Raw genomic sequence first — 57530 nt, forward strand, 5'->3', positions numbered from 1 at the left:
CCGATCACATAGCTGCCGCCCACCACGAACTGGCCGAAGGCCTTCACCATGTGGCCGGCGGCGTCGGCGCCCTGGTCCCCGGCGAAGAGCAGGATCCGGCGGGTGGTGGCCACGTTGATGGCCAGACGGAAAAGCGTCACCACCAGCAGGACCGAGGGGTAGGAGCTGAACTCCTTGGGGCGGCGCACATACATGCCCACCATCAGGATCACCAGACTCAGCGTGATGTTCAGGACGATGAGCAGATCCAGCATGAAGGCGGGCAGGGGCAGGATCATCACCACCAGCACGATCATCACGAAAACGGGCGCAGCGAGATCCGACCGCTTGGCCAGGCGGCCCATATAAGGAAGCAGACGGTCCAGGAAGGTCAACATACCGACACCCGCAGGGTCCGGGGCGAGGGCCATGCCACAAACCCCTTGATCCGATCACGGCTTCACGTTCGAGCCTGGGATTGGAGGTTTCCCATGCCCATCTGCCGCCACACCATGCACCTGTCCGCCGCCCCGGCGGCCGTCCACCCCCTGCTGTGCCCCGTCCGGGAGCACGACTGGATCGAGGGGTGGCGGGCCACCGTCCTGCGCTCCGCCAGCGGCCTGGCCGAGGAGGGCTGCGTCTTCACCACCCCGGGCCCGGATGGCCCCGACTGGCTCTGGATCATCGCGGTCCACCAGCCGGAACACCTCCGCTTCGCCATCCACGCCCTGGGCTCCCACGCCACCCTGCTGGATCTGCGCCTGGGGGCCGAGGGGGCGGGGACCCGCCTGGACTGGACCTACGACCTGGTCCCCCTGACCCCGGCCGGGAAGGCCTTCGCCGCGGGCTACGCCGCCCGGTTCCCCGTGGCCATGGCGCTGCTGGAGCGGCGGCTGGCGCATTTCCTGGCCACGGGTACCATGCTCCAGACGGTCTGACATGCTCACCATCAGTGCCCTGGCCCGGCGGTTCGGCCTCTCCCGGAGCGCCCTGCTCCACTACGACCGCATCGGCCTGCTCCAGCCCAGCGGCCGGTCGGCCAAGGATCACCGCCGCTACAGCGAGGCGGACGCAGCCCGGCTGGAGGCCATCTGCACCTACCGGAGGGCGGGTCTCCCCCTCGAGGCGATCCGGATCCTGCTGACGGATTCTGGACGGCTCACGGCCATCCTGCGGGACCGCTTGGCCACACTGGAAGCGGAGATGGCCACCCTGCGGGGGCAGCAGCGTCTGGTCGTGGGCCTGCTGCAGGAGCCGGGGCTGCTGGAGGGCCTGCAGGCCATGGACAAGGCCACCTGGGTGGCCCTGCTCCGGGCTTCGGGCTTCACGGAGGCGGACATGGACCGCTGGCACGGGGCCTTCGAGCGCACCGCGCCGGACCGGCACCAGCGCTTCCTCGCCTTCCTGGGCATCCCGCCGGAGGAGATCAGCGGGATTCGGGATCTCGCCGCAGCTTCAGGGCATCCCAACGCTCCGGGGGATGGAAGCGCCAGCGCCAGCCCGACCAGCTCACCCGCTGGAAGCTGACCGCGCCCGGCCAGGGCACCCGGTCGAGCCAGGTGCGCAGTGCGCGCTGCAGGCGGAGTCGCTGCTCGGGCTCCAGGGCGGTGTCGGCTCCCACCCAGGTGCCGGGACGCCGGGCCTTCACCTCCAGCAGCCGCAGCTCCGGGCCGCGGCACACCAGGAGGTCCAGCTCCCAGCGGCCCAGCTTCTGGCGCCAGGCCACCAGGTCCCAGCCCCGGGCCCAGAGCAGCCAGAGCGTGAGCCGCTCGGCCCGCAGGCCGAGGCGCCGGGCGGCCTCGCCGCGTCGGGTGGAACCCATGGGCAGCTCAGTCCACCTTCGGCAGGTGGCGCAGGGACTCCTGGATGGCTTCGGCGGGGTACTCGTAGTCCTCCAGGCCGCCGGAGAAGTAGCGGTCGTACGAGGCCATGTCGAAGTGGCCGTGGCCGGTGAGGTTGAAGAGGATGGTCTTCGGCTCGCCGCTCTCCTTGCAGCGCAGCGCCTCGTCGATGGCGGCGCGGATGGCGTGGCAGGATTCCGGGGCCGGGATGATGCCTTCGGCCTTGGCGAACAGCACGCCGGCCTCGAAGGTGGCCACCTGGGGCACGGCCACGGCCTCCATGAGGCCCTCGTGCACGAGCTGCGAAATCAGGGGGCTGTCCCCGTGGTAGCGCAGGCCGCCGGCGTGGATGCCCGGAGGCATGAAGTCGTGGCCCAGGGTGTACATCATCATGATGGGGGTGTAGCCCGAGGCGTCGCCGTAGTCGTAGGCGTAGGCGCCCTTGGTGAGGGTGGGGCAGCTGGTGGGCTCCACGGCCACCAGCCTCAGGTTGGGGGTCTTCCCGCAGGCCTTGTCCGCCAGGAAGGGCAGGGCGATGCCGCCAAACGACGAGCCGCCGCCGCAGGGGCCGAAGATCACGTCCGGCCAGTCGCCGGCTTTCTCGAACTGCTTCTTGGCCTCCAGGCCGATGATCGTCTGGTGCAGCAGCACGTGGTTGAGCACGGAACCCAGGCAGTAGTTGGTGTCGGGGCGCCCGGCGGCCTCCTCGACCGCCTCGGAGATGGCGATGCCCAGGGAGCCCTGGCTGTCCGGGTGGGCGGCCAGGATGCCGCGCCCGGCCTGGGTGCGGTCCGTGGGGCTGGCCAGCACCTCGGCACCCCAGGTCTGCATCATGGAGCGGCGGAAGGGCTTCTGCTGGTAGCTCACCTTCACCATGTAGACCCGCACGTCGAGGCCGAACATCTGGCCGGCGAAGGCCATGGAGGATCCCCACTGGCCAGCCCCGGTCTCGGTGGTCAGCCGCTTGATGCCGACCTGCCTGTTGTAGAAGGCCTGCGGCACGGCGGTGTTCGGCTTGTGGGAACCGGCGGGCGAAACGCCCTCATTTTTGTAGTAGATCTTGGCGGGGGTTCCGAGGGCCTGCTCCAGGCGGACGGCCCGCATCAGCGGCGAGGGCCGCCACAGCCGGTAGATCTCGCGCACCTCGTCGGGAATGGGGATCCAGCGTTCCCCCGACATCTCCTGCTCGAGGATGGGGCCGGGAAAGATCGCCAGCATCTGCTCGGGGCCGACGGGCTTGCCGTCCGGTCCCAGCGGCGGCAGGGGCGGGTTGGGCATGTCCGCGACCACGTTGTACCAGTGCGTCGGGATCTCATGCTGCTCGAGGACGAATCGAGTGGCTTGCACGGCGGACTCCTGGGCTGGGGAAGTCGGCCATTCTAGCGCGTCCCGCCCCGGGGTGGCCCGCGCCTATTCGTCCCGGCGGGGCAGCAGCAGGCTGCGCTGGACGCGCTCGAGGTTGCCGTGGATGCGGACGATCTTCCAGGCCAGCACCATGGCGTAGCCCAGCCAGACCCAGAGCAGGCGCGGATCCACGGGGGTGCGCTTGAGCAGGTCGGTGCCCATGTCCAGGCGCAGGCCCTGGAGGTACCACACCACGACGCCGAAGGCGATGATGAGGTAGCCCCAGCGGATCCAGTAGGGTCGCAGGCCCTCCTTCACCTTCCAGCGCAGGAGCAGCCAGCGGTCGAAGCGGTCGGTCTTCTCCTCGGCGAAGTGCAGGGCCAGCAGCTGATCCACCAGGGGGGCGTAGCGGTGGACCTTCAGCTCCTGGATCTCCTCCTCACCGTTCACCTTGCGCAGGAAGGCCGAGCGGATCTTCCCGATGCACTCCTCCCAGGGGGCCTCCTCCCGCTGCAGCGAGAGGTGCAGGCGCACGATCCCCACCCAGAGCAGGGCCTGGGCCAGGAGCACCACCCACAGGGACCAGCCCTGCCAGCCCTGGGTGCGGACGAGTTCGAGGAAGCGGGCGAGATCCATGGGGTGTCAGTCCTCAGACCTTGTTCCAGGGCACTTCGCCGATGGCGAGGAAGGCCTCGCCGTCCAGGCCCTGGTCCTCCGCGCGCTGGAGCAGGTGCTGCAGGGCCTCGGAGGTGGCCTCGGCATCCTGGAGGGCCCGGTGGGCGCGGGTGTTGGTGATGCCGAGGAACGCGCACAGCTCGGCGAGGCCGCGGCGGGGCAGCTCGGGGATGAGCTTCTTGGCCAGCAGGCGGGTGCAGATCAGGCGATGCCGGCGCCACACGCCCTCGGGCAGCCAGGCCTTGAGGAAGCTGCCGTCATAGGGGGCGTGGTGGGCCACCCAGACGCGGCCTTCCAGCTTCGGGGCCAGCTTCAGGGCCACCTGCTCCCAGGGCGGCGCGCCCGCCAGCATGGGCAGGCTGATGCCCGTGAGGCGCTGGATCTCCTCGGGCAGGAAACCCTGGATGGAGGCCAGGCTCGACCAGCGGTCCTCCACCACCCGGCCGGACAGCCGCACCAGGCCCACTTCCGTGATCTCCGAGGGCTGGAGGAAACGCCCGTCCTTGCCCCAGCGGGCCTTGGGGCTGCCGCCGGTGGTCTCCAGGTCCAGCACCGCGAATCGCAACTCCCGCAGGGCGGGCGAGCCGGATTCGAGGAGCGGCTGCTGGTTCATGCGCTGACCAGCGTCTTGAGCCCGTCCTTGAACAGCACGTCCACCTTCTTGCCCATCTTCCGCTGCACGCGGCCCAGGCCGAAGGTGGGGTGGTCCATCCAGGCGCCCTCCTCCCAGGGTTCGGAGACGCGGTAGGGACGGGCCTTGGCGCCGCCCTGTTCCTGGCTCAGGACCTGCTGGAACTGGGACACGAGCGAACCCGGGCGGGGACCGCCGGCCTTGGCGGCGGCGGGGATGCGCGGGGCGCGGGGCAGGGGTTCGGGCTTGGCCACCCGGAACTTGTGGACCGAGCGGCAGTTCCCGCAGATGAGCCGGTCGGGCACGCCATTGGTGACGGTCAGCACCTGGTGCCGGGTCTCGCCGCCACAGCGCCCGCAAGGCGCGTCCACATCCTGGCCAGCGTAGTAGGTCTTCTGCATGTTCCCAGCCTAGCATCCGCCGTTGCCCCGGGGAGGTGCCCCTTCTCCGGCCGCCTAGGGGTTGACCGCCGTCACGAGCTCGCCCTTCGCGTCCAGTCCCGCGAAGGTGTAGCCCTCGGCCCGCAGCTTCGGAATCAGGACGGGCAGCACCTTTCCTGCCCGGTCATGGATGTCGTGGAAGAGGATGATGCCGCGCCGCTCGTGGGCGATGACCTTCAGCACGCGGTCGGCGACGGAGCTGGGCACGGGATCCGCCCAGTCCAGGCTGTCGATGTTCCAGAGGACGGACCGCAGGTGGAAGGGCGTCAGGGCCTGGAGCTGCAGGGGCGTGCGCGCGCCGTAGGGGAAGCGGAAGAGCTGGCTGTGCGCCCCGGGGATGGCCTGCAGCAGCTGGTCGGTCTCGCGGATCTCCAGGTCCAGGGGAGCGCCGGTCTCCTTGCTCAGCTGGGCGTGGCTGTAGCTGTGGTTCCCCACCACGAACCCCTCATGCGCCAGTTCCGCGGTGAGGGGGGCGAGGTGCCCCAGGCGGACCTGCCCCGAGGCGTCCTGGGTGCCCAGGTTGCGTCCCACCTGGAAGAAAAGGGCCGGCACGCGCTGCTGCTTGAGGATGGCCATGATCTCGGCGGTGTAGAGGCGATGGGGGCCGTCGTCGAAGCTGAGGATCAGCACCTTGTCCGGGAGTTCCGTGCCGAAGAGCTCCTTCGGGCCGCCAGCCGCAGGGCCCGGCCCGGGCAGAGGGGTGGGTTCGACGCCGTGGGGCAGGAGGTCGGCCACGGAGACCCGGTGGCGGAGCTCCGTGACGTAGGCATCCCATCGTTCCCGCCGCCCCCCGGTGGCCGGCTGGCCCGGCGCTCCGAAGACCCCGCGGTATTCGGCGTCCACCTCGCGCTCCAGGTGATCGAGGGTGGCGAGATCCCGAGTGAGTCGCGCCTGCAGCGCCAGTCCCCCGGTGGAGCCGTCCTGGCCGAGGCCGTGCAGGAGGAGGCGCAGGGTATCGCGGAAGGCCAGCCGATCCAGATCGAGCAGCTCTGGATCCCCTTCCATCCAGTCGAGGAGGGTTCGGATCCTGGGGTCCCGGTCGGCCGCTGGCTGGGCCGAGAGCTTCGCCAGCGTCAGGTTGATCTGGTGGACGAGGTCCCGCCGGTCATGGTGGAGACGGTGGCCGGCATCCAGGGCCCGGGTGAGATCCCTCCCCTTGAGGCTGGCTTCATTGGCGAAGAGCAGCACGAGCTGGCGGTGCAGGCGGAGGTCCGATCGCAGGGCCTCCAGCAGGGGATCGCCTTTCCACGCAGGGCCAGGGGGGGCGGCGAGGGCCGCCGCAGCGGCCTCCGGGGCCTGCACCGGGCCGTGTCCGGGGAGGTGCCGCAGCGTGAGCATTCCCGCGCCGGCCAAGGCCAGGGCCAGACCCCACGCGAGAGGTCGGCGCATCAAGACCCTCCGAGCAGGGCGAGAACTTGGGCCAGTCTCTGCTCCCTCTCTTCGGCCTGGCCCCTCAGCTTGGCCACGGCCGCCTCGGGGGCCTTGGTGACGAAGCTCTCATCGGCGAGGCGGGCGCGGAGGGGTTCCAGTTCCTTCTCCAGCTTGACCAACTCCTTCTCCAGCTTCGCCCTCTCGGCGACCGGGTCCTTGAGGCCCGCCAGCTCCAGGGCCACGGTGCCGCCCGCCACCACGGCCACCGTGCGGGTGGGGGAGGCGAGGTCGTCCTTCGTGAAGGTGACGGATTCCAGCCGGGCGATGGATTTCAGGGCTTCGGTGAAGGGCTCGAGTTCCACCAACGAGCAGAAGGCGGGCACGCGCTTGGCGGGGTCCACGCCCTGCTCGGCTTTGAGACGCAGGAGGGCAGAGAGTATTTCCTGAAAGCGGGGAATGATCGTGGCGTCGCCGCCCCGGACCTGCAGCAGCGGCTCATCCATGGGCCAGGACCGCTGGGCCAGCAGCGTCGGTTCTCCGGCACGCAGGCGGCCATCCATCATGGCCTCGTGGATCTCCTCCGTGAGGAAGGGCACGAAGGGGTGCAGCGCGCGGAGCAGGATGTCGAGGAAATGCAGGATGGCGGCCTTCTGCCCCGCCGTGCCGCTCACCAGCTGAACCTTGGCCAGCTCGATGTAGGTGGCGCAGAAATCATCCCAGACCAGGTGATAGAGCAGGTCCGAGGCCTCGTGGAAGCGGAACTCCTCCAGGGCTTTTGTCACCGCCGTCAAGGTGTCCCGCATTTCCTTGATCAACCAGAATTCGGCCTCGCCGAATTCTGGCACCGTCGCCAGCGTGATGGACTCATCCAGGTTCATCTGCACGAACCGTGACGCATTCCACAGCTTGTTGCAGAAGTTGCGGCTGGCCTCCAGGCGGGCGGTGCTCATGGCGATGTCGGTGCCGGGCGCGGCCATGATGGCCAGGGAGAAGCGCAGGGCGTCCGTGCCGTACTCCTCCATCACTTCCAGCGGATCGATGACGTTGCCCTTGGTCTTGCTCATCTTCTGGCCGCTGGCGTCGCGCACCAGGCTGTTGAAGTAGACCTTCCGGAAGGGCACCTCGCCCATCCAGGTGAGGCCGGCCATGGCCATGCGCGCCACCCAGAAGAAGAGGATGTCGTAGCCGGTGATGAGCACGCTGGTGGGGTAGTAGCGCTTGAGTTCGTCGCTCTCATCCGGCCACCCAAACACGCTGAAAGGCCACAGCGCCGAGCTGAACCAGGTATCCAGCGTGTCCGGGTCCTGGATCAGTTCCTTTGCGCCACATGCGCAGCATGTGGCGGGCGCCTCCATCTCGACATGAAGCTCCCCGCACTTGGCGCAGGTCCAGGCGGGAATGCGGTGGCCCCAGACCAGCTGGCGGCTGATGCACCAATCCTGGATGTTGGTGAGCCAGTGGTTCCACACGGCGGCGTGGTGCTCGGGCGTGAACTGGATGGCGCCGGTGTTGACGGCCTCGAGGGCCTTGGCCGCGGCCTCCTTCACGTCCATGAACCACTGCTCGCTGACCAGCGGTTCCAGCACGGCGCCGCTGCGGTCGCTGAGACTGATCTTGTTGACGTAGTCCTCCACCTTCACGAGGAAGCCCTGCTCCTCGAGATCGGCCACCACGCGCTTGCGGGCCTCGAAGCGGTCCAGGCCCGCGTAGGCGCCCGCTTCGGGGGTCATCTTGGCATCGAAGCCGATGATGGTGATGGAGGCCAGGCCCAGGCGCTGGCCCGCGGCGAAGTCATTGGGGTCGTGAGCGGGCGTCACCTTCACGCAGCCAGTGCCGAAGGCGGGATCCACGAAGCTGTCGGCCACCACGGGGATCTGGCGGCCCGTGAGGGGGTGGTTCATGAGCTTGCCGATCATGCCCTGGTAGCGCTCGTCGTCGGGATGCACGGCCACGGCCGTATCGCCCAGCATCGTCTCGGGCCGGGTGGTGGCCACGACGACATCGCCGCTGCCGTCGGCCAGCGGATAGCGGAGGTGCCAGAGCTTGCCGCGGCGCTCCTCGTATTTCACTTCCAGATCGCTCAGCGCGGTCTGCAGGGCGGGATCCCACTGGATCATGCGGGGACCGCGGTAGATGCGGCCCGCCTTGTAGCTCTCCACGAAGACCTTGCGCACGGCCTTGTTGAGAGCCGGGTCCAGGGTGAAGCGGTTGCGGGTCCAGTCCACGGAGCAGCCCAGGCGCTTCAGCTGGTGCTCGATGGCGCCCTGGTTCTTCTCCTTCCAGTCCCAGATGCGCTGCTCGAAGGCATCGCGGCCCAGCTGGTGGCGATCGGTGCCCTCGGCCTTGAGCTGGCGCTCCACCATCATCTGGGTGGCGATGCCCGCGTGATCGGTGCCGGGCACCCACAGCGCGTCGAAACCCTGGGCCCGCTTGAAGCGGGTCAGCACGTCGTGCAGCGTGTTCACCAGGGCGTGGCCCATGTGCAGGTTGCCGGTGATGTTGGGCGGCGGGATCACGATGGACCAGGGTTCCTTGCCGCTGGCGGGGGCGGCCTCGAAGGCCTTCGAGTCCTCCCATACGGAATACCAGCGGGTCTGCGCCGTCCTGAAATCAAAAGCCTTGTCCATTTCGCGCATGTGCTTCCTTCGCCTTGGCATTTACCGGCTCGAAATCGGCTGCGCCGATTTCGAGTGATAGAACGGCACTTCCTTGGAACACCCAGTCCAATGGATCAGTTTACCCGTGGAAGCAGGACGCTTCCAGGCTGAGACTGCAGAGGTGACGCCGAGGTCCGGTGGAATGCGATACGATGATCGCCATTCGCCCCGGAGGCGGGACGGGAGGGCACATGCGTCTGGTTCGGATCCTGGCACTGGGGCTGCTGAGCTGCTTGGCGGTGGGGGTTCGGGCGGCCGAGGACAAGCCCCTGCCGGCGCCCCACGTCAAGGCCAAGCTCATCTGCCATGACTGCCATCAGAAGGAGAAGCCCACCACGGCGGCCGTGCCGGATGAGGCCTGCATGATCTGCCACGGCGACTACCCGGCCATGAAGGCCCTGACGAAGGATGCCAAGCCGAACCCCCACGACCCGCCCCGGACCGAGGTCCACGCTTCCATTACTTGCACCGACTGCCACCGCCAGCACAAGCCGCCGGTGGTGAAGTGCCTGGAATGCCACGAGGGGAAGTTCGCCTTCAAGATCAAGTAAGCAGCCGAGCATGACAGGATGAGAGGTCTCCTGTGGGTGGCCGCATGTCCAATCCAGTCTTGATCCTCGCCTCGGCCCTGGTCCTCGGTGCCGGGCCCATCCGCGCGGCGCTGCCCGTGGAGGGGCTCGTCCTGCCCTTCCGTCAGGTGGAGGTCGCGGCGCCGGTGTCGAGCCGCATCACGGACATGAAGGTGAAGGAGGGCGAGGCCGTGAAGGAGGGCCAGCCTCTGGCCCTCCTCTATGGGAGGCTGGAGGAGCTGGAGGCCCAGCGGGCCAAGGTCCTGCTGGAACGGCGGGAATTCGAGGCCAAGGGGGCCCGGAAGCTCTACGAGAGCCGCGTCATCCCCGAGGCCAGGGCCCTGGAAGCGCGCATCGACCTGGATCTGGCCCGGCTGCAGTACGAGACCGCGGCCGAGCAGGTGCGACTCCGGACGGTGTTCGCCCCCATGGACGGCATCGTGGTGACGCGCGCTCATGACGCCGGCGAGACCGTCACCACCGCCCAGCCCCTGTTCAGGATCCTGGATCTCAGCAAGGTGGTGGTCCAGATCGAGGTGGAGCCGAGGCAGCTGACCGCCCTGGCGCCGGGGCACCGGGTCCGGGTCTCTTTCCCCCTGGCGGTCCAGCCCATCCTCGCCGAGGGCGAGGTGGTCCTCGTGGACCCCTGTGCGGATGCCCAGGGGCGGGTGCGCGTGAAGGTGGTGGTGGAGAATCCGGAGCGCCGGATCCGATCAGGCATCAAGGCCCTGGTGGATCTGCCCGGCCCGGCTCAGCCCTGAAGGAACCGCTCGGGGTTGAAGCCGTTGACCATGGCCCCCCAGTGCCGCCCCCCGATGTGGATGGGCAGGGCCAGGTCGTTGAGGATCTCCCCGGTGTCGCGCATGTAGGTCTGGAAGAGGAAGGCCTCGGTGTTCCGCGCCCGCCGCTTCTCCGTTTCGACGGTGAAGTAGATCCGCTGGTGGCGGCTCTTCAGGACATCCGTCTTGGGATCGCCGGTCAGGGGCTCCGAGACGCCGGAGTGGTGGATGGCGAGGTACCCGTTGACGTCCAGGGCCACGGAGTAGATGGAACCCAGATCCCGGCGGGCCTCGTCGAAGAGGGGTTGGAGTTCCCGGCCGAAGACGGCGGCGTAGGAGGTCATGAACTTCTGGGGGTTCGTGTCGGGGACGGGCCGGTAGCTCTGGTCGAAGACCTCGACGCCCCGGGCCGCGAACTCCTGGATCCGGGCCTCCATGGCATCCCGCCAGCGGATGGTCCGCTGGATCACCGATTCGAGCTCGCCCGTGCCGGTGCGGAAGCGGGAGACCAGCTCCAGCAGCCGCTCCGTGGCGCGGTTCATGTCACCGGAGAATCGGGTGGATTCCTGGAGACGGCCCTCGGCGGTTGCGCTGAGGCTCTGGATGTCCCGGGCCTGCTGATGGATCTCGATGCTGGTGCCGGAGATGCTGCCCACGGCCGAGGTGGCTCCCGTGAGCTGGGCGCTGTTCTCCTCGAAATCACGCACCAGCTTGGCGAAGTGCTCCGAGGCTCGGCCGAGGATGCCGGAAGTCCCCTGGAAATCCACGGTGATCTCCTGGATCCCCTGGGAGGTCAGCTCCACCTCCTGGAGCATGTCGCCCAGGTTGCGGGAGATCTCCTCGGCGGCTTCGCCGACGTTGCCCGAAAGCTTCCGGACCTCCTCGGCCACCACCGCGAAGCCCTTCCCCGCCTCCCCCGCGTGGGCCGCCTCGATGGAGGCGTTGAGGGCCAGGAGCTTCGTCTGCTCCGAAACCCCCTCGATCAGCTGGACGACGTCGATGATGCGCTCCGACCGCTCATTCAGACGCACCACCAGCTCGGAGAACTCGGTCAGCCGCCGGTTCGTCGTGGCCATGGAGGCATCCGCCTCCAGCAGTTCGGTGCGGGTCATCCGGGCGGCTTCGAGGTTCTCCAGCGTGGAGGCGGTGATGTGGCCCGTGACCTGGGCCACGTTGCCCACGGCCTCGGCCACGTCCTGGCTGGTCCGGGTGATGCGCTCCGACAGGGCCCCCTGGCGCTGGGCATCCACGGCGGAATCGGAGGCGAGCTTGGTGGTGCGGGTGGAGCCGACGGCGATGGACAGCCCCAGGCGCTTGGACGTGTCCAGGATGTCCCGGATCTCGCCGGCGAAGCGGTTGAAACCGGCGGCCAGCCGGCCGATCTCGTCGTGGGTGTCGAGGCTGATGTCCTTCGAGAAGTCACCGCCCTGGATGATCCCGGTGATCTTCCGCAGGGGGACGGCCACGGACAGGTGGAAGGTGAGGAAGGCCCCCGCCGCGATGACCAGAGCCAGGACAGGGATGGCGATGGCCATGGACTCGGTCCGCGCCAGATGCTCGAGGGTGGCGGCATCCAGGCGGCCGGCAGCCGACAGGCTCGCCCGGAGGGTCCGCGTGACCTGCAGGGTGTACCCGCTCAGCACAAGGAGCATGAGGTAGATGGGCAGCATGCAGCCGAGGAGCTTCCGCAGAAGGGAGTTGAACAGGGCCTTCTCGCCCCACTGGTAGAGACCTTTGATCAGGTGCATGGGGAGCCCCCCGGTCCGCTCTGGCTGCCTCGGCTTTGCATGCCCATCCTCCGGGAACCCGGCCCCCTGGACGGACACAACCGTCCCAGGGCCCAGCCCCACTCCCCTGGATCGGGAAGCGGCTGGCCTTGATTGAATCTGGATGGGTTCTGGTCCGCCGGACGCTGGTCAGGGCCCTAGTCGCTCGACATGCGGTCCCACATGTCCTCCCACTCCAGCTCGGTCCACCACTCCCGCTCGAGGCCCTGGCACGTGGTGCCGTAGGACGGGCACACCACGCAGCCATCGCCGCGGTGGACATCGGGATCCAGGGTGGGCGGGTAGCGTGAGATCAGGGCCAGACCCGCATCCCGGGCCGCGGCCTCCGCTTCGGTCATGGGCCGGGAGGGCAGCTCCTGGATGTGGAAGCGCCGCAGGCGCTCCTGGCCCTCGGGGAACAACACCGAGTTCTCGGCGTCGATGTGCCGCCAGAGGGAATGGCTGTAGTCCACGGCGAGGGCCTGCAGGCGGGTTCGATCCGGCCCGGACAGGGGGGAGCCGAAGAGGCCTTCCATGGCATCGAGCAGCCCGCCCATGCGCCGGTGCTCGCCAGTCAGGGCGGCGATGGGGCCGCGCTCCAGGGGAAGTTCCGCCTTCTCCGACAGGGCCCGGAAGAGGACGACCTCCTCCTTGTCGTGGTGGAAGTCCCCGGCGTAGCGCCGGAAGAAGGCCAGGAACCGGACGCCATCCTCGGGATCGCCCTGGTCCGCCAGACGGGCCGCGACGAAGGTGCGGAGGGAGCCCACCACCTGCTCGATGAGTTCGTGTTCCTGTCGGAGGTCCTCGATGAGCTGCATGGGATCAGACCCTCGCCGGGGCGCCTTCCACCCGCATGCCCAGCGCGTTCAGCAGCCAGTGGTCGTGGTTGCCGCCGGGGTTGGGCGTGGTGAGGAGCTTCTCGCCGGTGAAGATGCTGTTGGCGCCCGCGAAGAAGCACAGCGCCTGCAGCTCGTCGCTCATCTGGGTGCGGCCGGCGCTGAGGCGGATGCGGCTCTTGGGGAAGAGGATGCGGGCCGTGGCGATCATGCGCACCAGCTCCAGCGGGGGCAGGGGATCCACGTTCGCCAGCGGCGTGCCGTCCACGGCCACGAACTGGTTGATGGGGATGCTCTCCGGCGCGGGATCCAGCTCCGTCAGCTCCTGCAGGAAGTGGATGCGCTGGTCGATGGTCTCGCCCATGCCCACGATGCCGCCGGAGCAGACTTCCAGGCCCGCGGCGCGCACGGCGGCGATGGTCTCCAGGCGTTCGTCGAACTTGCGGGTGTGGATGATCGTTTCGTAGAAGTCGCGGCTGGAGTCGATGTTGTGGTTGTAGACCTGGCAGCCGGCGGCCTTCAGGCGCTTGGCTTGCGGCTCATTCAGCATGCCGAGGGTGACGCAGACCTCCATGCCCAGGCTGGAAACGCCCTGCACCATCTCCAGCACGGCGTCGAAGTTGGCGTCGTCCTTCACCTCGCGCCAGGCGGCGCCCATGCAGTAGCGGGTGGAGCCGTTGGCCTTCGCCTCGGCGGCCCCTGCCAGCACCTTTTCCACGTCCTTGAGGGGCTCGACCTTCAAGGACGTGTTGTAGCGGGCGCTCTGGGGGCAGTAGGCGCAGTCCTCGGGGCAGGCGCCGGTCTTGATGGAATCCAGGGTGCAGAACTGGATCTCCTCCGCGTTCCAGTGCTGCCGGTGGGCCGTGGCCGCCCGATAGAGCAGCTCGGGCACGGGCAGATCGTGGATGGCGCGGATGTCGGAGGCAGAGGACATGAGGACCTTGTCGGAACGTGAACCTACAGACTAGTGCACCCGGATGGTGGGGTGGAACCGCGGATCGTGGCGGACGGGCATGCTGCCCAGCGTCCTTGTTTCGTTCTCCGGGGATTATGGAACGGATCCTCGCGCATCTGTTTTCCGGCATGAGGGTTAGGTTTTGCTTGAAATGCGTAAGTAGTTACATAAATATTTATAGGCAAGGAGGAACCATGACGGACCTCAAGGACTATGGCGGACTGCTGATGGGTTCCCGGCTCCGGCGATTGAGCGAGGCCTTGTATGCCGGGGTGGACGAGATCTACCGCGAACACGGGGTGCAGCTGTCGTCCCGCTGCTTCCCGATCCTCTTCCTCCTCCGGGACAACGGGGCCCTTGCCATCACGGACCTGGCCGCGCGCCTGGGCCAGAGCCATCCGGCGCTCAGCCAGATGAGCCGCAAGCTGCTCTCCGAAGGCGTCGTGACGGAGCGGGCGGATCCCGCCGATGATCGCCGCCGGCTGCTGGACCTTTCCCGGAAGGGCCAGGCCCTGATGGCCCGTCTGGGCCCGGTCTGGAAGGCGGTGGAGGGCGCCATGGAGGATCTCGCCGGTGCCGAGTTGAGCCCTGTCCTCCTGCGCATGGACGAGGCCCTGGGGGAGCGGTCCTTCGCCAAGCGGATCCGGGACCGGTTCCAGCTGAACACCGCCGCGGCCGTGGAGGTGATCCCCTTCGAGCCCCGCTACCGCGACGACTTCAAGCGCCTCAATGTCGAGTGGCTGGAGAAGCATTTCTACGTGGAGGCCATCGACCACGAGGTGCTCTCCCAGCCCGAGCGGACGATCCTGAAGCCGGGCGGTTTCATCTTCCTGGCGCGGCTGGGCGACGAGATCGTGGGCACCAGCGCCCTGATCAAGGCCAAGGGCGGGTTCGAGCTGTCGAAGATGGCGGTCACCGAGCGCTACCAGGGCCTGAGGATCGGCCACCGCCTGCTGGAGGCGGCCATCGCCACATTCCAGAAGACCGGTGCGAAGACCCTCTTCCTCGAATCCAACAGCAAACTGAAGACAGCGATCCGGCTCTACGAGCGCAACGGGTTCGAGCACGTGCCGCGACCCGAGGCCTCCCACTACCAGCGGGCGGATGTCTACATGGTGTACCGGCCCTCCGGAAAGGTCCGCCGGGCCTAGATCTGGTCGTCAAGGCTCCGTCGAGACATCCAGATTCAGGCGGTAGCCCACGTTCGGCTCCGTGATGAAGTGCCTGGGCCGGGTGGGATCCGCCTCCAGCTTCTTGCGGAGCATGGCCATGTAGATGCGGAGGTAGTGGGTGTTGCCTTCGCCGCCGGGGCCCCAGACCTCGGCCAGCAGCTGGCCGTGGGTGGCCACCTTCCCCTGGCGCCGCACCAGCGCTTCGAGCAGTCGGTACTCGAGAGCCGTCATTTTGACCGGGTGACCCTCGAGACTGACTTCCCGATGCTCGAGGTCGACCTTGAGGGCCCCGCTGGAGACCACCGGTTCGGTCACGTCGGGCTGCAGGGTGTGGCGGAGGGCCACGCGGATCCTCGCCAGCAGCTCCCCGGCGCCGAAGGGCTTGGCGAGGTAATCATCGGCGCCGTGGTCGAGGGCCAGCACCTTGTCGCGCTCCTGGTTCCGCGCGCTGAGGATCACCACCGGCTTGCGGCTCCAGCTCCGGATCTCCTTCAGCACCGCCATGCCGTCCAGGTCGGGCAGGCCGAGGTCCAGCAGCACCAGGTCCGGGTTGTGGCTGCGCGCCATGGCCAGGCCCTCGGTGGCGGTGGACGCGCTCAGCACCTGGTAATGCTGGCCAGTGAGCGTGGGGATGAGGAAACGGCGGAGGGCCTCCTCGTCCTCGATGATGAGGATCAGCGGCTGGTTCACGGGGCGTCCTCGGGCGGTTCCGGGGGGACGCCATCCAGGGGCAGGGCCAGCCGGAAGCTGGAGCCGCCGCCGGGTCGGTCCTCCACGTGGATCCGTCCGCCATGGGCCTGGACGATGGCCCGGCAGATGGCGAGGCCCAGGCCCACCCCGCCTTCACCCGCCTCGGGGAGGCGGAAGAACTTCTCGAAGATCCGGTCCTGGTAACCCGCCGGGATGCCCGGCCCCCGGTCGGCCACTTCCAGGTGGACCCAGCCCGGCTCGTCCCAGGCGCGCAGGTCCATGTCCCGCCCGGGGGCATGTCGCTGGGCGTTGGTCAGGAGGTTGACCAGCACCTGCTCGATGAGCACCGCGTCCAGTGGCGCCAGGGGCAGCGCCTCCGGCAGGTCCACCCGTACCGGCAGGATGCCCTGGCGCTTCTCCAGCTGTCCCAGGGCCGAGCCGACGACCTCCTCCAGGGGCTGCCACTCCTTCTGCACCTTGAGCGCGCCGCTCTCCAGGCGCGTGAGGTCGAGGATGTTCCCCAGCAGGTGGGCCAATCGTTCGCTCTCCTCCTGGATCATGGTGAGCAGGTCGCGACGGGTGGAGTCCGTGAGGTGGCCGGGCAGCAGCAGGCTGCCGGCCGCGCCGTGGATGGCCGCCAGCGGGGTTCGCAGGTCATGGCCGATGGCGCCCAGCAGGGTGCTGCGCATGCGCTCGGTCTCGCTTTCGACCTGGGCCCTGCGGGCCTCCTCGAGCCAGCGGAGGCGCTCCAGGGCCAGGGCGATCTGGACGGCGAAGGCCTTCAGCAGCTCCCAGGTGTCCGGCGGCAGGCCGATGGCTTCCCGGGGCAGCACCTGGAGGACGCCTTCGCTGCGATCGGTTCCCGTCAGGGCGAGGCAGCAGGCCTGCCCGGAGATCAGCGGTTCCAGTGGATCCTCGGGCCGTTCCAGGACTTCGAGCCGGGCCAGCAGGTCCGCGGGTGGGGGCAGCTCGACCCCCTGGGTGGTCGGGGGGAGGATCAGCCAGCCTTCGGGCTGGGGCAGCAGCAGGCAGGCCTCGGCCTTGAAGACCCGGCGGATGTGCTCAGCGGCGGTGTCGGCCACTTCCGCGGAGCTGCGGCTGCGGGCCAGGGCACGGCCCAGCAGGTAGAGTGAGGCCGTGTGCACCTCGCGGCGATGCACCTCGCGGGACTGCCGGCGCAACCGGTGGAGGAGGCCCACCACGGCCTGGGCGGCGAGCAGCATGGCCAGGAAGAAGAGCAGGTTGGGCCAGTGGCCGGCCGCGCCGCTGAACCGGGGCGTCTCCTGCAGGAAGCTGTAGAGAAGGGAGCTCAGGACCGAGGCCAGCACGGCGAGCCCCTGGCCCCAGCGGTGCGCGATGAACGCCACGGCGGCCAGGTAGAGGGGAAGCACGAGGGCGATGTTGCCTTCCCGGGGCACCACCCAGGCCAGTCCCGAACAGGCGGCGAGCACGCTGAGGGCGCCGACCATGGCGGCGAACCCCGTCCTGTGCAGGTCGGGTTCCGTGATGGGCTTCCGGTCGTCCAGCACCTCGATGCGGGTGTCGAGGCCCCGGCGCTGCAACTCATCCGCGGTGGAGTGGCCGACCCGGGCCCAGGGCCAGCGGTCCCGGGAGCGGCCGAGCAGGAGGGCCTGGGCGCGGGATGCGCGGACGACCTCCGACAAGCCCTGGGCCAGGGTCGGCGCCGCCAGGATCCGGATCTCGGCGCCCAGGCGCTGGGCCTCCTGCAGCCAGACATGCACCTGGTCGTCATCCTCGGTGTGCGGGCTTCCCGTGGTTTCCACGTGGACGGCGATCCAGGGGACCGCCTTCTCCCTGGCCATGCGGAATCCCGCCTGGATCAGGCGGAGCGCGCGCGCCTCGGAACCGAGGGCCACGAGGATGGGCCGGAGCGGAGCTTCCATGGGGGTTCAGGGTAAACGGCCGGGGCATATAAAAAGCGCGTAAAAAGTGGGATCCGCGAACCCGCGTCACAGGGCGGCCTCTGCATACTTCCGGCATCCGCAGTCGCCGGAACAGGAGGTCGTCGTCATGGCACCCATGCCACTGAATGTCGGGAATACAGCGTTCATGCTGCTTTGCGCAAGCCTTGTCATGCTCATGACGCCGGGCCTCGCCTTCTTCTACGGCGGCCTCGTCGGGCGCAAGAACGTGCTCACGATCATGACCCAGAGCTTCGTCAGCCTCGTCTGGACCACGGTGCTCTGGTTCGCCTTCGGCTATTCCATGTGCTTCGGCCCGACCTGGCACGGCATCGTCGGCGATCCCACCTACTACGCCTTCCTGAAGGGCATCACGCTGCACACCATGTACACGGGCAACGACGCAGGCATCCCGCTCATCGTCCACGTGTCGTACCAGATGATGTTCGCCATCATCACGCCGGCCCTCATCACCGGCGCCTTCGCCAACCGCGTGACCTTCAAGGCCTACTTCATGTTCCTCACGGGCTGGCTGGTCTTCGTGTACTTCCCCTTCGTCCACATGGTGTGGAGCCCCGAGGGCATCCTGGCCAAGTGGGGCGTCCTGGACTTCGCGGGCGGCATCGTGGTGCACAACACCGCGGGCTTCGCGGCCCTGGCCTCCATCCTCTATGTGGGCCGCCGCAAGATCGTCGAGAACATTCCCCACAATGTGCCCCTCATCGCCCTGGGCACCGGCCTGCTCTGGTTCGGCTGGTACGGCTTCAACGCCGGCTCCGAACTGAAGGTGGATGAGATCACGGCCAGCGCCTACCTGAACACGGACATCGCGGCCTCCTTCGCGGGCGCCACCTGGCTGCTGGTCGAGTGGATGAATGCCAAGCAGCCCAAGTTCGTGGGTCTGCTCACCGGCGCCGTGGCGGGCCTGGCCACCATCACGCCGGCCGCGGGCTACGTGTCCCTCAGCACGGCGGCCCTCATCGGCATCATGGCCGGCGTGATCTGCTACTACGCCGTGGCCCTGAAGAACAAGCTGGGCTGGGACGACGCGCTGGACGTCTGGGGCGTGCATGGCGTGGGCGGCCTCATCGGCGTGATCTTCCTGGGCATCTTCGCTTCCAAGGCCTGGAACGCCGCCGGCTCGGACGGTCTGCTGCTCGGCAACGTGGGCTTCTTCGGCAAGCAGCTGGCGGCCGTGGCCATCTCCTCCGTGTGGGCCTTCGCCTTCACCTACGGCATGCTCTGGATCATTGACCGCATCACTCCGGTGCGCGTGGGAATCACGGCCGAAGAGAAGGGGCTCGACACCGAGCTGCATGGCGAAGAGGCCTATCCCCAGGGGCTCTGAGCTTCTGGATGAACCACGGCGCGCCCCGGCCCTGGGAGGCTCTGGGCGCGCCGTGCTGCATGGCCAGGATCTCTGTGCGGTTCATTTTCTGCTGATGAAGGAATCGGAATCATGCGAACTCTGTCGCCTCTCCTCCCGTTGGTCGCCACCACCCTCCTGGCCCAGGCGCCTTCCCCGGGCACCACTCCCACGCTGAAATGGCGGGGTTCCCTCTGGGCATCGGCCGTGACGCAGAACCGCGACACGACCGATGGTTCGCTGGCGTTCCGGCCCCTGGAGGCCGGGCAGGGCCAGTTCACGCTGGATGGCCTCATGCTCGGCGTGGATGCGACCCTCACCAGCGGCTGGTCCGCCAAGGCCACGCTGCTGACGGGTCAGGCGGGCAAGGTCGTCCAGAGCACCACCGGCGACAGCGGCACCATCGCGCCGGTGGAGGCCATGCTGGTCTGGACGGGGGAGCGTGACACCTTCCGCATCGGCCGGATGATCACCTTCATCGGCATGGAATTCCTGGATGGCGTGCAGGACGTGACGGCCAGCCGGGGTCTGCTGTTCAGCTTCGTGGATCCCTTCGGCCAGGTCGGCATCAACTGGCACCACGCCTTCAGCCCGGTCTGGAGCACGGATGTCTGGGCCTTCAATGGCGAGGACCGGACCCGCGACAACAACCACGGCAAAACCGTGGGCCTGGGGCTCACCTACAACCATGCGGGTTCCCAGGACAACTTCCTGTCGCTGCACGCCTATTCGGGATCCGAGCAGGATGGGTTCGGCGCTGCGGCCAACACCGGCGCCGAAGGGCGCAAGCGCGAGCGGCTCTGCCTCATGGGCCAGTGGATCGCCGGGGCCTCCACCTTCCAGTGGGAGGCCTCCCTGGGCCGCGAGTCCTTCGCGACGGGCAGCATCCTGGGCGCCACCGCGCCGGCAACGGCCACCTGGCGCGGGTACGGATTCATCTGCAAGCGGGAACTCATGCCCTCGGTGAGCCTCTTCGCCCGGGCGGAGTGGCTGTCGGATGACCTGGGCGTGCGCCTGTCCGCGGATCCCACGATCCGGGAAGGGCTGGGGCTCGCCGGCCCCATCGCCTATGCCGGCCGGATGGGGGCGAACCTCCAGGCCCAGGGGATCTCGCTTGGGGTGGAGAAGAAGCACGGGCCCGCCTTCGCGCGCCTGGAGCTGCGCCAGGACCGGCTCAACCGGGATCTGACGGATGCGCAGGGCCGCACCTTCCGGGAGAGCGCGTCGGGGACCCTGAGCCTGGGCGCCAGTTTCTAGACCTTTTCGTCATGAATTGATCTGCGGCGGTCTGTGCCATAGCCCTGGTTTCGGCGATCGGAGACGATGGTCTGTGGAAAACCCAGGGGGGAATTCCACCTTGCGGTCTGCGTGCTAGATTTGGGCCACCGACTGCCCCCTGGCGAGAGGAGTTCCTGTGCCCGACAGCTCCGTCCAGACTGCGCTAGCCACCACCCTGACCCGGGAGCAGCGCGTCCGGCTCTATCGCACGATCTACGCCGCCCGCCGCATCGACGACAAGGAGATCACGGGCAAACGGCAGAACAAGGTCTTCTTCCAGATCAACGGCGTGGGCCACGAGGCGGTCCAGGCCGCAGCCTCCCTGGTGTTCCGCCCGGGCCATGACTGGTTCTTCTTCTACTATCGCGACCGGGCCCTGGCCTATGGTCTGGGCTATACGGCCAGGGAGATGTTCCTGGGCTCCGTGGGCGCCGTGGATGATCCCGCCAGCGGTGGCCGCCAGATGCCCAGCCACTGGGGCCACAAGGGCCTCAACATCTTCACCACCTCCAGCCCCACCGGCAGCCAGTTCCTGCAGGCCGTGGGCGCGGTCGAGGCGGTGGTGCGCGCCGAGCAGGGCGGCGTCTCGGAGCAGCTGGGCATCAAGGCCGACGAGGTGGCCCTGGTCACCACCGGCGACGGCACCTGCAGCCAGGGCGAGTTCTGGGAGGCCATCAGCAATGCCGTGAACCTGAAGGCGCCCGTGGTGTTCCTGGTGGAGGACAACGGCTATGCCATCAGCACCCCCAGCGAGGTGCAGTATCCCGGCGGCAATGTGGCGGCCCTGCTGCAGGGCTACGCGGAGCACGGCCTGTTGATCCTGGACGAGGTGGACGGCTGCGACCCCGTCGCCAGCTTTGAAGCCCTGAAGATCGCCGCCGAGCATGCCCGCACCCGCAAGGGGCCGGCCCTGGTGCGCGCCAAGGTGATCCGCCCCTACAGCCACTCGCTGTCCGATGACGAGCAGCTCTACAAGTCCAAGGCCCAGCGCGAGGCTGAGGCCCAGCGGGATCCTGTCCTCACCTACGCGAAGCAGCTGGTGACCTGGGGCGATCTCTCCGAGGCTCAGCTGCAGATGCTGAAGGATGAGGTCCAGGCGGAGATCGACGCGGCCTGGGAGGATGCGGACGCCGCCCCCCGGCCCGAGCCCGGCAGCTACTACCGGCACCTCTACAGCGAGGAGGTCGATCCCACCTCCGCCGCCTTCGATACCGAGCACGCCCCGGGCGACCAGGAGGTCGGCAAGAAGACGATGCTCGACCTCATCAATGCCACGCTGAAACATGAGATGGCGCGGGATCCCCGCATCCTGGTCTTCGGCGAGGACGTGGCCGATGCCAGCCGCGAGGAGATCCTCGACGAGGTGAAGGGGAAGGGCGGCGTCTTCAAGACCACCCATGGCCTGCAGAAGCAGTTCGGCGCCCACCGCGTGTTCAACACGCCCCTGGCCGAGGCCACCATCGTGGGTCGCGGCATCGGCTTGGCTGCGCGGGGCTTCAAGCCCGTGGCGGAGATCCAGTTCTTCGACTACATCTGGCCGGCCATGCAGCAGCTGCGGGACGAGCTGGCCAACATCCGCTGGCGCTCCCACGGGGCCTTCAAGGCGCCCATGGTGATCCGCGTGCCCATCGCCGGCTACCTCATGGGCGGCGCCACCTACCACAGCCAGTGCGGCGAGAGCACCTTCACCCACATCCCGGGCCTGCGCGTGATCTGCCCCAGCAACGCCCTGGACGCGGCGGGCCTCCTGCGCACCGCCATCCGCTGCGACGATCCGGTGCTGTTCCTGGAGCCCAAGCACCTCTACCGGCAGACCCACAACAAGGGGAACGACCCCGGCCCCGACTTCATGATCCCCTTCGGCAAGGCGCGCACCGTGCGCGAGGGCGCCGACCTGTCCGTCATCACCTACGGCTGCACCGTACACCGGGCCGTGCAGGCCGCCCGCGAGGCCGAGAAGGAGGGGATCTCGGTCGAGATCATCGACCTGCGCTCCCTGAATCCCTACGACTGGGCGGCCATCGAACGCACCGTGAAGAAGACCCATCGCGTGATCGTGGCCCACGAGGACACCCTCAGCTGGGGCTATGGCAGCGAGATCGCGGCGCGCATCGCCGATGAGCTGTTCTTCCACCTCGACGCCCCCGTGCGCCGGGTGGCGGCCAAGGACACCTGGGTGGCCTACTACCCCGCCCTGGAGGACGAGATCCTGCCCCAGCCCAAGGACTTCCTCGAGGCCTACCGGAAGCTCATGGCGGTCTGAACGGGGAAGCGGGCTAGGATGGCCCTATGTCCGGAGGGTTCATGCGCAAGGTTCTGGTCCTGCTCTGCCTCGGAGGGGTGACCGCCTTCGCCCAGGTCATCGGCACGCCGCAGTACGACACGGGCCCGCGGCTGGACTGGACCTTCGGCATCCACCGGAGCCAGCCCACCTTCTCCGCCACGGCGGTCGGCACCAAGGATGGCAAGGCCTCGTTGGTGGATACGGATGCGGACCTCGGGCTGGGCCGCTCGGGCAGCCCCACCGGCGCCTTTCTGGAGTATTCGGGGCAGGCGCATGGGTTCCGGCTGGGCTACGACGCGCTCCGGTTCGAAGGGGAACGGACCCTGACCCGGGACATCATGCTGGATGGCCAGCCCTATTCGGCCGGGACGGGACTCCGCTCGAAGGCCAAGCTCACGGTGCTCGAGGGCCTCTACACCTACAAGTTCCTCCGCCAGGCCGATGCCTGGGTCGGGCTCGACCTGGGGGTGCAGGTCCTGAAGTCCGAACTCTCGGCGCTCACCCTCTCCGGGCCCCCGGTCTCGCAGGCCCTCAGTCCGACCCTGGCCCTCCCCCAGGTGGGCATCTCGGGGTGGTCCTCCGGGGCCGGCGGACTCCTGGAATCCCGGGTCTTCTACCGCTACTTCCGGCTGCATGGGGCCACCAGCACCCGCTATGGCCTGGATGCCCGGGCCTACCTGTACCCCCGGTTCGGCCTGAGGGCCTTCTACGAGGCGGCCACGGTCAAGGCGCCGGCCGGCTCCACCCAGGGGGATCTGGACCTCCGCGCGGATTCCAGGCTGACCGGCCTGGGCCTGGTGATCCGCTTCTGAAGGCGCATCGACCCCGATGCGCCCAGGCGGGAATAAGTTGCAAAAAAAAAGAATGGACCCGGGCAATCCTGTCATGCTGTTCGCGTGACCCGCCAGGGGCGGACCTCACGCCATGCTATGACGGCCTTGTCTGGGGAAAGTCATCGCTACAACATCACCAGACATACTGCAGGAAACAGTCATGGCTCAAGGCACCGTCAAGTGGTTCAACGCTGAGAAGGGCTTCGGCTTCATCACCCCCGACGAGGGCGGCGCTGACCTCTTCGTCCACCACACCGCCATCCAGGGCGGCGGATTCCGCACGCTGGACGAGAACCAGCGCGTCAGCTTCGAAGTCGCCCAGGGCCAGAAGGGCCCCCAGGCCACCAACGTCCAGAAGCTCTAGTCACCCTCGCTTCACCCGACAGGCGGTCCTCCGGGACCGCCTGTTCGTTATGGGGTGCTAACCGCCATCGGGGGCGGGCCGTAAGGCATCCATCACCCGGAGCGCCCATGTCCGCCGCCAGCCGGAGCCTCCTCCGCGCGGGGCTCACCCTGTCCATCCTCTATTGGACGATCTCCCTCCTGGCGGGCTGGTGGCTGCCCAGCCTGCTGCTGAACGCACCGCTTCCCCCGCGGCCGGCAGGCGAAGTCGAGGCCAGCCTCGCCGCCCTGACCGGAGAGGCCGGACATTGGACGGTCCACGCCGTTCCCGGCGGCATGGGTGTCACCCTGCGGGTCCACTGGCTCCATCGGCCCCATCCGAAGGGCGCAGCGATCCTGCTTCATGGCTTTGGGGACGATGCCCTGGGCACGGCGCCGCGGCTGCGCGATCTCCCGGACCTGGATGTCCTCTGCTTCACCTTCCGAGGGCGGGATCTGGTACCTGAGACCCCCAGCACGCTGGGCGGCCATGAGCGCACGGATGTGGCCGTGGTCGTTCGCTTCCTGGAGGGGGCGGGCTGGCCAAGGGACCGCCAGGTCCTGGTGGGATGCAGCCAGGGTGCGGGTGTGGCCATCCTGGCCTTGGCGGACCTTGAGGGTCAGGGCGCGCCCCTGGCGGGCGCCCTGCTGGAGAGCCCGTTCATGGATCTCCGGGACGCCGCGCGCAATCACCTCCGGGGGACCCTGGGCCGTTTCGAGGTTCTGGCCCGGCCCGCGGAATGGATCGGGATCTGGCGCGCGGGCCGGATCGCCGGTTTCGATCCGGCGACGGTTTCTCCGGTCCGGGCCAGCCGAGGCATTCGTACCCCATTGGCCCTGCTGGCCGGCGATGCCGACCAGACCACACCCCTTCCCGGGGTCCAGGCCATCGCCCGGAACCACCCGGATCTCACCATCGTGCCGGGCGCTGACCACCTGGAAGCAGGCAGCAAGGTACCTGGCGGCTGGAAGGCCTGGGCCGACCTGCGCCTGCGGAGCTGGGGCCTGGCGTCGAAACCCTAGTGGTGGCCGTGCCCGTGGTCGTCGGCCACGGCGGGCTTGCCGATGAACTCGGGCTTGCGACCCAGGAAGATCACCCACAGGCCGTACAGGGCCAGGATGCCGAGACCCACCGCCATGAAGGTGGGACGAAGGGCGGCCAGACCGGCGGTGCGGAAGCCCAGGAGGCCCAGGATGGCGCCGAAGAAACCGACGCTGATGAGCAGAATTCCCCAGCGTGCCGCGGCCGCGGGATTCTGGCCCACTTCCTCAGGCAGGGTGCCGAGCGGGGTCTTGATCTCGCCGGCCACATGCGTGCCCTGGAAGATGAGGACGACGAAGAGGATGAAATAGAAGACCAGGAAGAGCATGGGCTGACTCCGAAGGGATCCAGCATCGCATGAAGGGCCGGGAGGGGGCGACGACGGGGATCAAAATTCGAGGGTTGACAGAATCAAACGGTTGATTAAACTCAAAAAATGGTTTAATCATTCGATTGATTTATACCCGAGGCCCTCATGATCCTTCCCGCCCTGCAAGCCGATACCCGCACCCGCCTCATCGAATCGGCCATCCTCCACTTCGCTGCCAAGGGCTTCGACGGGGCCGGCATCCGGGAGATCGCCAAGAGCGCCAATGCCAACTCGGCCCTGGTGGCCTACCACTTCTGCGGCAAGGAGGGGCTTTACACGGAGACTCTGCGGGCGATCTTCTCCCGGAAGGTCTCGCCGGTCTCCCTGCTGGCGCACCTGCCGCCGGCCGGGTCCCCCGGCGCCCGGAAGGCCGCTCTGCAGGGCTTCCAGGACTACATCCGGGCCTTCACCACCGAGATCATGTCCTGTCATGGGGCCGATCCCATCGACGAGGCGGCCATGGTCCTCATGACCCGGGAGATGCAGTCCCCCCGGCCCGCCTCCTCGGCCCTGCTCCTGGAGCACATCCAGCCCTATGTCACCTACCTGACGAACTGCCTCCAGGTCCTCCGGCCCGACCTGGACGAGGACGCGCTCTTCGCCATGGGCGTGAGCATCCAGGGGCTGATGATCCACTTCCGCAACTCCCTGGGGATCATCCGTCTCATCCGGGGCAATCCGGCCTATCCCGAGGACGCGGAGAAGCTCATCCAACACTTCATCGATTTCAGCCTGCGGGGGCTTGGCGTCCCCGAGGCCTTCCCGCAGCCGAGGAACTGACCATGCTCCTGATCCCACCCCCTGCGCTCCAGGCTCCGCTCCTGACGCCACCCCCTGCAGAGAGGCCCCAGGCCCCGCTCTCACTGGATCTCCCGGGGGCCCTGTCCCGGGCCCGGTCGGAGAACGCCATGCTCCGCGCCGCCAAGGCCCGCATCGACGAGCGCCGTGGCCTCATCACCAGCACAAGGGCGGACGCACTGCCCCAGCTGACTTTGGTGGGCGACTTCACCCGGATGCGGGATGTCTCCATGCTCAACAGCAGCTTCGCGGACCTGGCGCCTGCCATTGGCCTTCCGGTGAGCAGCCTGGTGAGCACCCGCAGCCTCTACACCACCCAGGCCAACCTCACCCAGCCCCTCTTCTACTGGGGCAAGCTGGGCACGGCCGTGGACATCGCCATGATGGGCGAGCAGGAGGCCGCCTTCGGCTACACCACGTCGGAGCTGGACGTGCTCCACGGCGTCGCGAAGGCCTTCCTGGGTGTCCTGGCGGCCCAGGCGGAGCAGGAGGTCATCGAAAGCCGGCGCAAGACCGCCGAGCAGTTCGTGTCCGACGTGAAGGCGCGGCTGGAGGCGCAGACGGCCACTGAGCTGGACCGCCTCCGGGCCGAGAGCGAGTTCCTGGCCGTGGTTCCCGAAGCCCTCCAGGCCGAGGCCCAGGTCAAGCGGGCCCTTGAGGTCCTGAATGGCCAGCTGGGGCTGGATCCCAAGACGCCGCTCGCGCTTGCGGGCCTCGGATTGCCGGAGGCCACCGCCAAGCCCGCCGGCGCCGAGCGCAGCGAGCTGGCCCAGCTGAAGCAGCAGGAGGCGATGTACCGCGCCAACGACAAGATCATCAAGTCCGACCTGCGTCCCAAATTCGACCTCAGCGCCAGCTACGGGTACCAGGCCGGCAAATCGGACAACCTCTTCAAGGATCCCTACGACACCTGGAAGGTGAGCCTCACCATGAAGTTCCCGGTCTTCGACGGGCTGCGCAGCTCGGGCAAGCGGGCCCAGAACAACGCCCAGCTGGAGCAGGTGAAGCAGATGCGCGTGGACCGCGAGCGGTCCGTGGCCATCGAGCAGAGCACTGCCGACCGCGAACTGGAGAAGGCCATCGCCCTGAACGAGGCCGCGCGCCGCGCCCATGACGCCGCCCTCGAGGCGCTGCGCATGAGCCGCGAATCCTTCGACCAGGGCCTCATCACGTCCCTCGACCTGCTCCAGGCGGAGCGCGCAGAACGGCAGGCCGAAAGCCAGCGCCGCCGGGCGGAGCTGGGCCTCTGGTCCGCCCGCTTCGATCAGCGCCGCTCTCTGGGCCTGCCCCCTCTCTGATCTCGACGAATTCTTTGGAGCTGACCATGAACCGCAAAACCGTCTTCTACATCGCCCTGCCCATCGCGGTGATCGCCGGGGCCGCCACCTTCCACCGCAGCCAGCGCAACGATGAGCTGAGCCACCAGGCCACCGTGAAAGGCGAGGGCACGGTGGCCGTCACCCTGGTCAACGTCCAGGAGCGCAGCTTCCGTCCCGCCGTGGCCTTCACCGGCACGATGCTGGCCGTGAACCGCGCTGAGCTCAAGGCCGAGGTCACTGGCCGCGTCACCCGCGTGGCGGTGCAGGAGGGCGACACCGTTGCCGCGGGCGCCCTGCTCGGGGCCCAGGACGAGGACGACTACGTGCTGGGGCTGCAGGCCGCCGAGGCCCAGGTGGCTCAGGCCAAGGCCCAGGCCCTGCAGGCCCAGCGGGACAATGACCGTTCCGTGGCGCTGCTGGAGAAACGCAGCATCACCCGCCAGGCGGCCCAGCAGGCCGAGACCGCCTACAACGCCACCAAGGCCGCGGCTCAGGCCGCGGAGAGCAACCTGGGCCTGGCCCGCCTGCGTCTGAAGAAGGCCCGCCTGGTGGCGCCCTTCGCGGGCCAGGTGGCCCGCCGCATGGTGCAGCCCGGCGAGATGCTGAACCCCGGCCAGACCGCCTTCGAAGTGGTGGACAACCGCAAGCTGGAGATCCGCGCCGACCTGCCCACCGAGGCCATGGCCCAGGTGAAGGTGGGCCAGCGGGCCACCTTCCGCGCCATCGGCCTGGACCGCCTCGTGGAGGGCCGGGTCGCCCAGGTGAGCCCCAGCCTCTCCCAGGATGGCCGCACCCTGCGCGTCCGGGTCGAGGTCCCCAATCCCGACGGCCAGCTCAAGGGCGGGCTCTTCGTGGAAGGCGTGATCCTGGGTGAGGGCGAGACCAGGAGCGCGGCCCTGCCGGCCACCCTGCTGAAGCCCCAGGACCGCGACGCCGAGCTCTTCATCTCCGAACAGGGCGTGGCCGCCCGCCGCAAGGTGGTGCTGGGCGCGGAGCAGGACGGCTACCGACCGATCAGCGGCCTGGCCGTGGGCACCCAGGTCATCGACAGTGGCAAGGATCTCGTGGGCGTGGGCAGCCGCCTGCGCGTCTCCACGCCCGCCGCCGGGGGGAAGTGAGCCATGTTCCTGTCTGACCTCTCCATCCGCCGACCCGTATTCACCGTCTGCATCATGCTGGCCCTGGTGGTGCTGGGCCTCTTCTCCGTGAAGAGCCTGGGCATCGACCAGTACCCCAACACGGACATCCCCACCGTCACCGTCTCCGTCATCTACCCCGGCGCCAGCCCCGAGTCCGTCAAGCAGGACGTGGTGCGCAAGATCGAGGAGGCCGTCAACCCCATCGAGAAGATCAAGGAGATCAGCTCCACCAGCCAGGAGGGCCTCGGCACCCTGGTGATCCAGTTCCAGCTGGGCCGCAACGTGGACAACGCGCTCAACGACGTGCGCACCAAGATCGGCCAGATCCGGCGCGACCTCCCGAACAACATCGAGGAGCCCGTCATCTCCAAGTTCGACCCGGCCTCGCTGCCGGTGCTCTCCCTGGTGGTGCAGCCTGACGCGAAGCACCAGGGCATGAACGACCGCGAGCTCACCCGTGTCGCCGAGGACTTCCTCAAGCGCCGCATCGAGAACATCCCCGGCGTGGGCAAGGTGGAACCGGCGGGTGTCAGCACCCGCGAGATCCTCGTCCAGATCGATCCCCAGAAGCTCGAAGCCCAGGGCCTGGCCCTGGGGGCCGTGAAGAGCGCCCTGGCCAATGACACGCTGGCCATCCCCAGCGGCAACCTGCTCCAGGGCAGCCGCGAGGTCTCGGTCAAGGTGGACGCCAAGGCCCGGACCGTGGACGACTTCAACCATGTGATCGTGGGCAACAAGGAAGGCCGGCCCATCGAGCTGCAGGAAGTGGCGAAGATCGTCGACGGCATCAAGGAGAAGCGCAGCCTGGCCCGCCTGGGCGGCAAGGACGTGGTCGCCCTGGAGATCCAGCGCCAGGTCGGCGGCAACACCGTGGCCATGGTCACCGCCGTGGAGAAGGCCCTCCACGAGCTGAAGCCCGAGCTGCAGCAGCAGGGCGTCGAGGTGGTCACCGCCAAGGACAACGCCCGCTTCATCATCAACAACGTGGAGGACGTGAACATCTCCATCTACGTGGGCGGCCTGCTCACGGTGATCATCGTCTTCTACTTCCTGAAGAGCTGGCGCTCCACGCTCATCACCAGCCTCACCCTGCCCGTGTCCGTGATCTCCACCTTCATCGTCATGCGGGCCCTGGACTTCACGCTGAACACCATGACCCTCATGGGCCTCAGCCTGGCCATCGGCATCCTCATCGACGACGCCATCGTGGTCCGCGAGAACATCACGCGGCACGCGGAGATGGGCAAAGACCACGTCACGGCGGCCCGGGAGGGCACGGCCGAGATCGGTCCCGCGGTCATCGCCACCACCCTGTCCATCCTGGCGGTGTTCGTGCCCGTGGCCTTCATGGGCGGCATCGTGGGCAAGTTCTTCTTCCCCTTCGGCATCGTCGTGGCCTTCGCCGTGGCGGTCTCGCTGTTCGTGAGCTTCACGCTGGACCCCATGCTCAGCGCCGTGTGGCCCGATCCCGAGCACGAGAAGAGCGCCGACGGCCACGTCCACTACCAGGGCCGCAACTGGATCATGCGCAGCGTGGAGGCCTTCGGCCGCGTGCTCGACCGCTGGGAGGCCCTATACAAGACGGCCATCGAATGGGCCTTGAATCACCGCTGGATCGTGATGCTTTCGGGCGCCGGGAGTTTTGTCCTCGCCATTATTCTCATCGGCCTGCTCGGCAACAACTTCATGCCCGACTTCGACCGGGGCGATTTGCAGGTGACCTTCAAGACGGAACCCGGTGCCAGCCTGAGCACCACCCGCGACAAGGCCCTGGCCCTGGAGACCACCATCAAGAACGTGCCCGGCGTGGAACTCACCTACACCACCATCGGCACGGGCCTCAACGGCACCGTCAACTCCGGCGGCATCTACGTGAAGCTGAAGGAGGGGCGCCGCCCCAACCACGTGAAGATCCGCCGCCAGATCCGCGAGGGCTTCCGCGCCGTGCCCGGCGTGGATGCCGCCGTGGGCCCCGTGAACGACTGGGGCATGGCCTTCCCCATCATGGTGGCCGTGCAGGCGCCGGAGCGGGATGCGGTCATCCAGGCGGTTCCCCTGGTGAAGGAGGCGCTGAAGAGCGTCCCCGGCGCCGTGGATGTCACCACCAGCCTGGACAGCGGCAAGCCGGAATTGCGGCTGGTCATCGATCGCAAGGCCGCCTCCGACCTGGGCGTGAGCCCGGCCCTGGTGGCCCAGATGGTGCGGCCCCTCGTGGATGGCGAGAAGGTGGCCAAGTACGAGGACGAGAAGGGCGAGCAGCGCGATGTGCGCGTCCGCCTCGAGGACCAGCAGCGGCGCTTCACCACCCAGCTGGCCAACATGACCGTGCAGAGTACCAAGGACCTGGGCGGCGGCAAGCATCCCCTGGTGCGCCTCAACCAGGTGGTGCGCTTCGAGGAGGGCCTCGCGCCCGCCAAGCTCCAGCGCCACGATCTGATGGAGGAAGTGGAGGTGAACGCCAACTTCGACGGCTCCACCCTGGGTGAAGTGAGCGCCGGCGCCGCCCAGAAGGTGGCGGAGCTGAAGGCCAGCGGCCAGCTGCCCGAAGGCGTCCGCGTGGAGTTCCTGGGCCAGACCCGGGACAGCAAGGAGACCGCCGGCTACATGGGCACCTCGCTGCTGCTCGCGGTGTTCTTCATCTACTTCGTGCTGGCCAGCCAGTTCGAGAGCTTCAAGCTGCCCGTGGCCATCATGGCCAGCCTGCCGCTCTCCATGGTGGGCATGGTGCTCATGCTCCTCGTCACGGGCGACTCCATGTCCATGATGACGAGCATCGGCATGATCCTGCTCATGGGCCTGGTCACCAAGAACGCCATCCTGCTGGTGGATCACGCCCTGCATCTGGAACGCGAGGAGGGCATCACCCGCCGCCAGGCCATCATCCGCGCGGGCACCGTGCGGCTGCGGCCCATCCTCATGACCAGCTTCGCCATGATCGGCGGCATGCTCCCGCTCTTCCTGGCCCTGGGCGCCGGCGCCGAGATGCGCGCCCCCATGGCCCGCGCCGTGGTGGGCGGGCTCATCACCTCGACCATGCTCACGCTCATCGTGGTGCCCGTGTTCTTCGAGATCCTCGAGGACTTCACCCTGGCCAAGGCCTGGGCGTGGACGCGCCGCCGCCTCGGCATGACCGTGGTCGAGCCGGAGCCTGACCAGCCTCTCGCGGAGGCGCCGGATGCCTGATCCCGCCTTCTACACCGCCGTGGAGACCCGGCGCACCGTGCGGGATTTCCTCCCGGAGACCGTCCCACAGGAGGTGCTGGACCGCGCCGTGGATGCCGCGCGGCTCGCGCCCAGCTCCAGCAACCTGCAGCCCTGGGAGTTCGTGGTCATCCGCGATCCCAAGATACGCCAGGCGGCCAATGCCGCCTGCCTGGACCAGCTGCCGGCCAAGACCGCCCCGGTCCTCATCGCCCTGGTGACCCACCGGGACACCTGGCGTCGGAACCGGGACGAGATCCTGCGGATCTTCGAGGGCCGCGGCCCCCTGCGACCCAGCCAGGCCGCCTACTACCGGAAGATCATCCCCCTGATCTACACCACGGGGCCCTTCGGCCTCCTCGGGCCGCTGAAGCGGGCCTTCAGCCGCGTGGCCTCGCTCTTCAAGCCCACGCCGAACCTCATGTCCCGTGCGGACATCCGCGTCATGGCCCACAAGAGCACGGCCCTGGCCGCCGCCACCTTCATGCTCGCCCTGCGGGCCGAGGGTTACGACACCTGCCCCATGGAGGGCTTCGACCCCTGGCGGGCCAAGGCGCTGCTCGGCCTGCCCCGGAACGCCGAGGTCAACATGTTCCTGGCCGTGGGCCGGCGCAGCGAGACGGGCGTCTGGTGGGACCGGGTGCTCATGCCTCGGGACTGGGTGGTCCGGGAGATCTGAGCGGATTCCCGCCTGGGTCCAGGACTTCGCCCACCAGCTTTCGAAGTTCCCGCACCGGGTAGGGTTTCGGCAGGAACTGGACCTGTCCCTGGGCCACCAGGTCCCGGGCGGCGGCGTCCGTGTCGTAGCCACTGCTGAGGATGATGGGGAGCCCAGGCTGGAGCCGCCGCAGCTCGGTGAAGGTCTCGATGCCATCCATGCGGGGCATGGTGAGGTCGAGCAGGACGAGGCGGATCCGGTCCCGGTGGTCCAGGAACCGGACCACGGCTTCGGCGCCGTCGCGGGCGCGGATGACGTCAAAGCCCATGGACTCCAGGGCCGAGGCCGCGAAGTCCAGGACCATGGGTTCGTCGTCGGCCACCAGGACCAGGCCCTGGAAGACCTGCCTGGGGCCGGAGTCCTCCAGCTGGGGGGGCTGCAGCGGTTCCTCGGTGGCGGGGAAGAGGATGCGGAAGGTCGTGCCCGCGCCCGGCACGCTGCGGATGACCATCCCGGCCTGGTGGGCCTTGAGGATCCCGTGCATGGCCGAGAGCCCCAGCCCGTGGCCCATGGACTTGGTGGTGAAGAAGGGGTCGAAGATACGCTCCACCAGCTCGGGGCCCATGCCGCAGCCCGTGTCCGTCACTTCCAGAACCGCGTAGCGCCCCGCTGCCAGGCCCTGGGTCGGGCAGAGGGCTTCGAGCTGCGGCCGGTCGAAGTCCTCCCCCAGGGTGCGGACGGTGATGGAACCCTCCTCCTGGCCGATGGCTTCCGCGGCATTCGTCACCAGGTTCAGCACCACCTGCTGGATCTGCGCCGCATCCGCCAGGACGGGGGGCAGCGCCGGGGCCAGGTCGAGGTCCAGGTCCGTCTTCTTCGACAGGGTGACCTGCAGGAGGTGGGTCATCTCCGACACGACATGGTTCAGGTCCAGGGGCTTCACGACGAAGTGGCCGCGGCCGGAGTAGGCCAGCATCTGCCGGGTGAGATCCGTAGCCTTCTGGACGGCCTTCTCGGCCTGGTCCAGCGAGCGGCGGGCCGGATCCTCCGGGGCGAGGCGCATCTGCGCCAGGTTGAGGTTCCCCAGCACGGCCGCCAGCAGGTTGTTGAAGTCGTGGGCGATGCCCCCCGCGAGCACGCCGAGGCTCTCGAGCCGCTGGGCATTCCGCAGGGCCTCCTGGCTGCGGAGCCGTTCCTCCTCGCGCTGGGCCAGGGCCAGGCCCGTGCGGCCCAGCTCCTCCCCCAGCTGGGCGACCTCGCGGGAGGCGCCGCGCAGCTCGGGGCGGTGGTAGAGGTTGCCCCGGCCGATGTGGCGGGAGGCGTGGACGAGCCGGCGGATGGGGTCGGCGATCATGCGGTTGCCCATGGTCCGGGCGGCCACCAGCGCAAGCAGGCCCGTGACCGCCAGCAGCAGCATGTTCCGGCGGTGGTCCCGCTGGCTCTCGCCCAGCACCCGGTACTCCGACCGCCCCACCTGGAGGAAGAGGTAGGGGCGGGACTGGTCGGAGGTGCGGATCTGGTGGAAGGCGAAGAGGGTCGACTGGCCGTCCCGCCGGGGCGCCCAGTAGGTCCCCTCCCGCTCGGCGCCCATGACCCTCCGTGCCTGATCCGGTGGCAGGGGTTTCCCCACCAGGGTTCCGTAGCGGTCGGCGATGTGGGAGAGGTGGAACAGCACGGTGCCCGCGTGATCCAGCACGGCCAGTGAGGTCTCTGTGGGCAGACCCGACCGGTTGAACAGCTCCGCGTAGCCCTCCAGGTCATAGGCGGCGGCCAGGACGGCGAGGAGCTCGCCCCGTTCGTTCATGACGGGGAGGGAGAAATGGAGCACCGGCGTGCCGGTGTCCTGGTTGAGGACGTATTCGCCCACGGTGAAGCGGCGGGTCTCCGCCGCCTCCCAGAAGTACTTGCGGTCCTTCCGCGGGATGGCGGGGCCGGGGATGGCCGCCGCGAAATCCACGCCCGCCGGATCCAGGGCGAAGATGTTCACGAAGCGGGGATCCTCCTTCTGGATGGCCCGCAGGGTCCGGCTGAAGGCTCGGCCGTCCCCGCGCCGCAGCTCCGGCAGGAAGGAGAGGGTGGTGAGCATCTGCCGGACCGAACTGGTCACCTGTTCCTGCTGGCTGGCCAGGTCGCTCACCACCTGCAGGAGGTGCTCCTGGGCCCGGACCTTCGCGTCATCCCGGCGTTCGAGATTGGCGGCGTACTGGATGGCCAGGGCCGGGAGCAGGGCGAGCAGCACCACCCAGGTCAGGTGGGTGCCAAGGCTCCATCTGCGTTTCACCGACCCTGCGAGGGACATGCCTCCCGACCTTTCTGACAGACACTTACGGGTTCATCGGGCACTCTGGAAGGATCTATGAATGATACGGGTCACGAGCTGCGGGATCTACTGAGGTCGACCGGACCCGCCGGGGACCTCGGGGCCCCGGGAGCGCGGCTCCGCTGGATGTCCCCTGGGGCCCTGGCCCTGGTGCTGGCGCGGTGGGTGGGCCGCGAGGGCAGGCCCCAGACCCTGTGGGTGGATGCCCCCAGCGAGGCCGAGGCCCGCATCCTGGCGCAGGATCTGCAGGCCCTCCTGCCCGGGGCGGGCGTGGCGCATTTCCCGGGCTTCGCGGGCTACGCGGGCGGGGAGAGCAGCCCGCCCGGCATGGTGTTGCGGGAGCGCCTGTCCACCCTGGTGGGCCTGCTGGAGCGCCGCGTGCAGGTACTGGTCACGGGACCGCTCACCGCCTGCGAGAAGCTGCCCCATCCCACCTGGTTCCAGAAGCAGAAGCTGGAGCTGCGCAAGGGGGCCGAGGTGCCCCGCGAGCTGCTGCTGGAGACGCTGATCGCCTTGGGCTACCGCCGCACGGAGATGGCCTCGGCCCCGGGCGAATTCAGCTCCCGCGGCATGGTGGTGGACCTCTGGCCCGACCACCTCGACCAGCCCCTGCGCCTGGAGACCTTCGGCGACGAGCTGGAGCGGCTCAGCCCCTTCGACCCGGACAGCCAGCGCCGCACCGGCGAGGCACTGGAGACCCTGACGCTCTACCCCCGCTTCGAGGGCGATCGGGGCGATGGCGAGGCCCTGCTGGCCGCCGTGGCCTCCCGCGCCAGCCTCACGCAGGAACCCGGAGACGACCTGGCCTTCCGCCGCGCGCGCCTGGCCACCCACGGCCACTTCCCGGGCGAGGAGCTGTTCCATCCCCTGCTGGCGCAGGCGAAGGGCCAGCTGGTCCACTGGGTGCCGCCCTGCCTGCGGGTCCGTCTTGACCCAGCCTGGGAGGAGGCCCTGCGGGAGGCGGAGCGCACCCGCATCGAAGATGGCCTGGCCATGCTGCGCCGGGGCGGTGTGGTGTGTCCCGACTTCGAGGATCGTTTCCTGCCCACGGATCCCAGCCGGTCCACCCTGCTGCTCACCGAGTGGCAGAGCGAGGCCACGGTGCCCCTGGCCGCCCAGCCCGTGCGCGAGTTCCAGGGCCGCCTCTCCGACCTGGCGGACCACCTGCAGGATCTCGCCCTCACGGGGCATCGCGTGTTCCTGGCAGGCTCCACGCCGGGCATGCGGGACCGCTTCCAGGAGTTCATCCGCGAGCACGAGCTGCCCCAGGCCTACGGCACCGAGGTGGGCTGCCGCGCCCTGCACCTGTCCCTGAGCGCGGGCTTCCACCTGAAAGAACCCGGCCTGGTGATCTTCACCGAGCGCGAGGTCTTCGGGCGCAAGGCCGTCCAGGCGGCGCCGAAGAAATCGCGGAGCTCGGCCTTCCTGTCGGACCTGCGGGACCTCAAGCCCGGTGACCGCGTGGTGCACCTGGACCACGGCATCGGCGAGTTCGTGGGCTTTGCCACCCTCACCGTGGGCGGCGAGGAGCAGGAGGTGCTGCAGCTGCGCTACGCCGATGGCGGCCAGCTCAACGTGAGCCTGGAGCGGGCCGACCTCATGCAGCGCTACACCGGCGCCGAGGGCCACCTGCCGCCCCTGGACAAGCTGGGTGGGGCCTCCTGGGCCAAGGTCAAGCGCCGGGCCAAGAAGGCCATCCGCGACATGGCCGACGAGCTGCTGAAGCTCTACGCCCAGCGCAAGCTGGAGAAGGGCCATGCCTACCCGGCGGACGGGCCCGACATGGCGGCCTTCGACACGAGCTTTCCCTTCACCCTCACGCCGGACCAGGTCGAGGCCATCGAGGCGGTGAAGGCGGACCTGGAATCGCCGCGCCCCATGGACCGCCTGCTGGTGGGTGACGTGGGCTTCGGCAAGACCGAGGTGGCCATGCGCGCCGCCGCCAAGGTGGCCCTGGAGGGCAAGCAGGTGGCCGTGCTGTGTCCCACCACCGTGCTCTGCTTCCAGCACTTCCGCACCTTCCGGGAGCGCTTCGCGGGCTTCCCCATCCGCATCGAGATGCTCAACCGCTTCGTGGATGCCACCGACCAGAAGCGCATCCTGCAGGAGCTGGGCGACGGCAAGATCGAGATCGTGGTGGGCACCCACCAGATGCTGGGCGCCAAGGTGAAGTTCGCGGACCTGGGCCTGGTGGTCATCGACGAGGAGCAACGCTTCGGCGTGGGCCACAAGGAGAAGCTGAAGAAGCTGCGCCTCAACGTGGACCAGCTGGCCCTCAGCGCCACGCCCATCCCCCGCACGCTCCACATGAGCCTCACGGGCCTGCGCGAGATCAGCCTCATCGAGACGCCGCCCAAAGACAGGCTGGCCATCGAGACCGTGGTGGCGCCCTGGAGCGACGAGCTGGTGCAGACCGCCATCCAGTTCGAGCTGCGGCGCGGAGGGCAGGTGTACCTGGTGCACAACCGCGTGGAGTCCATCGTCAGCATCGCCGCGCGGGTGCGCGAGCTGGTGCCCGATGCCCGAGTGGGCGTGGGCCACGGCCAGCTCACGGACGAGGGCCTGGAGCAGGTGATGCTTGGCTTCATGGAGGGGCGCATCGACGTGCTGGTGGCCACCACCATCGTGGAGAACGGCCTGGACGTGCCCAACGCCAACACGCTCATCGTCCACCGCGCCGATGCCTTCGGCCTCAGCCAGCTCTACCAGCTGCGGGGCCGCGTGGGCCGCAGCGACGTGCCCGCCTACGCCTACCTGATGATCCCGCCCAAGCATGAGATCAGCGAGGACGCCCGCAAGCGCCTGCAGGCCCTCGAAGATTTTTCCGAGCTGGGCTCGGGCTTCCGCGTGGCGGCCATGGATCTCGAGTTGCGCGGCGCGGGCAACCTGCTGGGGGGCGAGCAGAGCGGCCACATCCACGACATCGGCTTCGAGCTCTACGTGAAGCTGCTGGAGGAGACGCTCTCGGAGCTGCAGGGCCAGCCCAGCGGCACCTTCGAGGTGAAGCTGGACAACCTGGCCCCCGGCGCCCAGCTGGGGCGGCGCTGGATCGACCAGGCCAGCGAGCGCCTGGTGGCCTACAAGCGCATCTCCCGGCTGCGCGAGGAGAAGGACCTGGAGCTCTACCGCATGGACCTGGAGGATCGCTTCGGCCGCATTTCCGAAGACGATCCCGAGACCCTGCGCTTCTTCGAGCTGCTCAAGGTCAAGCTGCGGGCCCAGGTCCTGGCCGTCTCCGAAGTGGCCCTGGACAAGGGCCAGCTCAAGTTCCGCCTCAGCCCCCAGACGCCCCTGGACCCCGCCAAGCTCATGGCCTGGGTGGGCCGCACCAAGGGCGCCAGCCTCAGCCCCGACGGTGCCGTGCGCCTGCCCGTGCAGGGCACCGCCGACGGCCCCATTCTCCAGGCCCAGCGGGTGCTGGTGGAGTGGGCGGGGCTGTAGGAGCCAGGCCCGGACCCGGATGTGTCAGCAGGTGAGCCTGTAACTGAATCTGTCATAGAGGTCTCGGGACCAGCCTCCGTTGACCTTCCCCGGGCGGGCGGCTCCCCCGCGGGATTCGGAACTCCCCTTGGACTGGCCCTAGCTCACGAGGTTGATGGCCTCGCGCATCTCTTCCTCACGGGTCTCGATGTAGATCATCGTGGTCTCCACCTTTGAGTGCCGCATGAGCTTCTGGATGGTCGGCAGGGGCACCCCCCGCTTGTTGAGGATGTTGGCGAAGCTCGCCCGGAGGCGGTGATCAGTTAGGTTTGGAGGCAATCCGAGCGTCTTGGCCGCCCGCTTGATGTAACGGGTCGCCAGATGCCCGCAGCGAGGTTTGCCGCCCTTCCCGGGGCAGATCAGGCCGATAGGGTTTGGGCCCGGCATGAGCCGCTTGAACCACGGAATCATTGCCTCGGGGATCGGGATGACCGGGGCGTCACCGTTCTTCGTCTTGTCCGGGATGAACACCTTCTGGTCGAGTCGAAGGCCGGACCACTTCATCAATCTCGCCTCGTGGTTCCGCATGCCCATCAGGAGCTGGGCCCGGACGAGAAAACTCGCCTGGAGATGGCCGTAAGCATCCACGGCCTCTAGGAAGCGGTCTAGATCGTCCACGGGCAACACAGGCCGGGCTTTCTTCTGCACCGGCACCATCTGGATGCGGGGCTTCCGGTCGATCCACCCCTTCTCCAGGCCGAATCCCATCAGGGCGCTGATGTTGAGGGCGAGCCCGTTTGTGCCGGTTGCGGCGTGTGTCTCCAGGTAGCGGTTCAGCACCGTGTTGATCGCCGTAGCGTCGATCTTGGTGAGCTGGAGGCCCCCGAGGTAGGGCAGGACATGCTTCGTGACCATCAGTTCGAGGCTTCGGGTGTATTTCCGGGTCCGTTGAGGTGCCCGCTCCTGCATCCAGGCATCGAAGCACTGCCGGAATGTGATGACCTTGGGGCGTTTGATGCCGACGCTTTCCAGGGCGAGACGCCCCTTCATGGCGTTGACGTAATCCCGGGCTTCGTTGACGCGGTAGCAGCCAGTGGAGCCCGTGTGGATCCGGCCCTGGTAGGAGAATCGATAGAGGTAGACGCCGCTCTCCGGGTGCTTCGCCAGGTTCTGGACGAAGTGCAGCTTTCCGTCCTCCACGCGACGCCTCCTTGGGCGCACCTTCCCCTGGTTTGCCGTTGAGGACACCGGAGGGTTCCACGGCCCCATGGTTGGACAATCATCCCCGAGCCCTGAAGGCTCGGAATCACCATTCCTGTTGCCCAGGACGGCATTTTGGAGGAGGACGATTGGCATGGTGGGAAATTCAGCGGGGGTGTCCCGAGTAGGTTGCGAGGCGGGCTTTGGGATGCCCCGGTTTGGTCGGTCAAGCGGGTGACACCGCCGGGACCGAGAGAGGAAGTATCAATCTGGAAGTCGAAAAAGTTTTCCAGGATCCAGATTTTCCGAAATTTGATGAATTTTAAATTCAGTCAGCCCGTGGAAAGGAGGCCGGCGCCAAGAGCCATCGGCACCGGCCTCCTCGCTTCGGTCTACCGTGGCTACCACTACATGGATTGTGAGATCGTAAAAAATGGAGAAGTCGTTGCACTCGCAAGGCACATCGTAAATATCGGGTAGTTCTTCGGGCGTGAGAGTTTGAGGAATTGCCCAAAATAAGAAAGATGAGAGAAATGAACCAAGCAAAGGCTGCGTCGAAAATAGACGGGAAGAAATTCCTAAGGGAGGCGTTTGCCGCTGAACAGGCTGTACTTGCTCTTCAGCTCGACTTATCAAGCAGATCCATCACACACAGTGGGGTGATGGGGGATGTCAACGAACAACATTTCATTGATGTGCTTCGCAAGTACTTGCCCATGCGCTATGAGGTTTCCCAGGGCATAGTGATTGACTCAAATGGATCCACAAGCGAGCAGATCGATATTGTTATTTTTGATAATCAGTACACACCCACACTTCTTGACCAAAAGTCACACCGGTTCATCCCAGCTGAAGCGGTTTATTGTGTTCTTGAAGTAAAACCAACACTGAGCAAACCCTACCTTGATTATGCTGCCGCAAAGGCTCATTCGGTCAGGATTCTCGAACGAACAAGCGTTGCAATCCCGCATGCTGGTGGTGTGTACTCACCCAAGGAGCTATTCCCAATAATCGCAGGCATAGTTTCTACCAAAGTAGATTGGACTGATGGCCTAATCGGAAGGCCCTTTACTGAGAACCTGGCAGCACTAGGCGATACACATACTCTTAACTGCGGATTGGCCGTCTCGGATCGAGCTTTTGATACATTTACGGGAGATCTGACAATTAGCGAACCACAAGGATCGTTGGCATTTTTTATATTCCGCTTGATTCAGCGATTGCAGGCACTCGGTACAGTACCTGCCGTCGATTGGAACAAATATGCCTCATTCTTGGGCAACGATTTCTGACGTTCTGCTGCTAGGTCATCTAAAATCGAGAGAACGACTCGATGTAGTTTCACATAATACATCACCCATTATCCGTAGCACCAGAATTTGAAGAATAAATTTAGAATCGAGTATAAATCAACGGTTCGGCCCCAATGCTGACTCTTCCCTTGCTGCTTCGATTTTCGGTGTGATCCGTTTGAAGAAGTCCTGCATTTCACGGGCAAAACGCTTGTTTGAGCACCAAATGAGCTTGTGTTTACCCCCAGGTGTCACGATCTTAAATCCGAAACCGATTGAAGTCGGGAGATGCTTTTGATAGCTGAATAATGAGAATCCATGGCCATCGGGTAGGTCGAAAAGACCTTCAAGGTACTCAAGCTTCCCAAGTCGTTCGAAAATCTTCGCCTCATCTAGTTTGAGGCGCCCATTCTCTATCTTGGTGAGGTCAACGATGGCCGTCCTATCGAAAAAGAGCCCGGGCTCTGCACCAATGTGATTGCGGGCCATCCACCCAATTCGAAGGGGACGAAATAGAGACCTTAGGAGAAGTGACATCTCACCAACGATGGATTCTGTAAGCGGGCCGAGCTTGCTGTGTGAGATGGCGAACAGGGTCTCATGTTCTTCATGCCCACCCTTGACTCTCCGAGTACGGTGTACATCCACTTGTTTCGTAACAGGGCCGAAGTGAAGAGAGATATGTTCTTGAGATCCCTTCTGGGCAAAGAAAATTTTGTCATCAAGGAAAGTGACGATAGCTGACCCAAGATCGAGTTTTTTCACCCCCATGGAAAGAGCAGTTGTCTCATCCATTCCTGCCTCTGCCTCTGATTGGATCACATGGATCTGTGTTCCCATTACAAGGGTTTCCTGAGAACATTAGAAATCTAATTCCAATATTTTAAATAATATTTAATCCCTGGGTAATGACGGTAATGGGTAATGCCTTGCAGATTACCCGGCTTACTGACCGGACCCAGCATTACCCAGTACCAACGACATCAGTCCTGGTCGGATCTCTCTGGACCATTCGTAGCTCTGGGTATCATGACCAACTGGACCGGCGGACCCCGGTCCAGTGAGACCTCCTCTGAGTGATTCTCCTACGAAGGGCGGGATCTAGTCAGGCCTCAGACGTGGTTTCCTGGATTCCGGCCTGCAACGCCTCAAGACGCGCCTTGATCTGACGCTTACCCATGCCCCGGACCTCGGCAATCGCCTTCAGTTGATTGGCTCGGGGGCGAGTCTTCTCAGCCTCCCAGTGGTAGATGGTCTGAGCAGCCACCCCGATTAGAAGTCCCAGGTCTGCGGCTGAGAGGCCAAGCTTCTTCCGCATGGAGGCGAACCGCTTTGGGCTGAAGCGAAGTTGCTTCCCCTCGGAGGGCTGGAACTCCTCGCCTTTGGCCCTCGCAGCGGCCTTGATGCTACGCATTGACTGGCGTTCAAGCTGCTCGACATGGCGCTTCAGAGCGGCGATCTCAGTGCGCTGCTTGGCGGAGGCATTCTTCAGCGACTCGATCTCGCTTTTGATTTCTTTGCGGGCGAGTCGCATGATTTCGGATTTAAGGATTGAAGCGATGTTGGGCATTTAGGCGCCTTTGCAAACATGGGAAATGAAAAATCCATCACTTCGTGTGGGTCTATCTCGTCAATTGCAAATTATGTGTGCCAGACCAATTTTGATTAGATCACTTTATTCAGCTCGGTGCCTCCAAGATCCGGTACGAGAAGAATCGTTAGACGAGGAGCCCCGAATTTGGCTCGATGGTTACGAATTCCAAGAGGGGGAAATTTTTGCAGCTTAATCTTGACAATAGAAAACACATAGGTCATTTATATTTGGATTCCACCTTGACACCAATCTCTCTGGGGCTTCTATGTCGCGCCAATTTCTTCTATCGATGCTAATCGCCCTGTCGTTGGGGGGAGGCAGCCTGAAAGCTCAGAGCTACCAGACTTCCTTCTCAGACGTGAAATTCGACCGAGCAAAAGGACCGGCCACGATTCACGCAGGTCTGGAGGTCGATGCCGCAACGGGTGCCGCAAGTATGAACATTCCGTTCGGCCCAGGGATCGGTGAGAGAGGCTTGAAATTTACGCCAACTCTATCAATGCGGATTGGACCCCAGATGGGCATCAGTTCTGCTGAGGAAAACATTATTGTCGTACCGGCGGCCTTCTCGAACGCCGCCATTTGGGGCCTCACAACAATCGAAACGTTGTACCAGCGTAGCTTTGGATCGGCATCGTTTTCTCCTGGAACGCTAACGCTAGGCACCATGGTGAGTACTTTTGACCGAAAGCCAACAACTTACAGCCTACCCAATGGTGGTGGTGGACGAGTGCTGGGGCAAGTCCCAGCAGGTATTGACTCAACTAATATCAACACTTTGCTGAGAAAATTTGGATTTAGTGCTACAGACACCGTCGGTTTCCTTCCGGGAAGGACCGATCGTCCTAGCAAAGCAGCGTTCATCCAGATGGGATCGGACAGCAGTCTAATTGTTGGCCTTCGGGTGGACGGTCCATCAACTGCTCTCACCGATGAAGTCCGAGACGATATTCAGCAGTATCCAACCTCCAACCTGTATCAATGGGATTTCCCCCGGCGGGTGGCGGTCATTCATGGGGAAGTGGCCTACGAATTCCATTATGTGCGTCATACCTACATGACCAGGCATATTCCATACCTGACCATTTCTGAAAAGACACAACTCTACAGTGGCCACTACGTCATCACGAAGATTCGCAACAAACTTGGGGAGTCGATTGACTTTAGCTACGATTCCGATGGAAGTGGCTACACTGCGACCTGGAGTGTAAATCCCTCTGTGAAGATCCGTGTTCAAGCAGTGGGGTCGGTGGCGGTTTCGAGTCAGCCCAGCTTGAACAATAGCAACTTTCCATTGGCTAGTGCCACTCGTATTCGAGTGTCCTATCAAGGGATTAGCCAACCGGTATCGACTTTCCTGCTGGACTTTTCTGATCCGACACTTGGGACTGCCCCGACGCTCTTTGGTCCCGGCGGACCGGATAGCGCAGCGGCGAATAGTCCGAATGGGATTATCGATTGGGATTGGCAGGGCTATGGTGCAGCACTCGAATCCATGCAGCCGCTTCGGATTTATAAGGAGGCAACGCTTGAGGAAATCCGATTCACCTGGGGAGTGGGCCCCACCTTTTCCTGGGACAACTGGTTATCCCTTACGAGGGGCCCAACCGTCCTATCGAGTGTCGCGTTCCCAACTCGAGATGTCACTCTAACCTGGGAGCCCTATCGTTATCGAGCCAACTACAACCCAGAGGGGTGGGGTGGTGTTGCCTCAAGTTCTCTGCCTGGCCGCCCAGCGGTGGCCTATGGGGTCATTCAGACGCTTGATTCCGGTGGGCCTCTTTCCCGCCAAACCACGCATCATCGAGTTGTTCCTATGTCGAATTGGAACAATCTGCCAGTAGGACAGACTATTGCTGATCAATGGACTGATACCACTTTCTATGATGCCGTCACACAGCCTGATGGATCTGTGAGTGTCCACCGATTCGTTTCACCACCCTCAATCAATGCCCTGACTGGTGCGGATGGGATGCAGAATCTAGCATTCATCAAGACCCTGGAGCGAGAAGTTCGTTACTACCAACCGGGTGCTGATTGGCAGTCTGACCTCGCCGTGACCACTCCCGCGTCCAGTTCTGCCTACAAGTGGGTCGTGAAGGACCGATTTGATGTTCGGACGCCTGGGTCTACCAATGGCGGTCTCGGCAACCAGTCAGTTCCCTATCCCACCCGAACTCGCACCTGGGAAAAAGAGAATCAGATCCTCACCATTCAGGAGAGTTCTGGGTGGGATGAGGCTGCCTTTGGTTGGAAGGCCAGCCACACAACCACTTCAATCGTAGCCAACCCCAATTTGGCAATGGATTACCTCAGCCTAGCCCAGGCTGGTCAGGCTTACTCCCCCTATCCAGCACCACTGGGGGTCTATCGAAAAACCGAAAAGACCTTTGAACCAAACATCGCTGATTGGATTATCTCCCGGGAAAAATCAGAACAATCCACCACCGTCGAAGACAACACTGGGTTCCTGGCCAGCGGGGGGACCCTACCGGACGCCCAGCCATTGGTTACCAAAACCTTTAACCCGAACGTCAATCGTGTGGATTCAGTAGCCGTGAGTAATTCGGGTGCTCCAACGGTTACAACAGATTTCACCTTCATCGGCACTACTGGGGTCGCGGCAATCGAAATCCAGAGCGCCTTCCTCAACTCTACCGGGCTTGGCCTAAGTGGACAATTTGGTGTGAGTAGCTACAGCTACGATGCCAATGGCTATCTAAATGCTATTAGCCAGAAACCAGATGCCTCGAAAACCCTAACGGTGAGCCAGGAATCCGATGAATTGGGCCGACCCAAGACTCAGACAGATCTGAATGGCACCATTAAGACCTATACCTGGGATCAGGGCGGGCGCCTTTCAGGGATTTCATCGTCCGATGGAGATGAACCGATCAGCATCGTCTATAACGATACGGACCATCTTGGGATAACCGTCACCCAGGGCCTCCGGATTTTAGAATACCGTTACAACGCTTTTGGACAGCTCATTCTCGAACGTCGAACGGCCCAGGATGGGACCAAATCTCATCGTATTCATGGCTACGATTGCGTTGGCAGACCAACCGGCGAAACAGTCTGGCTTCTTGGGGATGGCGCTGCTCACGAGGGGGAATGGCTCAATGCGGCCCTCACGCGTTCCAACACCTCAACAACAGTCGTCCCAGAACGAACCACCTGCAAGAAATGGGGTCTTGACGATGCAGGGAACGCAGTTTGTCTCACATGGCAGACCATACCCGCCAGCACCACCACAGTCACCACGGCGGCACTATACCTCGGCGCGGCGACCAAATACGACGGCCGGGGCCGCGCCATTTGGACCCAGGATGCCAATGGTATTCAGACCACCACCGACTATTTCGGCCCTGGAAACTTGCCACCGGGAGTCGCCTCCTATATTGGACCCATCACGAGGGTGACCGTTGGGACTACTCAGGTGAAGTGGTTTGAAAGCGACAGCGTTGGTCGATTTGTGCGGATGATCACTCCCGTAACACGGTACGTGGATCCGATGAACAGCCCCAGCAAGTCCGTCGTGAACCTTCGCACAGAGTACCGTTACGACACAGGAGGCCGGGTCAAAGATGTCCGGCAGTATGACGAGGCCAACCGAACCCAAACTCGAACCTGGGCCTACAATCGCCTCGGCTGGCTGGAGAGCTTGGAACAACCAGAAAGCGGAATCACCTCCTACAGTGGATTCACGGTTGCAGGTAAGCCTACGGTAACAAGCTACGCCGGGCGCGTCGTCAGAATGTCACCTGACTGGATGGGTCGTCCTCTGAACGTAGCTGCTGACGATGGCAGTGTGACGCAGGCTTTCGTCTACGACACGGCTACAGGTGGGAAGGGTCGATTAGCAAGTAGCACAGACGGCGCCGTGACGACCGAATATAACTATAGTGGTCAGGGAAATAGGCTGAGTAGCCTATCCACCACAACTCTGGTTCAAGGCGCGAATCAAACATTTACCCAGACCTACATCCATGACACATCCGGAAATAGAACAGGAGGCAACACCAGTCATGGGGCATGGACACAGACCTACCATTCACTAACGGGTTTGCCCAATATTCTGACCTATGGGACAGGGAATGTGGCCAGCACGCCATGGGTTTACTACGACTCGGTAAGTTGGGCCTTGAAGTCCATTGCTTATGGAAATGGAGCTGCAAGCAACTTTGACTACGATCCTGATCAGGCAAGATTGAAGGAGATGAAGCACCTCGATGGTCAGGCCGTGCTTCAGGCGCACTGGGGATTCAAGTACGACGATGTCGGGAACATGGTGACAGAATTTGATAAGACACGCCCAGACGGGGCCGGATCATACGCTTTTGACCAGTTTGGGTATGACGAACTTAATCGCTTGATCTCGGCAGTGGTGCAGTCCTCCAGTTACGGGGAGCAGCTGCAGGAATTTGATTACGACGCGTTTGGCAATCGGATCTCCAGCAACATTCGCCGGGTCACTTCATGGCAGGGCGTAAAGGGAGCATCTACTGCATACGTGACAAGCTCTGGCCTATTGAGTGCCCAGGGGACTCAGGTGGTCAATGCGACATTTAGCCAGGGCAGTACAGCCTTGATGCAGAACCGCCTTCCCAATGTAACATCCACAGGTGTTCCAACCGGCGCAACCTACGATCTTCAGGGGAATTTGCTCACGCTCTATGAAAAGCCAACCAGTGTCAACCCAGTGCTGCTCACCATGACCTATGACGCGCTCGGAAGGGTGCTAACTGTTTCCAGTAGCAAAACAGGGCTCACAGAGAAGTACAAATACACCGCTGAGGGCTTACGGACGGTGGTGGAGGAGTACAACGCTTCCACCCTGCAGAAGACCCGAGTAAATATCTACAACGATTCTCGACAGCTCGTGGCGCAGTACGAGAAAGCACCTGCCGGGGTGCTCACTTGGAAGCGCGATATTCTCTACTTGGGCACTAGGGAGGCCGCCGAGATCGATGCCGCTGGCATGCATGTCACCCAAGTGGACCATCTCGGCAGCCCAAGGGTGATTACTGGACCTACCGGGGCCGTTGAGACCAAACAGAAGTACCTGCCATTTGGAGAACTCCTCGAGCAGTCAGGGGCGTTCAGAACGGCTAAGGGGTACACAAATCACGAACAAACTGACACAAGCGGGCTGGTTTACATGCAGGCTCGGTTCTACGTGCCTTGGTTTGGGCGCTTTGCCAGCCCCGATCCTGCACGAGATCAGCATTTTGATAACGGTCAGAGCTGGAACATATACAGCTATGTGAGGAACAACCCTGTTATGAGCACGGACCCCACTGGGATGGAGGAAGAGAAAAAGGAGAAAAATGTCAACAGTGGTGCGGTTGGTCCAAATGATCGACCGTATATTGCTGCAGGAGAACCACCTCCAGCAACTCCGGCGCAAACAAAATTGATTTCAGATAAATTGACAGAATATACAAAAAAATCTTCAACATTATCCAACGCAAGAAATTACTTAGGAACGAAACCAGATGGGGATCTAAATCTCATTGTAATCAATGATCCAAAATCAAATGTAATTGCTAATTATGACAATAATGCTTGGACGATGACAGTTAACATAGCAAATGTAATGACTGATGGACTGGTTAATGATGCAGTTCTGTCAAATGCACTCGGGCATGAATACCGCCATGCGGAGGCAGACGCCCTTGCGGTCTCTTCGGAGAGCCGCACAGTTGATTTACGTGATTCGGGAGGTGGGTTACGTAATTCAACCATGACCAGCAGCTCAGACTACAGTCGCTTTAGAAATGAAGCTGCCCGGGATGGTGCCGCAGCTTCGAATACGAATTTGTCTCCAAGATCTAGAAATCAAGCATTAAAGCGATATTGGGATAACCCTATAGAGATAGATGCTCGTTGCGCAGGTGCAAAGGTTGCTTCGGAGGTGGGTAATGCTAAGTAGGGTCGCGATATCTGGGAGTATAATTGCAGGGTGTTATTTACATGGAGAGACTGTGGCGGAATCCAGTAAGGCATCGTTGAAAATATGGATGGCATCCTTTCGCGCCACACTAAATGAAATTTGCGATTGCGATAATGTGGGTGTCTCATTGTTTAAGGGGAGCGATAACACTTATATAATTAGAATAGTTAGCGCGAAATCTGAAATTGAATCTACAGCATATTGGCAGCATTCCAATTCGACCGGAGTTCGGAAGCTCGCAGCTACTGAAATCAGTTTTCATGAAATAGGGAAGCAGCAGATTTTGAGATACAGAGGCGTCGATTTTGTATATGAGAATGGCTTTTCATGGTACAAAAATGCTATTCCTAATCTGACAAAGCCCGATTAGTTCCAATTCTCCTAAGGCGCAAACAGATTCGATAGCTGCTGGCTCCACGTGTCCACCCGCAATGGGAGATCCGGATACGACAAAGACTTTCCCCGATGGCAAAAGGTGGAAGCATGAATCGGAAGTATGGACCTGATGGGATGCTTCCCAACATGCAATCACCACGAGCCCCGAACCTCCGGGGCTTTTTCGTGGTCACGCTCCTGCGTGCGTTCCCCCAGGAAAGGCTGCGGCTGGTGCATCAGCGTGTGCTTGCGTGCGCATGTGAGGCAGGACGAAGCGACTTCGGCGTGACCTTGCGCGTCGTTGCCCAAAGGCTCGGTTAGCCCGACTCTCCCCGGCGTATGTCTTTGCCTCCGAGTAGGAACCCTGATGAGTTCTCTGGAATTTGCTCAAGCTAGGAAATGCCGGTCATTGGTAGGGTTCCGAATCAAGGTTTGGCCTAGAGGTTGCGCCTGTAACCGAGACTGTCCCGGGCCAAAAGGAGGCATTGGAACTATTTAATTCAAGGGCGGTTCGAAGCCGGTTTGGCTTCTGGCCTACAAGCGCATCTCGCGCCTCCGCGAGGAGAAGGACCTGGAGCTCTACCGCATGGACCTGGAGGACCGCTTCGGTCGCATTTCCGAGGACGATCCCGAGACCCTGCGCTTCTTCGAGCTGCTCAAGGTGAAGCTGCGGGCCCAGCACCTGGCCGTCTCCGAAGTGGCCCTGGACAAGGGCCAGCTGAAGTTTCGCCTCAGCCCCCAAACGCCCCTGGATCCGGCGAAGCTCATGGCCTGGGTGGGCCGCACCAAGGGCGCCAGCCTCAGCCCCGACGGCGCCGTGCGGCTGCCCGTGCAGGGCACCGCCGACGGCCCCATCCTCCAAGCCCAGCGGGTGCTGGTGGAGTGGGCGGGGCTGTAGAGATCAGCTTTCAATGCGTGGGCAGGCGGAAGGACACCATCACGGTGGCGAAGCCTGTGTTGGCATCCGGTACGGATTGGAAACCGGAGGTCGCCATGCGGATGAGGTGGACATCGAGTTCCACGGCCCAGTGCCGGCTCCATTGGAAGCCGACTCCGACCTTCGCGCCGGGGCGCCAGCGCTGATCGACATACCGGTAGTCCCCCTGGCCATCAGGCGGTTCGTACCCACTGTGGAAGGTGTATGCCCCTGAGATGGTGTTCAGGGAGGGACCGGCCAGGACATAGAGTTCACGGTCCCCGCGGTGACGCAGCACCCATTGGTAGTCGGCGGCGACCTGCTGGTTGCTGATGGTCCCCGTGATGCTGCTGAGGAGGGCCCTGGCCCTTCGCTCCGGGCCGAGCTTGTAGGTCACGCCGATCTCCGCGTTGAGCAGAATGGGAAACCACTCGCGAAACTCATGTGGATGCCGCTTGGGCGTGTCCCAGCTGGAAGTGGCCTCCCCCCAGCCCAGGTTGAATTGGTACACGAGGCCCTGCGCACTGAGCTGTCGCGGCATCAGGCAGAGGAACAGGCCCATGCACAGGCTGCGGCTGATCTTTCGGGGATCGGGCATGTTGAACCCTTTCGCTACGAGCAGCAGCTTTTATGGGAAGGCAGATCCATCTACTTCTTCATCACCGCACGCTCAATCTTCCTGGCCGACCCGAATGCCGCGAGGCAGGGATCCACGACCTCGGGTGCCTTGGAGTTCGTCAGCACGGTGCCGACGCATTGGAGGTTCTTCGCGTCGAAGAGCACGGTGAGCAGGTGCCGGTACTCGCCCTTGGCGGGCTCCCTGTCCACGACTTTCTTGTCGGTGGAGAGGATCCACCAGCCCTGGACCGTGGTGGATGCCAGCGGCTGGGGCTTGAGGTCGGTCTCGGCGGAGCTGTCCTTGAGGCGCTTCACGGTCTGCTCGGCGCTGGACCACGCGCCCAGGGGATTGCCGATGCCCTTGATGGGGAAGAGGAAGGCCTTGAAACCCGCCTGGTCCACCACGCCATAGCGCGCGGCGAACAGGTGCTCGGGCCGGGCGCGGTCGAAGGCCTCGGTCCAGGTCTCGGGCAGGGACAGGGCGAGGACGCCGTCCTCGGGGAGGGTGTAGCGGTGCTCCACCACGGCGGGCAGGGGCAGGCGGCTGGCGTCCTCCGTGGGCAGGGTGCGCAGGGCCTCGGGGAGGAGCTGCCAGGCCTGGCCTGGATCCGCCGGAGGCCGGATGGATTCGCCCGCCTTCGCCTTGGTGTGGAGTTGCCGGGCGTAGTCCGCCCGCTGCACGTCCTTCTGCGACTCGGCGAGGGCATGTCCCTTGTCGAAGGCGGCGGCCATGTCCTTGGGATCGCCACCCGTGCAGGCCAGTGCCTGGCCCAGGTCGATCCAGGCCAATGAACTGCCCGGGTCCAGCCTGATGGCCCGGCGGCAATGATCCACGATGCCTGCGGATTCGCCCGCCACCATCATGCGGAAGGCCAGGTTCAGCCAGGCCCTGGCCACGAAGGGCGCGTCCCCGCGGAGGGCCTCCACCTTTTCAAGACAATGCTCTGCGGCTTTCCACTCCCGGGCCTCGATGAAGGTGTTGGCCTGGGCGTTCCAGGGCTGCATGGTCTTGCCGCCATCCAGCTGGATGGCCCGCCAGCCGGCCCGGGCGGCCGCGGGAAGCCGCCGCAGATTCCGCAGGCAGATGGCGTACTCGTTCCAGACCTCGGCGCGGGCCGGCGCCAGGGCCAGGGCTTTCTCGTAGAGGGGCAGGGCCTCCGCGTAGGCCTTCTTCTGCAGCTCGGCATAGGCCGCATCGTAGGCCTTGGCCGCTTCGGGGACCGGGGCCTCGGCCTTCTTCTGGGGGGCTGTGGACGGTGGGGCGCCGGCGGAGAGGGGCGCGCTCAGCAGCACCAGCAGGGAAGGGACCAGGCGGTTCATGGGGGCTCCGGACGGGGCGGCCTCGTCGGCAGGGGCGGGGAGGTGGAAAAAGGCGCGGGGTCGTTGGGGTCCTCCAGCATCCCAGAGCCCGGAGGCAGGGGCAAGGAGGTGGGGATTCAGCCGTTTCCGGCTATCCGCCGAAAGGCTGGCATGGCCCAGGTACGGAGCACCAGCCTCTGGAGTGGCCACCGTCCGACGATGGTGGCCGCCGGATGTTTTCTGGCGGCGGCGGTGCTGGGTCTGGTGACGACCCACTTCGGCAGCATCCGGGACTTCGAGCCCGCGGGGATCGCCACCGCGAGCCGGACCCTGAACGCCATCATGTCCGTGACCATGACGAGCATCGCGCTCATCCTGCCCCTCACGGCGAATCTCTACACGCCACGGCTGGTGAAGCTCTACGTGGCGCACCCGCTGATCGTGGGCGGGCTGTCGGTCCTCGTCTTCAGCAACCTGCTGCTGATGTCCCTGCATTTCTTCCCGCCGGGGCACCCCTTCGTCCGGTTCGGCATCTGGGTCATCGCCTTCGTCTACCTGGTGGTGCTCGCAGGCGTCCTCCCCTATCTCTTCGGCATCAGCCGCTTCCTCCGCCCCAGCTACTTCATGCCCATGCTCACCCGGAAGGGGCTGCGCAGCCTCCAGGAGCTGTCCCGGGGCCGCCGCCTCGAAGCCAACAAGGACGAGCTCTTCGAGACCATCGACGTGGTGACCAACGTGGCGCTCACGGGCATGGCCCGCGGAGACCGGCAGCTGGTGATGCTGGCCCTGAAGAGCCTGCACGCGCTGCTGACGGGCATCATCCAGTGCGCCGGGCCGGAGTTGTCCGCCTGGCGGGGCTCGCGGCCCTGGTTCGTGCCGGGCCTGGCCAAGGAGGGGCAGGACTACCTCACTCGCGAACGGGTCTGGCCCGAGGCCTATGTCCTGGCGCAGACGCTGAAGGTCGCGGAGGTGGCGACCCGCCGCCAGCACGAGCTGCTCTCGGAGCTGGCCGCGCAGCTGGTGGACACGGCCCGCCTGGCCTGCGCCGTCGGGGCCGAACCCGTCATCGAGCTGCACGTCATGACCTTCAACACCCTGCTGCGGGAGGCCCTGGAGGAGAAGGACCTGCGGCGCTTCCAGAACCTCTCCTACCACTACCGCCTGCTCATCGAGGCCTTCCACGCCAGCCCCGACCGGATGCATGACGCCGCCCGCCACCTCCTGCACTACGCCCGCCTCGCGGCCCGGCAGGGCATCGCCTTCGCGTTCGAGACGGTGGTCTACGACCTGGGCGAGCTGGTGCTCAGCCTCGCCCGCCAGGACGAGGAACGGGCGGTGGAACTGGTCCAGGCCTGGGCGGGCCCGGTCTGGCAGGAGGCCATCGCCCCGGACAGCGCCATGAAGAAGGTGGGGTGGCGCACCATCCTCCGCACCCACTGGGAGGCCCGGGCCGGGGGCCTGAAGGAGGTGGCCGAGGCCATCTTCTGGCGCTTCCTGGCGGACGAGGCCATCCACCGGGAGCAGCTGGAGCTGCTGCTGGAGGAGAACCGCGAGCTGCACTATGAATTCAACGACCGGCTCATGCGGTTTGCCCACCTGTCGCCCCCGGCCTGGGCGGAAGCCCAGGCGTTCCTGGAGCAGTGGTAGCCGTTCGCCGGTGGGAGCCCTCCATTCGCCGATCCCCCTGCTTGGGGGCCCTCCGGAGGACTAATTTGGAGCCAGTCCTGGAGTGCCCATGTTCTCCTTCCTGTTCTCCGAAGCCGCCGTCCTGATCCGCGTGATCCAGGCCGTGGCCCTGTTCGCGCTGATGACGGCCTTCGCGCCGGCCGCGCTGCACGGCGCCGAGTCCCGCCCCGAGCCGCGCATCGTGGCCCTGCACGGACTGGAGGCCGCCGAGGTGCGCTCGCAGGGCTTCACCCTGCCCCGGGCCATGAAGGTCCACGTCTATGCCAAGGGCGCGGGGCTGCGCTTCCCCACCCGCATCGCCCGGGAGCACCCCTTCTTCGCCCACGGCTGGATCCTGAACGCCGTCACCCGGGAAGTGGTGTGGCAGATGGACGGCGTGAACACCAAGCGCAACTGGGAGTACCGGGTCGCCGACCAGTATCTGGACCTGCCGGCGGGCAGCTACGAGGCCTACTTCAGCAACCACGGGTTCGGCCAGGGCCTCCTCTTCGCCCAGTGGTTCCGCAACATCGACCGCCGCTCCCTGGCCGTCCAGGAAGACAGTCACCACCACCGCTTCCTGCAGGCCATCGGGGCCGATGACGCCAGCCTGGTCCGGCACTGGCGGGAGCAGGTGGGGAACTACGGCATGGAGATCTACCTGCCCTCCGGCGACCCGAAGGAAGTGAACCTCTTCGAGGCCCCCCTGCGCTGGCGGAACATCGTGGTGTCCCTGGCGGCCACCACCGACGATGGCCACTGGACCCAGTCCTTCCACCTGGCCCGGCCCGTGAGCCTGCACGTCTACGCGCAGGGCGAGGGCAGCGGGCGGCTGATGCACGACTACGGCTGGATCACCGATGCCCGCACCCGCACCCGGGTCTGGGAGATGAGCATGGACAAGTCCCGGTACGCCGGCGGCGCCATGAAGAACCGGCGCCAGGTGGAAACCATCCAGCTGCCGGCCGGTGACTACGAGGCCACCTTCATCACCGATGATTCCCACTCGCCCGCGGATTGGAACGCCGCGCCTCCCGCTGATCCCGGCACCTATGGCCTGACCCTGGCCATCCCCGCGGACAAGGACCTGGCGGCCTTCACGGCCACCAAGCCCCTGGCCTGGACCGTGCTGGCCGAAGCCGTGCGCGTAGGCAACGACCAGGACCGATCCGTCGCCTTCAGCCTGGCTTCGGCCCAGTCCGTGCGCGTCTACGCCATCGGCGAGGGCAGCGGCGACGAAATGGCCGACTTCGCCTGGATCGAGGACGGCGCGGGCAAGCGCGTATGGGTCATGGACCGGGGCCGGACCCAGCACGCCGGCGGGGCGGGCAAGAACCGGGTGAGCGACGAGTTCATCAACCTGCCGAAGGGCGCCTACACCCTGCGCTACCGCACCGACGACAGCCACGCCTACGGCCGCTGGAACAGCACGGCGCCCTGGGACCAGGAGCACTACGGGGCGACGGTCTACGTGGCGAAGTGAGCGCGGATCAGATTTCGCCCGTGCGCAGGGCCCGCAGGGCCTCCTGCTCGTCGGGCACCACCTCGAAGGCCTCGCGGAAGGCCTCCGGGATGCTCCGGGGCCTGCCCGCCTCCGTATCGATGAACACCCAGACGGTCCTGGCGCGGGCCAGCACCTTGCGGTCCCGCTCCCGCCAGAACAGGTAGTGGCGCGGGGACTCCTGGTCTTCGAAGCCGCCGATCCAGGTGAGCAGCTTGAGCCTCTCGCCTGCGAAGGCCGGCCGCAGGTAGTCGATGGCGTGGGAGCGGATCACCCAGGTGGTCCGGGTCGCCTGGTAGCGGTCCAGCGTCCAGCCGCAGGCATCCGAGTGGGCCGTGGCCACCTCCTGCATCCAGCGCAGGTACTCCAGGTTGTTGGCGTGCCCGTTCACGTCGATGGCGGAATCGGGGACGGTGAAGGTGTGGGCGAAGAGGCCGCGGCTGCCCATGGTCAGGCTCCCGCCGCCGGGCCCACGGGATCGTGCGGCAGGCTGCCCCGCGGCGAGCGGAAGTAGGCGTAGGGCGTGGCGTGGAGGAAGTTCGAGACGCGGCTGGTGTAGATGTCGGCGTAGCGCTCGATCTGGCGCGTGAGGTGGCTCTTGTCGTTGCCGGCTCGGGTGAGCAGGCCCCAGCGGGCGTTGGTCAGCTCGCCGCCGGCCTTGGCCAGGGGGCCGATCTCGGCGTCGAGGGCCAGGAGCTGGCCGCGGAGGTCATGGACGCGGGCCTCTGCGGTGGCCGCATCGCCCTGGGCGGCGGGGCCGTAGCCCGCATGCAGGCGTTGCAGGGCCAGACGGGCCTGGGAGAGCCGGGCCTCCAGGGTTTCCTTCCCCCGCATCAGGGCCATGAGGCGCAGCTCGGTGGGGCGGTAGCCCTCCAGGGCCGCCACCTCGGCCTCCAGCTCGCGCAGCACCAGCGCCGTGCGCCAGCTCAGGGTGCGCTTGCTCACGTGGACATCGCCGAACATGTGGTCGCCCACGTAGAGGATCTCGTCCCCGGCGATGCCCAGGTCCCGCTCCACCTGCGGCGCCGAGCCACCCAGGTAGATGCCGCCGACCTTCAGAGGCCCCACCAGGGGCCGCAGCAGGCCGGCTTCGTCGACCACCTCGAAGAAGGGGCCCTGCTCCACGAAGAAGGCCGGCTTGCGGGCGGCGACGATGACCACGTCGAACAGCTGCCGCCAGGTCATGCCCTCCGGCAGGTGGCGGTCGTAGGCGTGGCTCATCATCTTGGAAGTGAAGCTCCACTCGGAGTTGGTGATGAGCAGCAGCTTCTTGCCCGCGGCCTTCTGGTCCAGCAGGGCCAGGGCTGCCTCGGGATCCTGGACCACGTAGCGCTCCGGGGCCGCGGCGATCTCGGCCTTCAGGTGGCCCTCCATGTGCTGGGCATCCACGCCGGAGCGCACATGGCGGTAGAGGCTGGCGTATTCGAAGGGGCGGGGCAGGGCGCCCCGGTCCAGCAGGTCCACGGCCTGGGCGTAGAGGCAGCCCTCGGACAGCGAGAAGAGGGTGTTGAGGAAGACCCAGCGGGGCTCGGAGAGGTCCACCAGGGTCTGGGCATAGGCATCGCGCTGCTCGGCGAACTCCAGCATGCGGGTGCCGTGCATGGCCCGCTTCACGAAGCCGAAGCGGTTCGCCTTCACCAGGTTGCCCAGCTCCGTATCGATCACGAGGCCGCGGGTCACCATGGACCCATCGAAATCGAGGCCCTCCATGGGCCAGCCCTCGGAGGCCAGCCGGGCTCTGGCCTGGGCGTAGACCATGCGCTCGAAGGCCTCCACCCGGTAGTCCACCAGCGTGTAGTCCATGTCGTAGCCGATGGCCCGCACCGAGCGCAGGTTCAGCGTCCGGTTGCAGAAGATGCCGCGGCCGGGAGGGACTTCGGGGAGCGGGGGATTGGGCATGGCCCAGGATAGCAAGCCGCCACCCGGGATCCCGAGGGTGGCAGGGCTCCCCGCCCCCGTGCGATTCTGGAGGGTCGCGTCCGGAGGTTCTCTTGTTCCCGTTGCATCGATTCCTGGTTCCCGCCCTGATCATCGCCCTGCCCGCCGCGGCGGCGGAGAAGCGGGCCTTCCACATCGAGGACCTGTACCGGCTCAAGGGGGTGCAGCACCTGGCGCTGAGCCCGGACGGCTCGAAGCTGGCCTTCGAGGTGTCCAGCCAGGACCTGAAGGCGTCCACGCGGAACACCCAGCTCTGGCTGCTGGAGGTTGCCTCGGGGCAGGCGAAGCAGCTCACCTTCTCGGGCAAGTCGGATACGGCGCCCCAGTGGTCGAAGGACGGGAAGACCCTCTACTTCCTGTCGAGCCGCAGCGGGGGCAGCCAGCTCTGGGCCCTGGACGCCAGCGGCGGCGAAGCCCGCAAGGTGACCTCCTTCGAGGCGGGCGTGGGCGCGCCGAAGCTGATGCCCGGCGGGGACAAGGTGGTGTTCGAGGCCTCCGTGTTCCCCGAGGCCCTGACGGACGGCGCCCGGCACAAGGAACTCAGCGACAAGCTGGACAGCGGCCCGGTGCAGGCCCACCTGGCCGATGAGCTGCTCTACCGCCACTGGACCGGCTGGCGCGATTTCCAGTACAGCCACCTGTTCACGGCCACCTTCGAGGGCAAGGTGGAGGCGCTCACCGCCGGGAAACAGGACTACCCGGCCTTCTGGCAGAGCTGGGACCTGAGCCCCGACGGCAAGGAGGTCTGCGTCACCACGAACACCGACGCGGTCCAGGCCCGCAGCACCAACCAGGACCTCTTCCTCATCTCCCTGGAGGGCGTCCGCACGCCCCGGCGCATCACCGGCGACAATCCGGCCGCAGACCAGGACCCCAAGTATTCGCCCGATGGCCGCTTCATCGCCTACAAGTTCCAGACCAAGCCGGGCCACGAGTCCGACCGCTTCCGCCTGGCCATCTACGACCGGCAGGCGAAGATCCGCAAGGTGCTGACGGAAGGCATCGACAACTGGGTGGACGGCTTCCAGTGGTCGGCGGACGGCAAGGCCCTCTGGTTCACCGTGCAGGAGAAGGGCCGCTGGCCCCTGTTCCGCGTCGAGGTGGCCACCGGAAAGACCACCCGCATGCTGGAGGGGCAGA

The 57530-nt window shown here is 65.6% G+C and carries 46 protein-coding genes (2 of these 46 running past the window's edge); 24 read left to right on the plus strand and 22 right to left on the minus strand.

Going from position 1 to position 57530, the window contains the following annotated elements:
* On the minus strand, positions 1–377 hold the 5' end (the start) of the coding sequence (flhA, locus tag QOZ81_RS03755; RefSeq protein ID WP_291201426.1) for a flagellar biosynthesis protein FlhA. The gene continues 1723 nt to the left of window position 1, outside the view; 377 of the gene's 2100 nt are visible here — the first part of the coding sequence; it begins with the start codon at positions 375–377; its stop codon lies beyond the left edge, outside the window.
* 93 nt (positions 378–470) lie between these two features.
* On the opposite strand from flhA, the gene QOZ81_RS03760 reads away from it, so the two are divergent.
* Both QOZ81_RS03760 and QOZ81_RS03765 read left to right on the plus strand, forming a co-directional pair.
* A complete protein-coding gene (locus QOZ81_RS03760) occupies positions 471–917 on the plus strand; it encodes a hypothetical protein (protein WP_291201423.1) in 447 nt (148 codons plus the stop codon).
* A 1-nt stretch (position 918) separates the two neighbouring features.
* Positions 919–1506 (plus strand): MerR family transcriptional regulator, encoded by a 588-nt coding sequence (locus QOZ81_RS03765; protein WP_291201420.1) that lies wholly within the window; start codon positions 919–921, stop codon positions 1504–1506.
* On the opposite strand, the gene QOZ81_RS03770 is transcribed toward QOZ81_RS03765, so the two are convergent.
* From QOZ81_RS03770 to QOZ81_RS03800, 7 genes are all read right to left on the minus strand, one after another.
* Positions 1406–1801, minus strand: a complete 396-nt coding sequence (locus QOZ81_RS03770) for a YraN family protein (protein ID WP_291201417.1) — start codon at positions 1799–1801, stop codon at positions 1406–1408. The genes QOZ81_RS03765 and QOZ81_RS03770 overlap by 101 nt on opposite strands.
* A gap of 7 nt (positions 1802–1808) precedes the next feature.
* Positions 1809–3167, minus strand: a complete 1359-nt coding sequence (locus QOZ81_RS03775; RefSeq protein ID WP_291201414.1) for a TrpB-like pyridoxal phosphate-dependent enzyme — start codon at positions 3165–3167, stop codon at positions 1809–1811.
* A gap of 63 nt (positions 3168–3230) precedes the next feature.
* Complete coding sequence (locus QOZ81_RS03780; protein WP_291201412.1) at positions 3231–3800, minus strand: hypothetical protein; 570 nt, start codon at positions 3798–3800, stop codon at positions 3231–3233.
* A gap of 13 nt (positions 3801–3813) precedes the next feature.
* A complete protein-coding gene (locus tag QOZ81_RS03785) occupies positions 3814–4452 on the minus strand; it encodes a 3'-5' exonuclease (RefSeq protein ID WP_291201409.1) in 639 nt (212 codons plus the stop codon).
* A complete protein-coding gene (locus tag QOZ81_RS03790; RefSeq protein WP_291201406.1) occupies positions 4449–4871 on the minus strand; it encodes a hypothetical protein in 423 nt (140 codons plus the stop codon). The genes QOZ81_RS03785 and QOZ81_RS03790 overlap by 4 nt, the downstream gene beginning before the upstream one ends.
* 54 nt (positions 4872–4925) lie before the next feature.
* The gene (locus QOZ81_RS03795; protein ID WP_291201403.1) at positions 4926–6299 is read right to left on the minus strand and encodes a polysaccharide deacetylase family protein; all 1374 of its coding nucleotides are present in this window, start codon (positions 6297–6299) and stop codon (positions 4926–4928) included.
* The gene (locus QOZ81_RS03800) at positions 6299–8917 is read right to left on the minus strand and encodes a valine--tRNA ligase (RefSeq protein WP_291201400.1); all 2619 of its coding nucleotides are present in this window, start codon (positions 8915–8917) and stop codon (positions 6299–6301) included. Before QOZ81_RS03800 ends, QOZ81_RS03795 begins: the two co-directional genes overlap by 1 nt.
* A 212-nt stretch (positions 8918–9129) precedes the next feature.
* Here QOZ81_RS03800 and QOZ81_RS03805 point away from each other — a divergent pair, with 212 nt between their 5' ends.
* Both QOZ81_RS03805 and QOZ81_RS03810 read left to right on the plus strand, forming a co-directional pair.
* On the plus strand, positions 9130–9489 hold the full coding sequence (locus QOZ81_RS03805; protein WP_291201397.1) for a cytochrome c3 family protein: 360 nt from the start codon (positions 9130–9132) through the stop codon (positions 9487–9489).
* 44 nt (positions 9490–9533) lie between these two features.
* Positions 9534–10268 carry an efflux RND transporter periplasmic adaptor subunit gene (locus QOZ81_RS03810; RefSeq protein ID WP_291201394.1) on the plus strand — a complete coding sequence of 245 codons (735 nt, stop codon included), beginning with the start codon at positions 9534–9536 and terminating at the stop codon, positions 10266–10268.
* Here QOZ81_RS03810 and QOZ81_RS03815 read toward each other — a convergent pair.
* The 3 genes from QOZ81_RS03815 to bioB form a co-directional block, all read right to left on the minus strand.
* The gene (locus QOZ81_RS03815; RefSeq protein ID WP_291201392.1) at positions 10259–12034 is read right to left on the minus strand and encodes a methyl-accepting chemotaxis protein; all 1776 of its coding nucleotides are present in this window, start codon (positions 12032–12034) and stop codon (positions 10259–10261) included. The two genes, QOZ81_RS03810 and QOZ81_RS03815, sit on opposite strands and share 10 nt — an antisense overlap.
* Positions 12035–12210: 176 nt before the next feature.
* Complete coding sequence (locus tag QOZ81_RS03820; RefSeq protein ID WP_291201389.1) at positions 12211–12870, minus strand: hemerythrin domain-containing protein; 660 nt, start codon at positions 12868–12870, stop codon at positions 12211–12213.
* 4 nt (positions 12871–12874) lie between these two features.
* Positions 12875–13822, minus strand: coding sequence for a biotin synthase BioB (bioB, locus tag QOZ81_RS03825; protein WP_291201386.1), 948 nt, complete (start codon positions 13820–13822; stop codon positions 12875–12877).
* Positions 13823–14037: 215 nt separating this feature from the next.
* Between bioB and QOZ81_RS03830 the strand changes: the two genes are divergently transcribed.
* A complete protein-coding gene (locus QOZ81_RS03830; RefSeq protein WP_291201383.1) occupies positions 14038–14994 on the plus strand; it encodes a bifunctional helix-turn-helix transcriptional regulator/GNAT family N-acetyltransferase in 957 nt (318 codons plus the stop codon).
* Between the two features lie 9 nt (positions 14995–15003).
* On the opposite strand, the gene QOZ81_RS03835 is transcribed toward QOZ81_RS03830, so the two are convergent.
* Positions 15004–15705 carry a response regulator gene (locus QOZ81_RS03835; protein WP_291201380.1) on the minus strand — a complete coding sequence of 234 codons (702 nt, stop codon included), beginning with the start codon at positions 15703–15705 and terminating at the stop codon, positions 15004–15006.
* Entirely contained in the window at positions 15702–17609 is a 1908-nt protein-coding gene (locus QOZ81_RS03840; protein WP_291201377.1) for an ATP-binding protein, read from the minus strand. The genes QOZ81_RS03835 and QOZ81_RS03840 overlap by 4 nt, the downstream gene beginning before the upstream one ends.
* Positions 17610–17745: 136 nt before the next feature.
* On the opposite strand from QOZ81_RS03840, the gene QOZ81_RS03845 reads away from it, so the two are divergent.
* The 6 genes from QOZ81_RS03845 (at position 17746) to QOZ81_RS03870 (ending at position 24792) form a co-directional block, all read left to right on the plus strand.
* Complete coding sequence (locus QOZ81_RS03845; protein ID WP_366082992.1) at positions 17746–18975, plus strand: ammonium transporter; 1230 nt, start codon at positions 17746–17748, stop codon at positions 18973–18975.
* Positions 18976–19086: 111 nt separating this feature from the next.
* Positions 19087–20250: an outer membrane beta-barrel protein gene (locus QOZ81_RS03850; RefSeq protein ID WP_291201371.1), complete on the plus strand. Its 1164-nt coding sequence runs from the start codon at positions 19087–19089 to the stop codon at positions 20248–20250.
* A 157-nt stretch (positions 20251–20407) separates the two neighbouring features.
* Complete coding sequence (locus tag QOZ81_RS03855) at positions 20408–22534, plus strand: alpha-ketoacid dehydrogenase subunit alpha/beta (protein WP_291201368.1); 2127 nt, start codon at positions 20408–20410, stop codon at positions 22532–22534.
* Positions 22535–22575: 41 nt separating this feature from the next.
* Positions 22576–23367 (plus strand): hypothetical protein, encoded by a 792-nt coding sequence (locus tag QOZ81_RS03860; protein ID WP_291201365.1) that lies wholly within the window; start codon positions 22576–22578, stop codon positions 23365–23367.
* Between the two features lie 181 nt (positions 23368–23548).
* A complete protein-coding gene (locus tag QOZ81_RS03865) occupies positions 23549–23752 on the plus strand; it encodes a cold-shock protein (protein WP_243287678.1) in 204 nt (67 codons plus the stop codon).
* A gap of 107 nt (positions 23753–23859) precedes the next feature.
* The gene (locus tag QOZ81_RS03870) at positions 23860–24792 is read left to right on the plus strand and encodes an alpha/beta hydrolase (protein ID WP_291201357.1); all 933 of its coding nucleotides are present in this window, start codon (positions 23860–23862) and stop codon (positions 24790–24792) included.
* Here the strand turns inward: QOZ81_RS03870 and QOZ81_RS03875 are convergent.
* A complete protein-coding gene (locus QOZ81_RS03875; protein ID WP_291201354.1) occupies positions 24789–25139 on the minus strand; it encodes a hypothetical protein in 351 nt (116 codons plus the stop codon). The genes QOZ81_RS03870 and QOZ81_RS03875 overlap by 4 nt on opposite strands.
* A 147-nt stretch (positions 25140–25286) precedes the next feature.
* Between QOZ81_RS03875 and QOZ81_RS03880 the strand changes: the two genes are divergently transcribed.
* From QOZ81_RS03880 to QOZ81_RS03900, 5 genes are read left to right on the plus strand one after another with little or no spacing between them, the layout of a single operon-like run.
* Complete coding sequence (locus QOZ81_RS03880) at positions 25287–25961, plus strand: TetR/AcrR family transcriptional regulator (RefSeq protein ID WP_291201351.1); 675 nt, start codon at positions 25287–25289, stop codon at positions 25959–25961.
* Positions 25962–25963: 2 nt separating this feature from the next.
* Entirely contained in the window at positions 25964–27277 is a 1314-nt protein-coding gene (locus QOZ81_RS03885; protein ID WP_291201348.1) for a TolC family protein, read from the plus strand.
* A 26-nt stretch (positions 27278–27303) separates the two neighbouring features.
* Positions 27304–28416, plus strand: a complete 1113-nt coding sequence (locus QOZ81_RS03890; RefSeq protein ID WP_291201345.1) for an efflux RND transporter periplasmic adaptor subunit — start codon at positions 27304–27306, stop codon at positions 28414–28416.
* A 3-nt stretch (positions 28417–28419) separates the two neighbouring features.
* Positions 28420–31620: an efflux RND transporter permease subunit gene (locus tag QOZ81_RS03895; protein ID WP_291201342.1), complete on the plus strand. Its 3201-nt coding sequence runs from the start codon at positions 28420–28422 to the stop codon at positions 31618–31620.
* Positions 31613–32317 carry a nitroreductase family protein gene (locus QOZ81_RS03900; protein ID WP_291201340.1) on the plus strand — a complete coding sequence of 235 codons (705 nt, stop codon included), beginning with the start codon at positions 31613–31615 and terminating at the stop codon, positions 32315–32317. Before QOZ81_RS03895 ends, QOZ81_RS03900 begins: the two co-directional genes overlap by 8 nt.
* Here QOZ81_RS03900 and QOZ81_RS03905 read toward each other — a convergent pair.
* Positions 32283–34577, minus strand: coding sequence for a hybrid sensor histidine kinase/response regulator (locus QOZ81_RS03905; protein ID WP_300715347.1), 2295 nt, complete (start codon positions 34575–34577; stop codon positions 32283–32285). The two genes, QOZ81_RS03900 and QOZ81_RS03905, sit on opposite strands and share 35 nt — an antisense overlap.
* Positions 34578–34652: 75 nt before the next feature.
* On the opposite strand from QOZ81_RS03905, the gene mfd reads away from it, so the two are divergent.
* Positions 34653–38057 carry a transcription-repair coupling factor gene (gene mfd / locus QOZ81_RS03910; RefSeq protein WP_291201333.1) on the plus strand — a complete coding sequence of 1135 codons (3405 nt, stop codon included), beginning with the start codon at positions 34653–34655 and terminating at the stop codon, positions 38055–38057.
* A 138-nt stretch (positions 38058–38195) separates the two neighbouring features.
* Here mfd and QOZ81_RS03915 read toward each other — a convergent pair whose 3' ends face one another.
* Positions 38196–39236 carry a tyrosine-type recombinase/integrase gene (locus QOZ81_RS03915; protein WP_291201330.1) on the minus strand — a complete coding sequence of 347 codons (1041 nt, stop codon included), beginning with the start codon at positions 39234–39236 and terminating at the stop codon, positions 38196–38198.
* Positions 39237–39551: 315 nt separating this feature from the next.
* On the opposite strand from QOZ81_RS03915, the gene QOZ81_RS16740 reads away from it, so the two are divergent.
* Complete coding sequence (locus QOZ81_RS16740; RefSeq protein WP_366082232.1) at positions 39552–39716, plus strand: nucleotide-binding domain-containing protein; 165 nt, start codon at positions 39552–39554, stop codon at positions 39714–39716.
* A gap of 53 nt (positions 39717–39769) precedes the next feature.
* A complete protein-coding gene (locus tag QOZ81_RS03920) occupies positions 39770–40528 on the plus strand; it encodes a DUF6602 domain-containing protein (protein ID WP_291201328.1) in 759 nt (252 codons plus the stop codon).
* A gap of 117 nt (positions 40529–40645) precedes the next feature.
* Here the strand turns inward: QOZ81_RS03920 and QOZ81_RS03925 are convergent, their stop codons facing one another.
* Both QOZ81_RS03925 and QOZ81_RS03930 read right to left on the minus strand, forming a co-directional pair.
* Positions 40646–41368 carry a hypothetical protein gene (locus QOZ81_RS03925; RefSeq protein WP_291201325.1) on the minus strand — a complete coding sequence of 241 codons (723 nt, stop codon included), beginning with the start codon at positions 41366–41368 and terminating at the stop codon, positions 40646–40648.
* A gap of 265 nt (positions 41369–41633) precedes the next feature.
* Positions 41634–42098: a helix-turn-helix domain-containing protein gene (locus QOZ81_RS03930; RefSeq protein ID WP_291201322.1), complete on the minus strand. Its 465-nt coding sequence runs from the start codon at positions 42096–42098 to the stop codon at positions 41634–41636.
* Positions 42099–42387: 289 nt separating this feature from the next.
* On the opposite strand from QOZ81_RS03930, the gene QOZ81_RS03935 reads away from it, so the two are divergent.
* Positions 42388–48057: an RHS repeat domain-containing protein gene (locus QOZ81_RS03935; RefSeq protein ID WP_291201319.1), complete on the plus strand. Its 5670-nt coding sequence runs from the start codon at positions 42388–42390 to the stop codon at positions 48055–48057.
* Positions 48058–48982: 925 nt separating this feature from the next.
* Positions 48983–49351 carry a TRCF domain-containing protein gene (locus QOZ81_RS03940; RefSeq protein WP_291207557.1) on the plus strand — a complete coding sequence of 123 codons (369 nt, stop codon included), beginning with the start codon at positions 48983–48985 and terminating at the stop codon, positions 49349–49351.
* A gap of 10 nt (positions 49352–49361) precedes the next feature.
* Here the strand turns inward: QOZ81_RS03940 and QOZ81_RS03945 are convergent, their stop codons facing one another.
* Together QOZ81_RS03945 and QOZ81_RS03950 are read right to left on the minus strand one after the other, a co-directional pair.
* The gene (locus tag QOZ81_RS03945) at positions 49362–49967 is read right to left on the minus strand and encodes a hypothetical protein (protein ID WP_291201316.1); all 606 of its coding nucleotides are present in this window, start codon (positions 49965–49967) and stop codon (positions 49362–49364) included.
* 50 nt (positions 49968–50017) lie between these two features.
* Positions 50018–51307, minus strand: a complete 1290-nt coding sequence (locus QOZ81_RS03950; RefSeq protein WP_291201313.1) for a tetratricopeptide repeat protein — start codon at positions 51305–51307, stop codon at positions 50018–50020.
* Positions 51308–51457: 150 nt separating this feature from the next.
* On the opposite strand from QOZ81_RS03950, the gene QOZ81_RS03955 reads away from it, so the two are divergent.
* Both QOZ81_RS03955 and QOZ81_RS03960 read left to right on the plus strand, forming a co-directional pair.
* Positions 51458–52933 (plus strand): hypothetical protein, encoded by a 1476-nt coding sequence (locus QOZ81_RS03955; RefSeq protein WP_291201311.1) that lies wholly within the window; start codon positions 51458–51460, stop codon positions 52931–52933.
* An 88-nt stretch (positions 52934–53021) separates the two neighbouring features.
* Entirely contained in the window at positions 53022–54434 is a 1413-nt protein-coding gene (locus QOZ81_RS03960; protein ID WP_300715348.1) for a hypothetical protein, read from the plus strand.
* A gap of 7 nt (positions 54435–54441) precedes the next feature.
* Here QOZ81_RS03960 and QOZ81_RS03965 read toward each other — a convergent pair whose 3' ends face one another.
* Both QOZ81_RS03965 and QOZ81_RS03970 read right to left on the minus strand, forming a co-directional pair.
* Positions 54442–54900: an acyl-CoA thioesterase gene (locus QOZ81_RS03965; RefSeq protein ID WP_291201307.1), complete on the minus strand. Its 459-nt coding sequence runs from the start codon at positions 54898–54900 to the stop codon at positions 54442–54444.
* A gap of 2 nt (positions 54901–54902) precedes the next feature.
* On the minus strand, positions 54903–56351 hold the full coding sequence (locus tag QOZ81_RS03970) for an HAD-IG family 5'-nucleotidase (protein WP_291201304.1): 1449 nt from the start codon (positions 56349–56351) through the stop codon (positions 54903–54905).
* A 92-nt stretch (positions 56352–56443) separates the two neighbouring features.
* On the opposite strand from QOZ81_RS03970, the gene QOZ81_RS03975 reads away from it, so the two are divergent.
* Positions 56444–57530: the 5' portion of a S9 family peptidase gene (locus QOZ81_RS03975; protein WP_291201301.1), read on the plus strand. The gene runs 992 nt beyond the window's last position; only the first 1087 of its 2079 coding nucleotides appear in the window; it begins with the start codon at positions 56444–56446; the stop codon falls past the right edge of the window.

Source organism: Geothrix sp. (assembly GCF_030219325.1).
GTDB lineage: Bacteria > Acidobacteriota > Holophagae > Holophagales > Holophagaceae > Geothrix.

What these genes read in the sequence shown, in the direction of transcription:
- QOZ81_RS03930 (WP_291201322.1), bottom strand. Translation starts at nt 42,098, where the DNA reads ATGCCCAACATCGCTTCAATCCTTAAATCCGAAATCATGCGACTCGCC.
- QOZ81_RS03885 (WP_291201348.1), top strand. Translation starts at nt 25,964, where the DNA reads ATGCTCCTGATCCCACCCCCTGCGCTCCAGGCTCCGCTCCTGACGCCA.
- QOZ81_RS03895 (WP_291201342.1), top strand. Translation starts at nt 28,420, where the DNA reads ATGTTCCTGTCTGACCTCTCCATCCGCCGACCCGTATTCACCGTCTGC.
- QOZ81_RS03815 (WP_291201392.1), bottom strand. Translation starts at nt 12,034, where the DNA reads ATGCACCTGATCAAAGGTCTCTACCAGTGGGGCGAGAAGGCCCTGTTC.
- QOZ81_RS03770 (WP_291201417.1), bottom strand. Translation starts at nt 1,801, where the DNA reads ATGGGTTCCACCCGACGCGGCGAGGCCGCCCGGCGCCTCGGCCTGCGG.
- QOZ81_RS03760 (WP_291201423.1), top strand. Translation starts at nt 471, where the DNA reads ATGCCCATCTGCCGCCACACCATGCACCTGTCCGCCGCCCCGGCGGCC.
- QOZ81_RS03830 (WP_291201383.1), top strand. Translation starts at nt 14,038, where the DNA reads ATGACGGACCTCAAGGACTATGGCGGACTGCTGATGGGTTCCCGGCTC.
- QOZ81_RS03945 (WP_291201316.1), bottom strand. Translation starts at nt 49,967, where the DNA reads ATGCCCGATCCCCGAAAGATCAGCCGCAGCCTGTGCATGGGCCTGTTC.
- QOZ81_RS03935 (WP_291201319.1), top strand. Translation starts at nt 42,388, where the DNA reads ATGTCGCGCCAATTTCTTCTATCGATGCTAATCGCCCTGTCGTTGGGG.
- QOZ81_RS16740 (WP_366082232.1), top strand. Translation starts at nt 39,552, where the DNA reads ATGAATTTTAAATTCAGTCAGCCCGTGGAAAGGAGGCCGGCGCCAAGA.
- QOZ81_RS03850 (WP_291201371.1), top strand. Translation starts at nt 19,087, where the DNA reads ATGCGAACTCTGTCGCCTCTCCTCCCGTTGGTCGCCACCACCCTCCTG.
- QOZ81_RS03795 (WP_291201403.1), bottom strand. Translation starts at nt 6,299, where the DNA reads ATGCGCCGACCTCTCGCGTGGGGTCTGGCCCTGGCCTTGGCCGGCGCG.
- QOZ81_RS03810 (WP_291201394.1), top strand. Translation starts at nt 9,534, where the DNA reads ATGTCCAATCCAGTCTTGATCCTCGCCTCGGCCCTGGTCCTCGGTGCC.
- QOZ81_RS03865 (WP_243287678.1), top strand. Translation starts at nt 23,549, where the DNA reads ATGGCTCAAGGCACCGTCAAGTGGTTCAACGCTGAGAAGGGCTTCGGC.
- QOZ81_RS03880 (WP_291201351.1), top strand. Translation starts at nt 25,287, where the DNA reads ATGATCCTTCCCGCCCTGCAAGCCGATACCCGCACCCGCCTCATCGAA.
- QOZ81_RS03860 (WP_291201365.1), top strand. Translation starts at nt 22,576, where the DNA reads ATGCGCAAGGTTCTGGTCCTGCTCTGCCTCGGAGGGGTGACCGCCTTC.
- QOZ81_RS03955 (WP_291201311.1), top strand. Translation starts at nt 51,458, where the DNA reads ATGGCCCAGGTACGGAGCACCAGCCTCTGGAGTGGCCACCGTCCGACG.
- QOZ81_RS03890 (WP_291201345.1), top strand. Translation starts at nt 27,304, where the DNA reads ATGAACCGCAAAACCGTCTTCTACATCGCCCTGCCCATCGCGGTGATC.
- QOZ81_RS03845 (WP_366082992.1), top strand. Translation starts at nt 17,746, where the DNA reads ATGCCACTGAATGTCGGGAATACAGCGTTCATGCTGCTTTGCGCAAGC.
- QOZ81_RS03800 (WP_291201400.1), bottom strand. Translation starts at nt 8,917, where the DNA reads ATGCGCGAAATGGACAAGGCTTTTGATTTCAGGACGGCGCAGACCCGC.
- QOZ81_RS03965 (WP_291201307.1), bottom strand. Translation starts at nt 54,900, where the DNA reads ATGGGCAGCCGCGGCCTCTTCGCCCACACCTTCACCGTCCCCGATTCC.
- QOZ81_RS03960 (WP_300715348.1), top strand. Translation starts at nt 53,022, where the DNA reads ATGTTCTCCTTCCTGTTCTCCGAAGCCGCCGTCCTGATCCGCGTGATC.
- QOZ81_RS03765 (WP_291201420.1), top strand. Translation starts at nt 919, where the DNA reads ATGCTCACCATCAGTGCCCTGGCCCGGCGGTTCGGCCTCTCCCGGAGC.
- QOZ81_RS03875 (WP_291201354.1), bottom strand. Translation starts at nt 25,139, where the DNA reads ATGCTCTTCCTGGTCTTCTATTTCATCCTCTTCGTCGTCCTCATCTTC.
- QOZ81_RS03820 (WP_291201389.1), bottom strand. Translation starts at nt 12,870, where the DNA reads ATGCAGCTCATCGAGGACCTCCGACAGGAACACGAACTCATCGAGCAG.
- QOZ81_RS03870 (WP_291201357.1), top strand. Translation starts at nt 23,860, where the DNA reads ATGTCCGCCGCCAGCCGGAGCCTCCTCCGCGCGGGGCTCACCCTGTCC.
- QOZ81_RS03840 (WP_291201377.1), bottom strand. Translation starts at nt 17,609, where the DNA reads ATGGAAGCTCCGCTCCGGCCCATCCTCGTGGCCCTCGGTTCCGAGGCG.
- QOZ81_RS03970 (WP_291201304.1), bottom strand. Translation starts at nt 56,351, where the DNA reads ATGCCCAATCCCCCGCTCCCCGAAGTCCCTCCCGGCCGCGGCATCTTC.
- bioB (WP_291201386.1), bottom strand. Translation starts at nt 13,822, where the DNA reads ATGTCCTCTGCCTCCGACATCCGCGCCATCCACGATCTGCCCGTGCCC.
- QOZ81_RS03900 (WP_291201340.1), top strand. Translation starts at nt 31,613, where the DNA reads ATGCCTGATCCCGCCTTCTACACCGCCGTGGAGACCCGGCGCACCGTG.
- QOZ81_RS03780 (WP_291201412.1), bottom strand. Translation starts at nt 3,800, where the DNA reads ATGGATCTCGCCCGCTTCCTCGAACTCGTCCGCACCCAGGGCTGGCAG.
- QOZ81_RS03925 (WP_291201325.1), bottom strand. Translation starts at nt 41,368, where the DNA reads ATGGGAACACAGATCCATGTGATCCAATCAGAGGCAGAGGCAGGAATG.
- QOZ81_RS03785 (WP_291201409.1), bottom strand. Translation starts at nt 4,452, where the DNA reads ATGAACCAGCAGCCGCTCCTCGAATCCGGCTCGCCCGCCCTGCGGGAG.
- mfd (WP_291201333.1), top strand. Translation starts at nt 34,653, where the DNA reads ATGAATGATACGGGTCACGAGCTGCGGGATCTACTGAGGTCGACCGGA.
- QOZ81_RS03920 (WP_291201328.1), top strand. Translation starts at nt 39,770, where the DNA reads ATGAACCAAGCAAAGGCTGCGTCGAAAATAGACGGGAAGAAATTCCTA.
- QOZ81_RS03805 (WP_291201397.1), top strand. Translation starts at nt 9,130, where the DNA reads ATGCGTCTGGTTCGGATCCTGGCACTGGGGCTGCTGAGCTGCTTGGCG.
- QOZ81_RS03790 (WP_291201406.1), bottom strand. Translation starts at nt 4,871, where the DNA reads ATGCAGAAGACCTACTACGCTGGCCAGGATGTGGACGCGCCTTGCGGG.
- QOZ81_RS03950 (WP_291201313.1), bottom strand. Translation starts at nt 51,307, where the DNA reads ATGAACCGCCTGGTCCCTTCCCTGCTGGTGCTGCTGAGCGCGCCCCTC.